At 55.4% G+C, this 49,481-nt stretch carries 44 protein-coding genes, 4 tRNA genes and 2 pseudogenes; 34 read left to right on the top strand and 16 right to left on the bottom strand.

Features of this window, described 5'->3' with window-relative positions; genetic code table 11:
• Positions 1-22: 22 nt before the first annotated feature.
• Together rarD and yigI are read right to left on the bottom strand one after the other, a co-directional pair.
• On the bottom strand, positions 23-919 hold the full coding sequence (gene rarD / locus ENTMO_RS0100875; protein ID WP_010426302.1) for an EamA family transporter RarD: 897 nt from the start codon (positions 917-919) through the stop codon (positions 23-25).
• Positions 920-970: 51 nt separating this feature from the next.
• Positions 971-1,438: an acyl-CoA thioesterase YigI gene (gene yigI, locus ENTMO_RS0100870; protein WP_010426301.1), complete on the bottom strand. Its 468-nt coding sequence runs from the start codon at positions 1,436-1,438 to the stop codon at positions 971-973.
• Positions 1,439-1,598: 160 nt separating this feature from the next.
• Here yigI and pldA point away from each other — a divergent pair, with 160 nt between their 5' ends.
• The 3 genes from pldA to rhtC all read left to right on the top strand — a co-directional run bounded on the left by pldA (position 1,599) and on the right by rhtC (position 5,070).
• Positions 1,599-2,468, top strand: a complete 870-nt coding sequence (pldA, locus tag ENTMO_RS0100865; protein ID WP_010426300.1) for a phospholipase A — start codon at positions 1,599-1,601, stop codon at positions 2,466-2,468.
• Positions 2,469-2,558: 90 nt separating this feature from the next.
• Positions 2,559-4,388 carry an ATP-dependent DNA helicase RecQ gene (recQ, locus tag ENTMO_RS0100860; RefSeq protein ID WP_010426289.1) on the top strand — a complete coding sequence of 610 codons (1,830 nt, stop codon included), beginning with the start codon at positions 2,559-2,561 and terminating at the stop codon, positions 4,386-4,388.
• A 61-nt stretch (positions 4,389-4,449) separates the two neighbouring features.
• Positions 4,450-5,070 carry a threonine export protein RhtC gene (rhtC, locus tag ENTMO_RS0100855; protein ID WP_010426287.1) on the top strand — a complete coding sequence of 207 codons (621 nt, stop codon included), beginning with the start codon at positions 4,450-4,452 and terminating at the stop codon, positions 5,068-5,070.
• On the opposite strand, the gene rhtB is transcribed toward rhtC, so the two are convergent.
• Positions 5,067-5,687, bottom strand: coding sequence for a homoserine/homoserine lactone efflux protein (rhtB, locus tag ENTMO_RS0100850; RefSeq protein WP_008501533.1), 621 nt, complete (start codon positions 5,685-5,687; stop codon positions 5,067-5,069). The two genes, rhtC and rhtB, sit on opposite strands and share 4 nt — an antisense overlap.
• A gap of 110 nt (positions 5,688-5,797) precedes the next feature.
• Here rhtB and pldB point away from each other — a divergent pair, with 110 nt between their 5' ends.
• From pldB to ENTMO_RS0100835, 3 genes are all read left to right on the top strand, one after another.
• Positions 5,798-6,790 carry a lysophospholipase L2 gene (gene pldB / locus ENTMO_RS0100845; protein ID WP_010426283.1) on the top strand — a complete coding sequence of 331 codons (993 nt, stop codon included), beginning with the start codon at positions 5,798-5,800 and terminating at the stop codon, positions 6,788-6,790.
• 25 nt (positions 6,791-6,815) lie between these two features.
• The gene (gene yigL, locus ENTMO_RS0100840) at positions 6,816-7,616 is read left to right on the top strand and encodes a sugar/pyridoxal phosphate phosphatase YigL (RefSeq protein ID WP_010426280.1); all 801 of its coding nucleotides are present in this window, start codon (positions 6,816-6,818) and stop codon (positions 7,614-7,616) included.
• Between the two features lie 82 nt (positions 7,617-7,698).
• On the top strand, positions 7,699-8,598 hold the full coding sequence (locus tag ENTMO_RS0100835; RefSeq protein ID WP_010426279.1) for a carboxylate/amino acid/amine transporter: 900 nt from the start codon (positions 7,699-7,701) through the stop codon (positions 8,596-8,598).
• Here ENTMO_RS0100835 and metR read toward each other — a convergent pair.
• A complete protein-coding gene (gene metR, locus ENTMO_RS24525; protein WP_010426278.1) occupies positions 8,486-9,439 on the bottom strand; it encodes an HTH-type transcriptional regulator MetR in 954 nt (317 codons plus the stop codon). The genes ENTMO_RS0100835 and metR overlap by 113 nt on opposite strands.
• A 115-nt stretch (positions 9,440-9,554) precedes the next feature.
• Between metR and metE the strand changes: the two genes are divergently transcribed.
• On the top strand, positions 9,555-11,816 hold the full coding sequence (gene metE, locus ENTMO_RS0100820) for a 5-methyltetrahydropteroyltriglutamate--homocysteine S-methyltransferase (RefSeq protein WP_010426277.1): 2,262 nt from the start codon (positions 9,555-9,557) through the stop codon (positions 11,814-11,816).
• Between the two features lie 48 nt (positions 11,817-11,864).
• Here the strand turns inward: metE and ENTMO_RS0100815 are convergent, their stop codons facing one another.
• The gene (locus ENTMO_RS0100815; RefSeq protein ID WP_010426275.1) at positions 11,865-12,671 is read right to left on the bottom strand and encodes a dienelactone hydrolase family protein; all 807 of its coding nucleotides are present in this window, start codon (positions 12,669-12,671) and stop codon (positions 11,865-11,867) included.
• A 256-nt stretch (positions 12,672-12,927) separates the two neighbouring features.
• On the opposite strand from ENTMO_RS0100815, the gene udp reads away from it, so the two are divergent.
• The 9 genes and pseudogenes from udp (at position 12,928) to tatD (ending at position 20,839) form a co-directional block, all read left to right on the top strand.
• Complete coding sequence (gene udp / locus ENTMO_RS0100810; RefSeq protein ID WP_010426274.1) at positions 12,928-13,689, top strand: uridine phosphorylase; 762 nt, start codon at positions 12,928-12,930, stop codon at positions 13,687-13,689.
• A 139-nt stretch (positions 13,690-13,828) separates the two neighbouring features.
• Positions 13,829-15,287: pseudogene (gene rmuC / locus ENTMO_RS23610) on the top strand (DNA recombination protein RmuC).
• A 66-nt stretch (positions 15,288-15,353) separates the two neighbouring features.
• The gene (ubiE, locus tag ENTMO_RS0100800) at positions 15,354-16,109 is read left to right on the top strand and encodes a bifunctional demethylmenaquinone methyltransferase/2-methoxy-6-polyprenyl-1,4-benzoquinol methylase UbiE (RefSeq protein ID WP_010426273.1); all 756 of its coding nucleotides are present in this window, start codon (positions 15,354-15,356) and stop codon (positions 16,107-16,109) included.
• 13 nt (positions 16,110-16,122) lie between these two features.
• Complete coding sequence (ubiJ, locus tag ENTMO_RS0100795; protein WP_010426272.1) at positions 16,123-16,728, top strand: ubiquinone biosynthesis protein UbiJ; 606 nt, start codon at positions 16,123-16,125, stop codon at positions 16,726-16,728.
• A complete protein-coding gene (gene ubiB, locus ENTMO_RS0100790) occupies positions 16,725-18,365 on the top strand; it encodes a ubiquinone biosynthesis regulatory protein kinase UbiB (protein WP_010426271.1) in 1,641 nt (546 codons plus the stop codon). Before ubiJ ends, ubiB begins: the two co-directional genes overlap by 4 nt.
• Positions 18,366-18,441: 76 nt before the next feature.
• Positions 18,442-18,696, top strand: a complete 255-nt coding sequence (gene tatA, locus ENTMO_RS0100785; RefSeq protein WP_010426269.1) for a Sec-independent protein translocase subunit TatA — start codon at positions 18,442-18,444, stop codon at positions 18,694-18,696.
• Between the two features lie 3 nt (positions 18,697-18,699).
• Positions 18,700-19,242, top strand: a complete 543-nt coding sequence (gene tatB, locus ENTMO_RS0100780) for a Sec-independent protein translocase protein TatB (protein ID WP_010426268.1) — start codon at positions 18,700-18,702, stop codon at positions 19,240-19,242.
• A gap of 2 nt (positions 19,243-19,244) precedes the next feature.
• On the top strand, positions 19,245-20,015 hold the full coding sequence (tatC, locus tag ENTMO_RS0100775; protein ID WP_010426267.1) for a Sec-independent protein translocase subunit TatC: 771 nt from the start codon (positions 19,245-19,247) through the stop codon (positions 20,013-20,015).
• Positions 20,016-20,056: 41 nt separating this feature from the next.
• Entirely contained in the window at positions 20,057-20,839 is a 783-nt protein-coding gene (gene tatD / locus ENTMO_RS0100770) for a 3'-5' ssDNA/RNA exonuclease TatD (RefSeq protein ID WP_010426266.1), read from the top strand.
• Here the strand turns inward: tatD and rfaH are convergent.
• Positions 20,836-21,327 (bottom strand): transcription/translation regulatory transformer protein RfaH, encoded by a 492-nt coding sequence (gene rfaH / locus ENTMO_RS0100765; RefSeq protein ID WP_010426265.1) that lies wholly within the window; start codon positions 21,325-21,327, stop codon positions 20,836-20,838. The genes tatD and rfaH overlap by 4 nt on opposite strands.
• A 170-nt stretch (positions 21,328-21,497) precedes the next feature.
• Between rfaH and ubiD the strand changes: the two genes are divergently transcribed.
• The 3 genes from ubiD (at position 21,498) to ENTMO_RS0100750 (ending at position 25,570) form a co-directional block, all read left to right on the top strand.
• Positions 21,498-23,003: a 4-hydroxy-3-polyprenylbenzoate decarboxylase gene (gene ubiD / locus ENTMO_RS0100760; protein ID WP_029484905.1), complete on the top strand. Its 1,506-nt coding sequence runs from the start codon at positions 21,498-21,500 to the stop codon at positions 23,001-23,003.
• 30 nt (positions 23,004-23,033) lie between these two features.
• A complete protein-coding gene (fre, locus tag ENTMO_RS0100755) occupies positions 23,034-23,735 on the top strand; it encodes an NAD(P)H-flavin reductase (RefSeq protein WP_010426263.1) in 702 nt (233 codons plus the stop codon).
• Between the two features lie 215 nt (positions 23,736-23,950).
• The gene (locus ENTMO_RS0100750) at positions 23,951-25,570 is read left to right on the top strand and encodes an ABC-F family ATP-binding cassette domain-containing protein (protein ID WP_010426262.1); all 1,620 of its coding nucleotides are present in this window, start codon (positions 23,951-23,953) and stop codon (positions 25,568-25,570) included.
• A gap of 39 nt (positions 25,571-25,609) precedes the next feature.
• Here ENTMO_RS0100750 and ENTMO_RS0100745 read toward each other — a convergent pair whose 3' ends face one another.
• Entirely contained in the window at positions 25,610-25,897 is a 288-nt protein-coding gene (locus ENTMO_RS0100745; protein ID WP_010426260.1) for an HTH-type transcriptional regulator, read from the bottom strand.
• 331 nt (positions 25,898-26,228) lie between these two features.
• On the opposite strand from ENTMO_RS0100745, the pseudogene ENTMO_RS23605 reads away from it, so the two are divergent.
• A pseudogene (locus ENTMO_RS23605) lies at positions 26,229-26,939 on the top strand (DUF3053 domain-containing protein).
• 247 nt (positions 26,940-27,186) lie between these two features.
• Positions 27,187-27,399 (top strand): RNA chaperone/antiterminator CspA, encoded by a 213-nt coding sequence (gene cspA / locus ENTMO_RS0100735; RefSeq protein WP_010426254.1) that lies wholly within the window; start codon positions 27,187-27,189, stop codon positions 27,397-27,399.
• 58 nt (positions 27,400-27,457) lie between these two features.
• Here the strand turns inward: cspA and ghrB are convergent, their stop codons facing one another.
• The 6 genes from ghrB to ENTMO_RS0100705 form a co-directional block, all read right to left on the bottom strand.
• Complete coding sequence (gene ghrB / locus ENTMO_RS0100730) at positions 27,458-28,432, bottom strand: glyoxylate/hydroxypyruvate reductase GhrB (RefSeq protein WP_010426252.1); 975 nt, start codon at positions 28,430-28,432, stop codon at positions 27,458-27,460.
• Between the two features lie 27 nt (positions 28,433-28,459).
• Positions 28,460-29,740 (bottom strand): MFS transporter, encoded by a 1,281-nt coding sequence (locus tag ENTMO_RS0100725; protein ID WP_010426250.1) that lies wholly within the window; start codon positions 29,738-29,740, stop codon positions 28,460-28,462.
• 169 nt (positions 29,741-29,909) lie between these two features.
• A complete protein-coding gene (locus tag ENTMO_RS0100720; RefSeq protein WP_010426248.1) occupies positions 29,910-30,848 on the bottom strand; it encodes a sugar kinase in 939 nt (312 codons plus the stop codon).
• Positions 30,849-30,851: 3 nt separating this feature from the next.
• Positions 30,852-31,601, bottom strand: coding sequence for a sugar phosphate isomerase/epimerase family protein (locus ENTMO_RS0100715; RefSeq protein WP_010426246.1), 750 nt, complete (start codon positions 31,599-31,601; stop codon positions 30,852-30,854).
• A gap of 100 nt (positions 31,602-31,701) precedes the next feature.
• Positions 31,702-32,718, bottom strand: a complete 1,017-nt coding sequence (locus tag ENTMO_RS0100710; RefSeq protein ID WP_010426243.1) for a LacI family DNA-binding transcriptional regulator — start codon at positions 32,716-32,718, stop codon at positions 31,702-31,704.
• 188 nt (positions 32,719-32,906) lie between these two features.
• Positions 32,907-33,569: an OmpA family lipoprotein gene (locus tag ENTMO_RS0100705; RefSeq protein ID WP_010426241.1), complete on the bottom strand. Its 663-nt coding sequence runs from the start codon at positions 33,567-33,569 to the stop codon at positions 32,907-32,909.
• A gap of 165 nt (positions 33,570-33,734) precedes the next feature.
• Between ENTMO_RS0100705 and ENTMO_RS0100700 the strand changes: the two genes are divergently transcribed.
• The gene (locus ENTMO_RS0100700) at positions 33,735-36,062 is read left to right on the top strand and encodes a molybdopterin guanine dinucleotide-containing S/N-oxide reductase (RefSeq protein WP_029484904.1); all 2,328 of its coding nucleotides are present in this window, start codon (positions 33,735-33,737) and stop codon (positions 36,060-36,062) included.
• Here the strand turns inward: ENTMO_RS0100700 and ENTMO_RS0100695 are convergent.
• Positions 36,025-36,471, bottom strand: a complete 447-nt coding sequence (locus ENTMO_RS0100695) for an N-acetyltransferase (protein ID WP_010426237.1) — start codon at positions 36,469-36,471, stop codon at positions 36,025-36,027. The two genes, ENTMO_RS0100700 and ENTMO_RS0100695, sit on opposite strands and share 38 nt — an antisense overlap.
• Positions 36,449-37,030, bottom strand: a complete 582-nt coding sequence (tag, locus tag ENTMO_RS0100690; protein ID WP_010426235.1) for a DNA-3-methyladenine glycosylase I — start codon at positions 37,028-37,030, stop codon at positions 36,449-36,451. The genes ENTMO_RS0100695 and tag overlap by 23 nt, the downstream gene beginning before the upstream one ends.
• 163 nt (positions 37,031-37,193) lie before the next feature.
• Between tag and ENTMO_RS0100685 the strand changes: the two genes are divergently transcribed.
• From ENTMO_RS0100685 to dppF, 9 genes are all read left to right on the top strand, one after another.
• Entirely contained in the window at positions 37,194-37,892 is a 699-nt protein-coding gene (locus tag ENTMO_RS0100685; protein ID WP_010426233.1) for an autotransporter domain-containing protein, read from the top strand.
• A 237-nt stretch (positions 37,893-38,129) separates the two neighbouring features.
• Positions 38,130-39,332, top strand: coding sequence for an L-lactate MFS transporter (locus ENTMO_RS0100675; RefSeq protein WP_010426225.1), 1,203 nt, complete (start codon positions 38,130-38,132; stop codon positions 39,330-39,332).
• A gap of 240 nt (positions 39,333-39,572) precedes the next feature.
• Positions 39,573-41,267, top strand: coding sequence for a kdo(2)-lipid A phosphoethanolamine 7''-transferase (eptB, locus tag ENTMO_RS0100670; protein WP_010426224.1), 1,695 nt, complete (start codon positions 39,573-39,575; stop codon positions 41,265-41,267).
• A gap of 91 nt (positions 41,268-41,358) precedes the next feature.
• Positions 41,359-41,435 (top strand) — tRNA-Pro (locus ENTMO_RS0100665).
• A 620-nt stretch (positions 41,436-42,055) separates the two neighbouring features.
• The gene (gene dppA / locus ENTMO_RS0100660) at positions 42,056-43,663 is read left to right on the top strand and encodes a dipeptide ABC transporter periplasmic-binding protein DppA (RefSeq protein ID WP_010426223.1); all 1,608 of its coding nucleotides are present in this window, start codon (positions 42,056-42,058) and stop codon (positions 43,661-43,663) included.
• Between the two features lie 161 nt (positions 43,664-43,824).
• The gene (gene dppB / locus ENTMO_RS0100655) at positions 43,825-44,844 is read left to right on the top strand and encodes a dipeptide ABC transporter permease DppB (RefSeq protein WP_010426222.1); all 1,020 of its coding nucleotides are present in this window, start codon (positions 43,825-43,827) and stop codon (positions 44,842-44,844) included.
• 9 nt (positions 44,845-44,853) lie between these two features.
• The gene (dppC, locus tag ENTMO_RS0100650) at positions 44,854-45,756 is read left to right on the top strand and encodes a dipeptide ABC transporter permease DppC (RefSeq protein ID WP_010426221.1); all 903 of its coding nucleotides are present in this window, start codon (positions 44,854-44,856) and stop codon (positions 45,754-45,756) included.
• 10 nt (positions 45,757-45,766) lie between these two features.
• Positions 45,767-46,750, top strand: a complete 984-nt coding sequence (gene dppD / locus ENTMO_RS0100645) for a dipeptide ABC transporter ATP-binding protein (RefSeq protein WP_010426220.1) — start codon at positions 45,767-45,769, stop codon at positions 46,748-46,750.
• Positions 46,747-47,745, top strand: coding sequence for a dipeptide ABC transporter ATP-binding subunit DppF (dppF, locus tag ENTMO_RS0100640; protein WP_010426213.1), 999 nt, complete (start codon positions 46,747-46,749; stop codon positions 47,743-47,745). Before dppD ends, dppF begins: the two co-directional genes overlap by 4 nt.
• A gap of 39 nt (positions 47,746-47,784) precedes the next feature.
• Here the strand turns inward: dppF and coaA are convergent, their stop codons facing one another.
• Positions 47,785-48,738 carry a type I pantothenate kinase gene (coaA, locus tag ENTMO_RS0100635; RefSeq protein ID WP_010426211.1) on the bottom strand — a complete coding sequence of 318 codons (954 nt, stop codon included), beginning with the start codon at positions 48,736-48,738 and terminating at the stop codon, positions 47,785-47,787.
• A 318-nt stretch (positions 48,739-49,056) separates the two neighbouring features.
• On the opposite strand from coaA, the gene ENTMO_RS0100630 reads away from it, so the two are divergent.
• The 3 genes from ENTMO_RS0100630 to ENTMO_RS0100620 all read left to right on the top strand — a co-directional run bounded on the left by ENTMO_RS0100630 (position 49,057) and on the right by ENTMO_RS0100620 (position 49,417).
• Positions 49,057-49,132, top strand: a tRNA-Thr gene (locus ENTMO_RS0100630).
• A gap of 8 nt (positions 49,133-49,140) precedes the next feature.
• Positions 49,141-49,225, top strand: a tRNA-Tyr gene (locus ENTMO_RS0100625).
• A 117-nt stretch (positions 49,226-49,342) separates the two neighbouring features.
• A tRNA-Gly gene (locus tag ENTMO_RS0100620) sits at positions 49,343-49,417 on the top strand.
• Positions 49,418-49,481 lie beyond the last annotated feature (64 nt).

The raw sequence follows: 49,481 nt of genomic DNA, 5'->3' as shown, positions 1-49,481 counted from the left end.
GAGGGTTGGGGTGAGGGCAACATTACAACCCTTTGCGCACCCTGCGCTGGGTATAAATTGCATCGGCAACGAAAATTGCCAGCGCCACCCAGATAAAGGCGAAGGTCACCATCTTATCCGCACCCGGCACTTCCCCGTAAAACACCACTGCCAGCAGGAACATCAGCGTCGGGCCAATGTACTGGAAGAAGCCCAGCGTGGAGAGACGCAGGCGCGTCGCCGCGCCGGTGAAGCACAGCAGCGGAATGGTGGTCACCACGCCCGCGGCCATCAGCATCAGGTTCAGCGACCACGGGTTGCTGCCCATGTGGCTGGTGGCGCTGTCGGCGATGCCAAACAGATAAATTGCCGCTACCGGCAGCAGCCACAGGGTTTCAAACAGCATCCCGGTCTGCGCTTCCACCGCAATCTTCTTACGTACCAGCCCATAGAACGCAAAGCTGAACGCCAGACCGAGGGCAATAATCGGCAGAGAGCCGAAGGTCCACAGCTGCACCAGCACGCCGCAGAAAGCCAGAATGACCGCTACCCACTGCATCCGGCGAAAGCGTTCGCCGAGGAAAATCATCCCCAGCACAATGTTCACCAGCGGGTTAATAAAGTATCCCAGGCTCGCTTCAAGCATGTGATGGTTATTCACCGCCCAAATGAACAGCAGCCAGTTGCCGCCGATCAGTACCGCAGAAAGCGCCAGCAGGAAGACCTTTTTAGGGGTTTGCAGCAGCGTTTTGACGCCGGACCACTGACGGCTGACGCTCATCAGCGCAATCATAAAGAAGAACGACCAGATGACGCGGTGGGTGAGGATCTCGTCGGCCGGTACATAGGCGATAAATTTGAAGTACGCCGGTGCGATACCCCAAATAAAATAAGCGGCAAGGGCGAGTAAAACGCCCTGCCGCGTCTGTTTAGCATCCATCGGGAAAATCCGTTACAAAAGAGTGAATTAATTTTACCCGTTTTTATCGCCTTAACCCACCATATAAGTGGCGGTTGCGCTGGCGATATAAACCTGTTCTTCGTTATGCAACTCAACGCGCGCTACCGCGACTTTGTTGCCCGCGCGCAGCAGGCTGCTGGTACAGGTAAAGCGATTACCCCGTCCAGGGCGCAGATAGTCGACGCGTAAATCGATAGTGCCCATCCGCGAAAGACGCTGGCGGAGCTCCTCTTCATTGATGGTGTCATGGCGCGTCAGCGTGCTGCCGACGCAGACCAGCCCCGCCGCCACGTCCAGCGCGGAGGCAATTACCCCACCGTGCAAAATACTTTGCGCCCAGTTGCCTACCATCATTGGCTGATTATTAAAGCTGAGCTGGGCAAAGTCTTTCTCGTATCGCTCCAGTTCCAGCCCCAGCGCGCGGTTAAACGGCATGTGGTACACAAAAATCTCGCCCACGAGTTTTAACGTTTCTTCGGCGGTAAGCGTGGCTGACATGAGGGGTTGCATCCTTGTTGTTAACAAAATGTTGATTTTATGCCTCAACAATAAGGATTTCCACTTTCAGAAACGAGGAGGCGGAAGTTGCTGCAGAAGTCTGTAGAATGCCCGGACAAAACTATTCATTAAATATCACCCTTTCAGGAGAACACCACCGATGCGGACGTATCTGGGTTGGTTACTGGCGGCGGTTTCGCTGCCCCTCACAGCATATGCGCAAGAAGCAACCGTCAAAGAAGTGCACGATGCCCCCGCAGTGCGCGGCAGCATCATCGCCAATATGCTTCAGGAGCATGAGAATCCGTTCACACTGTACCCGTATGACACCAACTACGTGATCTATACCCAGACCAGCGATCTCAACAAAGAGGCGATAAGTTCCTATAACTGGTCCGATAATGCGCGTAAAGATGAGGTGAAGTTCCAGCTCAGCCTCGCGTTCCCGTTCTGGCGAGGCATTCTTGGGCCGAACTCGGTGCTCGGTGCGTCATACACCCAAAAGTCCTGGTGGCAGCTCTCCAACAGCGGTGAGTCCTCGCCGTTCCGTGAAACCAACTATGAGCCGCAGCTGTTCCTCGGCTTCGCAACGGATTACGAATTTGCTGGCTGGACGCTGCGTGACGTCGAGGTGGGGTTTAACCACGATTCCAACGGACGTTCCGACCCAACCTCGCGCAGCTGGAACCGTGCCTATACGCGCCTGATGGCGCAGAACGGTAACTGGATGGTAGAAGTTAAGCCGTGGTACGTGGTGGGCAGCACCGATGACAACCCGGATATCACCAAATACATGGGCTACTACCAGCTCAAGATTGGCTATCAGCTGGGTGATGCCGTGCTGAGCGCGAAAGGCCAGTACAACTGGAACACCGGCTACGGTGGTGCTGAGGTTGGCCTGAGCTACCCGGTGACGAAACATGTGCGTCTTTATACGCAGGTGTACAGCGGTTACGGCGAGTCGCTTATCGATTATAACTTCAACCAGACCCGTGTGGGTGTGGGCGTTATGCTGAACGATATTTTCTAGGTCGCTCGAATGTTTTTGCGTTAAACGTTGAAGTTTCTTTCTCAGGCGCTGAAAATAGCGCCTGTTTCATTTCTGGCATATGGGGTTAACGTGGCGCAGGCGGAAGTATTGAATCAGGAATCGCTGGCTAAACAGGTTTTGCATGAAACCTTTGGCTACCAGCAGTTCCGCCCCGGCCAGGAAACCATCATTGAAACCGTGCTGGAAGGCCGCGATTGCCTGGTGGTGATGCCGACCGGCGGCGGGAAATCCCTCTGCTATCAGGTGCCTGCGCTGGTGCTGAACGGCCTGACGGTCGTGGTATCCCCCCTCATTTCTCTGATGAAAGACCAGGTCGACCAGCTGCTCGCCAACGGCGTGGCGGCCGCCTGTCTTAACTCCACGCAGACCCGCGAGCAGCAGCAAGAGGTGATGGCGGGTTGCCGCACCGGACAGATTCGCCTGCTGTATATCGCGCCGGAACGCCTGATGCTGGATAACTTTCTCGACCATCTCGCGCACTGGAACCCGGTGCTGCTGGCGGTGGATGAAGCGCACTGTATCTCCCAGTGGGGACACGATTTCCGCCCGGAATATGCCGCCCTCGGCCAGCTGCGTCAGCGCTTCCCCGAGCTGCCGTTTATGGCGCTTACCGCCACGGCGGATGACACTACACGCCTGGATATCGTTCGTCTGCTCGGGCTGAACGACCCCTACATTCAGGTCAGCAGCTTCGACCGCCCGAACATCCGCTACATGCTGATGGAAAAATTCAAGCCGCTGGATCAGCTCTTGCGCTATGTGCAGGAGCAGCGCGGCAAGTCCGGCATCATCTACTGCAACAGCCGTGCGAAGGTGGAAGACACCGCCGCGCGTCTGCAAAACCGCGGCTTTAGCGCCGCCGCGTATCACGCCGGACTGGAGAACCACATCCGCGCCGACGTGCAGGAGAAATTCCAGCGCGACGACCTTCAAATCGTGGTCGCGACGGTGGCGTTCGGGATGGGCATCAACAAGCCCAATGTGCGCTTTGTTGTGCACTTCGACATCCCGCGCAATATCGAATCCTACTATCAGGAAACCGGTCGCGCCGGGCGTGACGGGCTGCCTGCGGAAGCGATGCTGTTTTACGATCCGGCGGACATGGCGTGGCTGCGCCGCTGTCTGGAAGAGAAACCGCAGGGACAGCTGCAGGATATCGAGCGTCACAAGCTCAACGCGATGGGCGCGTTTGCCGAAGCGCAAACCTGCCGCCGTCTGGTGCTGCTCAACTACTTTGGTGAAGGGCGACAGGAGCCGTGCGGCAACTGCGATATTTGCCTTGATCCGCCGAAGCAGTACGATGGTCTGATGGACGCGCGTAAAGCGCTCTCAACCATTGGGCGCGTCAATCAACGCTTTGGTATGGGCTACGTGGTGGAAGTGCTGCGCGGGGCGAATAACCAGCGTATCCGCGATATGGGCCACGACAAGCTGCCGGTTTACGGCATCGGTAAAGAGCAGAGCCACGAGCACTGGGTGAGTATCATTCGCCAGCTGATCCACCTTGGCTTTGCCACGCAAAACATTGCCCAGCACTCTGCGTTGCAGCTTACCGAAGCCGCGCGTCCGGTGCTGCGCGGTGAAGTTGAACTGAAACTGGCCGTTCCACGCGTCATCGCCCTGAAGCCGCGCGTGATGCAAAAATCCTACGGCGGCAACTACGACCGCAAGCTGTTCGCCAAACTGCGCAAGCTGCGTAAGGCGATTGCCGACGAAGAAAACATCCCGCCTTACGTGGTGTTCAACGACGCGACGCTGATTGAGATGGCCGAGCAGATGCCGCTCAGCGCGAGCGAGATGCTGAGCGTCAACGGCGTCGGCACGCGCAAGCTGGAGCGCTTCGGGAAAGAGTTTATGGCGCTCATCCGCTCTCACGCCGATGGTGATGACGAGGAGTAGTCAGCCGGGCGAAAAAGTGCCAGGATGGTGACTCACTACATTATTTCCCCGCGAGCTAATTATGTTAATGCTATTTCTCACCGTGGCATTGGTGCACATCGTTGCGCTGATGAGCCCAGGCCCTGACTTTTTCTTCGTGTCGCAAACCGCCGTCAGCCGCTCCCGCAAAGAGGCGATGATGGGCGTGCTCGGTATTACCATGGGCGTCATGGTCTGGGCGGCAGTCGCACTGCTCGGTCTGAACCTGATCCTGGCGAAGATGGCCTGGCTGCATAACATCATTATGGTCGGCGGTGGGCTGTACCTCTGCTGGATGGGCTACCAGATGCTGCGCGGGGCGCTGAAGAAAGAAGAGAAAAAGCCGGAAGAGCCAAAGGTGGAGCTGGCAACGGGCGGACGCAGCTTTGTGAAAGGGCTGCTGACCAACCTGGCGAACCCGAAAGCGATTATCTATTTCGGCTCCGTGTTCTCGCTGTTTGTCGGTGATAGCGTTGGCGCGGGCGCGCGCTGGGGTATCTTCCTGCTGATCGTCGTTGAAACCTTTGCCTGGTTTACCATCGTGGCCAGCCTGTTCGCTTTACCGGCAATGCGCCGTGGCTACCAGCGCATTGCGAAGTGGATCGACGGCTTCGCCGGCGCGCTGTTCGCCGGCTTCGGCATTCATCTCATCATCTCTCGCTAAGCATGACGCGCTGACGCAAGCAGCGCGCCAACCAGCATAAACAGCGAACCAAAGACTTTATTCAGGGCCTTCATCTGCTTAGGCCCTTTGATCCACGCCGCAATTCGCTGCGCCAGCGTCGCATAGCCAATCATCACGATGATATCGACAATAATGGTGGTCGCTCCCAGCACCACGTACTGCATCACCTGCGGCTGGTGCGGCACGATAAACTGCGGGAACAGCGCGGCGAGGAAAACGATGCTCTTCGGGTTGGTCAGGTTGACGAAGACCGCGCGCTTAAACAGATGGCCTCGGTTTTGCGTCTGAGCGAGCGTGTTGAGGTTGATGGAGCCTGCCGCGCGCCACTGCTGGATGCCGAGCCAAATCAGATATGCCGCACCGGCCCATTTCAGCACTTCAAACGCCAGCACCGAGCGGGAGAACAGGGTCCCCAGACCAATTCCGACCAGGACGATATGAATGCCCAGCCCGGTCTGCAAACCGGCGATGGATGCCGCCGCACCGCGATAGCCGTGATTGATGGAGGTGGTCATGGTGTTAATGGCACCCGAGCCCGGTGAAAGGCTGAGGATAATGGATGTCAGCAGGTAGGCGAACCACCATTCGAAGGTCATTTGAAACTCGCGAACCGTCTATTTTTATGCCACAATACGCTATTATTGCGTCATTTTGTGACCAGTGACGAAAAAAACGATATTCCCTGGATTACGTGAGTGGAAACCCAATGTTTCAGCAGAAAAAGGACTGGGAAACACGAGAAAACGCTTTTGCTGCTTTCTCTATGGGGCCGCTGACCGATTTCTGGCGGCAGCGTGAGGAAGATGAGTTTACGGGCGTCGGGGGCATCCCGGTGCGCTTCGTTCGTTTCCGCAATGAAAAAAATGACCGTGTGATTGTCGTCTGCCCCGGACGCATTGAAAGCTACGTTAAATATGCCGAACTGGCTTACGACCTGGTCCATATGGGGTTCGACGTGCTGATCATCGACCACCGTGGACAGGGGTTGTCCGGTCGTATGCTGCCGGATACGCACCGTGGGCACGTGGATAACTTCAGCGATTACGTCGACGATTTTGCAGCGTTCTGGCAGCAGGAAGTGCAGCCTGGCCCTTGGCGCAAGCGGTATATCCTTGCGCACTCCATGGGCGGTGCCATTTCGACACTGTTTTTGCAGCGGTATGAGCACCAGTGCGACGCCATTGCGCTCACCGCACCGATGTACGGTATTGTCATTCGTTTTCCCGATTGGATGGTGCGCCATCTTCTCGACTGGGCTGAGGGCCATCAGCGCATTCGTGAAGGCTATGCCATCGGTACCGGGCGCTGGCGCGCATTGCCGTTCGCCATCAACGTTCTGACCCACAGTCGGCAGCGCTATCGCCGCAACCTGCGCTTTTATGCCGATGAACCGCGCTTGCGCGTTGGCGGCCCGACCTGGCACTGGGTGCGGGAAGGTATTCATGCCGGTGAGCAGGTGCTGGCGGGCGTAGGCGATGATGACACGCCGACGCTTCTGATTCAGGCGGAGGAAGAGCGTGTGGTGGATAACCGCATGCATGACCGCTATTGTGAACTGCGCGCTGCCGCCGGTCACCCTTGTGAAGGGGGAAAACCGCTGGTCATCAACGGCGCGTACCATGAGATCCTTTTTGAAAAGGACGCTATGCGCTCAGTCGCGCTTAACGCCATTGTTGAATTTTTCAACAGGCATAATTGATATTCACCAGAGGTTAAATTTCCCTATGTACCAGGTTGTTGCATCTGACTTAGATGGCACGCTGCTTTCCCCCGACCACACCCTCTCGCCTTACGCGAAAGAGACATTAAAACTCCTGACTGCCCGTGGCGTGAACTTCGTGTTTGCCACCGGTCGCCACCACGTGGACGTGGGGCAGATCCGCGATAATCTGGAAATCAAATCGTACATGATCACCTCCAACGGTGCGCGCGTGCACGACACGGATGGTAACCTGATTTTTACCCACAATCTGGACCGCGATATTGCCGCCGATCTGTTCGGCGTGGTGCACAATAACCCGGATATCGTCACCAACGTTTATCGCGATGACGAGTGGTTTATGAACCGCCACCGCCCGGATGAGATGCGCTTTTTCAAGGAAGCCGTATTCCAGTACTCACTGTACGAGCCTGGCCTGCTGGAGCCGGAAGGGATCAGTAAGGTGTTCTTCACCTGCGAAAGCCATGAAGCGCTGCTGCCGCTGGAGCAAGCGATCAACGCTCGCTGGGGCGACCGCGTTAACGTGAGCTTCTCCACGCTGACCTGCCTGGAAGTGATGGCCGGTGGCGTCTCCAAAGGTCACGCGCTGGAAGCGGTGGCTAAACGTCTGGGCTTTGAGCTGAAAGACTGCATCGCGTTTGGAGACGGCATGAACGACGCTGAGATGCTCTCCATGGCGGGCAAAGGCTGCATCATGGAGAACGCGCACCAGCGTCTGAAAGACCTGCACCCGGAGCTGGAAGTGATCGGCACTAACGGCGATAACGCTGTGCCTAAGTACCTGCGCAAACTGTTCCTTGAATAATCTTCATTTGATTAATTATTGTTCAGTTGTCAACTAAAGAGTTCGCTACAATGCCTGTCCTTCTTTCTGAGAGACAAGCATTGTGGCGCTACTCATTATCACCACTATCCTGTGGGCCTTCTCCTTCAGCCTGATTGGCGAATACCTTGCTGGATCGGTCGACAGCTACTTCTCGGTGCTGATGCGCGTGGGGCTGGCGGCGCTGGTGTTCCTGCCGTTTCTGCGCGCGCGCGGACAATCGTTGAAAACGATACTGCTTTATATGCTGGTGGGCGCGATGCAGCTCGGCATCATGTACCTGTTCAGCTTCCGGGCTTACGTTTATCTGTCTGTCTCGGAATTCCTGCTGTTCACCGTGCTCACGCCGCTCTACATCACCCTGATCTACGACCTGCTCAGCAAGCGTCGTCTGCGCTGGGGATATCTTTTAAGTGCGGCGCTGGCAGTGCTTGGGGCGGCGATTATTCGCTATGACAAGGTAAGCGATCACTTCTGGACAGGGCTGATGTTCGTCCAGCTCGCCAATATCAGCTTCGCCATCGGCATGGTGGGATACAAACGGCTGATGGAGACTCGTCCGATGCCGCAGCACAACGCGTTCGCCTGGTTCTATATGGGGGCTGCGATTGTCGCGGTGGTGGCGTGGTTTATGCTCGGCAACCCGCAAAAACTGCCGACTACCACCGTGCAGTGGAGCGTTCTGGTCTGGCTGGGCGTGGTGGCTTCCGGGCTGGGATACTTCATGTGGAACTACGGCGCTACGCAGGTAGACGCCGGTACGCTGGGGATCATGAATAACGTGCATGTCCCGGCAGGGCTGCTGGTCAATCTCGCCATCTGGCAGCAACAGCCGCACTGGCCGAGTTTCCTTATTGGGGGAGCGGTGATCCTGGCTTCGCTGTGGGTACATCGCCGTTGGGTCGCTCCGCGCTCCGCACAAACGGAAGATGGTCGCACGCGTGGTTCCGCGCTGAGCGAATAAACGCTTCCGTAATCGGCTGACGCTGCTCGCCATCGCGCACGGCGGCGTACAGCCTGCTCCACAGTCCTTCACCCAGGGTTTTGGTCACCACCAGACCCTGGCGTTCAAAACTCTCCACCACCCAGTGCGGCAATGCCGCGATGCCCATTCTGGCCGCCACCATCTGTATCAACAGCAACGTGTTATCTACGCTTTTCAGCTGTGGGCTAATCCCAGCGGGCTGCAGGAAGTGACGCCAGATATCCAGGCGACTGCGCTGCACGGGATAAATCAGCAGCGTTTCTGTCGCCAGATCTTCCGGCGTGATGCGCGTTTTACTGGCCAGCGGATGGTCCGGGGCCAGCACCAGGCGCACTTCATAATCAAACATCGGCGAATAGTGCAGGCCGCTGCGCGGCAGAATATCTGACGTCATCACCAGATCCAGCTCGCCCTGCTGAAGCGACGGCTGCGGGTCAAAGGTCACGCCGGATGTAAAGTCCATCTCCACCTGCGGCCACTTCTGGCGGAAGTTCTCAAGCGCGGGGGTCAGCCACTGAATACAGCTATGGCACTCAATGGCAATACGCAGTTTGGTTTGCTGCGGCTCGTTGCAGGACTGCAGCGCGCTGGCGATCTGCGGCAGTACCTGATTTGCCAGTTGCAGCAGAATTTCACCCTGCGGCGTAAAGCGCAAAGGCTGGCTCTTACGCACAAAAAGACGAAAGCCGAGGCGTTGTTCCAGATCGCTGAACTGGTGAGAAAGGGCAGACTGGGTCTGGTGCAGCGTGGCCGCCGCTGCCGCAAGAGAACCGCAGTTCCGCAACGCTTGTAGCGTTTTCAGGTGTTTAATCTCGATCATGAAAGTCCTTCACTTCGCCATGAACATTTTGCGCTTGAGGAATATACAGTACCTGCCAATTATAGATGTGTAAACATCTGGACGTCTAAATAACAAATTTCACAAGGGGCATAACATGACAATCCGCAATCACACTCTCGGTTTTCCTCGCGTTGGCCTGCGCCGCGAACTGAAAAAAGCGCAAGAAAGCTACTGGGCGGGTAACACCACCCGTGAAGAACTGCTGACGGTGGGACGCGAGCTGCGCGCCCGTCACTGGGAGCAGCAAAAACAGGCGGGCATTGACCTGCTGCCGGTGGGCGATTTCGCCTGGTACGACCATGTTCTGACGACCAGCCTGCTGCTTGGCAACGTGCCGGCTCGTCATCAGAACAAAGATGGATCGGTAGATATTGATACCCTGTTCCGCATCGGCCGTGGCCGTGCACCAACGGGGGAGCCAGCGGCAGCGGCGGAAATGACCAAGTGGTTCAACACCAACTATCACTATATGGTGCCGGAGTTCGTGAAAGGTCAGCAGTTCAGGCTGACCTGGACGCAGCTGCTGGATGAAGTGGACGAAGCGCTGGCGCTGGGTCATCAGGTGAAGCCCGTATTGCTGGGGCCAGTCACCTACCTGTGGCTGGGTAAAGTAAAAGGCGAACAGTTTGACCGCCTCAGCCTGCTGAACGATATTCTGCCGGTCTACAAACAGGTGCTGATTGAGCTGGGCAAGCGCGGCATTCAGTGGGTGCAAATCGACGAACCCGCGCAGGTGCTTGAGCTGCCGCAGGAGTGGCTTGATGCCTTCAAACCGGCGTATGACGCGCTCACCGGGCAAGTGAAGCTGCTGCTCACTACCTATTTCGAAGGCGTGATGCCAAACCTGAAGACCATTACCGCGCTGCCGGTTCAGGGCCTGCACGTTGACTTCGTTCACGGTAAAGACGATGTCGCGGAGCTGCACAAGCGCCTGCCAGCGGACTGGCTGCTTTCTGCCGGGCTGGTTAACGGTCGCAACGTCTGGCGTGCCGATCTGACCGAGAAATATGCACAAATCAAAGATATTGTCGGCAAACGTGAGCTGTGGGTGGCATCCTCTTGCTCGCTGCTGCACAGCCCAATCGATCTCAGCGTGGAGACCCGTCTCGACCCTGAAGTGAAAAGCTGGTTTGCCTTCGCCCTGCAAAAATGCGAAGAGCTGACGCTGCTGCGCGACGCGCTGAACAGCGGCGAGACGGCGGCGATTACCGAATGGAGCGCACCGATCCAGGCGCGTCGTCACTCGGCCCGTGTGCACAACCCGGCGGTGGAAAAACGCCTGGCGGCCATCACTGCGCAGGACAGCCAGCGCCAGAGCCCGTATGAAGTTCGCGCCGAAGCGCAGCGCGCCCGTTTCAACCTGCCTGCGTGGCCGACCACCACAATTGGTTCTTTCCCGCAAACCACTGAAATCCGCGGCCTGCGTCTGGACTTCAGGAAGGGCAACCTGGATGCGAACAACTACCGCACCGGTATCGCTGAGCACATTAAGCAGGCAATTATCGAGCAGGAGCGTTTAGGTCTGGACGTGCTGGTGCACGGTGAGGCCGAGCGTAACGACATGGTCGAATACTTCGGTGAGCACCTGGACGGCTTCGTCTTTACCCAGAACGGCTGGGTGCAGAGCTATGGCTCCCGCTGCGTGAAGCCGCCAGTGGTCATCGGCGACGTCAGCCGCCCGGAAGCGATCACTGTGGAGTGGGCGAAGTATGCCCAGTCCCTGACCGATAAGCCGGTGAAAGGGATGCTCACCGGTCCGGTAACCATTCTCTGCTGGTCCTTCCCGCGCGAAGACGTGACCCGTGAGACTATCGCGAAGCAAATCGCGCTGGCGCTGCGTGATGAAGTGGCAGATCTGGAAGCTGCAGGCATTGGCATCATCCAGATTGACGAACCGGCGCTGCGCGAAGGTCTGCCGCTGCGTCGCAGCGACTGGGATGCTTACCTGCAGTGGGGCGTGGAAGCGTTCCGCATCAACGCCGCGGTGGCGAAGGACGACACCCAGATCCACACCCACATGTGCTATTGCGAATTTAACGACATCATGGATTCGATTGCCGCGCTGGACGCCGACGTGATCACCATCGAGACCTCGCGTTCAGACATGGAGCTGCTGGAGTCGTTTGAAGAGTTCGACTACCCGAACGAAATCGGGCCGGGCGTTTACGACATTCACTCCCCGAACGTGCCGAGCGTGGAGTGGATCGAAGCCCTGCTGAAAAAAGCCGCCCAGCGGATCCCGGCGGAACGTCTGTGGGTGAACCCGGACTGCGGACTGAAAACCCGCGGCTGGCCGGAGACGCGCGCGGCGCTGGCGAACATGGTGAAGGCGGCGCAGAACTTGCGTCAGGCTTGATGCAGCGTAGGCCCGGTAAGGCGTTGCCGCCACCGGGCTTTTTTGCTTTTATGCTTTTTTCCCGCCGTACTGGCTAAACCATGCCAGCATCCTCTGCCAGCCATCTTTGGCTGATTCTGCGTGATAGCTCGGGCGATAATCGGCATTAAACGCGTGTCCGGCATCCGGGTACACCACAATCTCCGCCTTCGCGTTCGCCGCGCGTAGCGCATGACGCATGGTCTCGACGGTATCAAGCGCAATGCCTGTATCCTGACCACCATAAAGCCCTAGCACCGGTGCATTCAAATCCGTTGCGATATCAACAGGCTGCTTCGGTGAGTTCAGCGTTTTTTCGCCCACCAGTTTGCCGTACCAGGCGACGGCCGCTTTCAACTGCGGGTTATGCGCGGCATACAGCCAGCTAATGCGTCCGCCCCAGCAGAAGCCGGTCACCAGCAGACGATGTGCATCGCCCCCGTTGCGCGCGGCCCAGCTGGCAACGTGATCAAGGTCAGCCAGCACCTGGGCATCCGGAACTTTGCTCACCAGATTGTTGAACAATGTAGGGATATCGCTGTAATCGTTCGGATCGCCCTGACGGAAATAGAGCTCTGGCGCAATGGCCAGGTACCCTTCCAGCGCCAGGCGGCGGCAGAGGTCACGAATATGCTCGTGAACGCCAAAAATTTCCTGAACCACAATCACGATCGGCAGCGGGCTGTCTGCCGATTTTGGCCGCGCGTGATAAGCAGGCATATTCTCCCCCTGCGAGGGGATGGAGGTCTCGCCCGCAGTAATGGCTTCTTCTGAGGTTGAGACGATGGTTGAAGCATGCGGAGCCGCAGCAGGTGCAAAACCGGTTTTTTCAGTCATGGCATTCTCCGTACCAATGAGTTAGCGCAAAGGTAAATATAGTCACCAGGTTAACAACCCACAGTGCCTTATACGGTCTATCTTTTGTGCAGCACCTGTCGATATAACTTGTTAATGTGATGTAAGTCACTATTTAATGGAAATTAACTGCAACCATTTTTATTCATGGTGAGGTATGTCACGAAATTCTGCGTAGTGCTTCTGTAAAGTACCGTTTTACTTCTTCTGACTAACCGACCCACAGAGGAGTCACCCTATGTCTAAGTCTGATGTTTTTCATCTCGGCCTCACCAAAAACGATTTACAAGGGGCTACGCTCGCTATCGTCCCTGGCGATCCTGAGCGTGTGGAAAAGATCGCCGCGCTGATGGATAAGCCGGTTAAGCTGGCAGCCCATCGTGAATTCACCACCTGGCGCGCAGAGCTGGATGGCAAAGCGGTGATCGTGTGCTCTACCGGTAGCGGTGGCCCGTCTACGTCTATTGCGGGGGAAGAGCTGGCGCAGCTGGGCATTCGTACTTTCCTGCGTATCGGCACCACTGGCGCTATTCAGCCGCACATCAATGTGGGCGACGTGCTGGTTACGACCGCATCTGTACGTCTGGACGGCGCAAGCCTGCACTTTGCACCAATGGAATTCCCGGCAGTAGCCGATTTCGAATGCACCACCGCGCTGGTTGAGGCCGCGAAATCCGTGGGCGCGACCACTCACGTGGGCGTCACCGCCTCTTCCGATACCTTCTACCCGGGCCAGGAGCGTTACGACACCTTCTCAGGCCGCGTGGTGAGCCGTTTCAAAGGCTCTATGGAAGAGTGGCAGTCCATGGGCGTGATGAACTACGAAATGGAATCTGCAACGCTGTTGACCATGTGCGCAAGCCAGGGTCTGCGTGCCGGTATGGTGGCGGGCGTGATCGTCAACCGTACCCAGCAGGAGATCCCGAATGCCGAAACCATGAAGCAGACCGAAAGTCATGCGGTGAAAATCGTGGTGGAAGCGGCCCGTCGCCTCATCTAATCCTCTCTTCAGAGACACAAGGCCGACATGTTCGGCCTTTATTTTTTGCGTTGCGCCTCGCAGGAAAACCCTTTCAAACTGGACGTTCATACAGCACAATTCTATTTTGTGCGGGTAATACGTTGATGCAGGGGGCATTGTGGATATCTCAATCCTGATTTATGCGGTGGTTGCGCTGGTGAGCGTGGCGGTAGGCTGGCTGATTTCCAGCTACCAGCATGCGCAGATGAAAGCCGATCAGCTGGCAGAACGTGAAGAGATCGTCTCAGAGCTGAGCGCCCACAAAACAACAGCTTGCTCAAGGCTCGCACTGGCGTGACGAGTGCGAGCTGCTCAATAATGAACTGCGTAACCTGCGCGACATCAACACTTCACTGGAGGCCGATCTCCGCGAAGTGACCACCCGTCTTGAATCCACCCAACTGCATGCGGAAGACAAAATCCGCCAGATGATCAACAGCGAGCAGCGCCTCAGCGAACAGTTTGAGAACCTCGCCAACCGAATTTTTGAGCACAGCAACCGCCGCGTTGACGAACAGAACCGACAGAGCCTGAATAGCCTGCTGACGCCACTGCGTGAACAACTGGACGGGTTTCGCCGTCAGGTGCAGGACAGCTTTGGTCAGGAGGCGCGCGAGCGGCACACCCTGGCGCATGAAATCCGTAATCTCCAGCAGCTGAATGCCCAGATGGCGCAGGAGGCAGTGAACCTGACGCGCGCGCTCAAAGGCGATAACAAAACGCAGGGAAACTGGGGGGAAGTGGTGCTGACGCGCGTGCTTGAAGCGTCTGGCCTGCGCGAAGGGTATGAATACGAAACCCAGGTCAGCATTGAGAACGATGCCCGCTCGCGTATGCAGCCGGATGTCATTGTACGTCTGCCGCAGGGTAAAGATGTGGTGATTGACGCCAAAATGACGCTGGTGGCCTACGAGCGCTATTTCAACGCGGAAGATGACTACACCCGCGAGTCGGCGCTGCAGGAACACATCGCCTCCGTGCGTAACCATATTCGTCTGCTGGGCAGAAAGGATTATCAGCAGCTGCCGGGGCTGCGATCGCTGGACTATGTGCTGATGTTTATCCCGGTAGAGCCCGCCTTCCTGCTGGCGCTCGACAGGCAGCCTGAACTGATCACCGAAGCGCTGAAAAATAACATTATGCTGGTCAGCCCTACCACGCTGCTGGTGGCCTTGCGGACCATTGCTAATCTGTGGCGGTACGAGCATCAAAGCCGTAACGCGCAACATATTGCCGATCGCGCCAGCAAGCTTTACGACAAAATGCGCCTGTTTGTGGACGATATGTCCTCGGTAGGGCAAAGCCTGGATCGTGCGCAGGATAACTACCGGCAGGCGATGAAAAAGCTCTCCTCCGGGCGTGGCAACCTGCTGGCGCAAGCCGAAGCGTTTCGCAGCCTGGGGGTGGAGGTGAAACGCGAGATTAATCCGGAATTGGTTGAACAGGCGACGTCGCAGGACGAAGAGTTCCGCCTGCGTGAAGGCGCGGATGAACAAAATACACACAGTGAAGACAACGATTTAGCGGCGAATTTATCGCCAGAAGAGCAGCCGACGCGTTTCTTTCGCGGTGGTTGAATCGTAGGGCAAACGCGCCCAATCTGTTACACTTCACGAACATTTTACTGATAAGCAGGCTCTGAGATGGTTGACGATTCACAAGACACGACGCACTTTGGCTTTCAGACTGTTGCCAAAGCGCAGAAAGCTGACATGGTGGCCCACGTATTTCATTCCGTGGCGGCGAAGTACGATGTGATGAATGACTTGATGTCCTTCGGCATTCATCGCTTGTGGAAGCGCTTTACTATTGACTGCAGCGGTGTGCGTCGTGGACAAACAGTTCTCGATCTGGCTGGCGGAACGGGCGATCTGACGGCGAAATTCTCCCGTCTGGTGGGTGAAACCGGTCGCGTCGTGCTGGCAGATATCAACGACTCAATGCTGAAAATGGGGCGCGAGAAACTGCGTAACATCGGCGTTGTGGGTAACGTGGAATATGTGCAGGCAAACGCTGAAGCGCTGCCGTTCCCGGATAACACCTTTGACTGCATCACCATCTCTTTTGGTCTGCGTAACGTCACCGACAAAGACAAAGCGCTGCGCTCCATGTACCGCGTGCTGAAGCCGGGTGGACGTCTGCTGGTGCTTGAATTCTCCAAACCCATTATCGAGCCGCTGAGCAAAGCCTACGACGCCTACTCCTTCCACGTTCTGCCGCGTATTGGTGAGCTGGTAGCGAACGATGCAGAGAGCTATCGCTACCTGGCCGAATCCATCCGTATGCACCCGGATCAGGATACCCTGAAAGCGATGATGCAGGACGCGGGTTTTGAAAACGTTGAGTATTTCAACATGACGGCGGGTGTCGTCGCGCTACACCGCGGTTACAAGTTCTGAGTGGAGGTGTCCCGTGCCCTTTAAACCCTTAGTCACCGCAGGCATTGAGAATGTATTGAATGCCTTTCTGTATCGCGCTCCGGCGCTGAAGGCTGCACGTCAGCGGCTGAACGGAAAGGTACTGCGTATCGTTTTAAAAGAGTTCTCGACGCCGCTTGTGCTGGTCTTCAGCGAGCGCCAGCTTGACGTTCTGGGTGAATGGGAGGGCGAGGCGGATTGCTCGGTCATCACTCATATGAGCGTGCTGCCAAAACTGCGTGACCGTCAGAAACTGACGGCGCTTATCCGCAGCGGTGAACTCGAAGTTGAAGGCGACATTCAGGTCGTGCAGAACTTCGTGGCGCTCAGCGATCTGGCTGAGTTTGACCCGGCAGAACTGCTTGCGCCTTTTATCGGCGACATCGCCGCCGAAGGGATCGGAAAAGCGATTCATGGCGGTACGGCGTTCCTGCGCAAAAATCTGCAACGGCAGCAGCGCTATGCCGCAGAGGTCATCACCGAAGAGTGGCGCATGGCCCCCGGGCCGCTGGAAGTGGCATGGTTTGCAGAAGAGACCGCTGCTGTTGAACGCGCGGTTGATGCGTTAACCAAACGCCTGGAAAAACTGGAGGGCAAATGACGCCTGGTGAAATTCGGCGCCTCTATTTTATCGTTCGCACCTTTTTGAGCTACGGGCTCGACGAGCTTATCCCCAGAATGCGTATCACGCTGCCGCTTCGTATCTGGCGGCGCACGCTGTTCTGGATGCCAAATCGCCACAAAGACCAGGTTTTAGGCGAACGCTTGCGTCTTGCGCTGCAGGAGCTGGGCCCGGTATGGATCAAGTTTGGGCAGATGCTTTCTACCCGCCGCGATCTCTTCCCGCCGCAAATTGCCGATGAACTGGCGATGCTGCAGGATCGCGTTGCCCCGTTCGACGGGGTGAGAGCGAAGAAGCAGATCGAAGAAGCGATGGGCAACATTCCTGTTGAAACCTGGTTTGATGATTTCGACATTCAGCCGCTCGCATCGGCCTCCATTGCCCAGGTACATACGGCTCGCCTGAAAGAAAACGGCAAAGAAGTGGTTATCAAGGTTATTCGTCCGGATATCCTGCCGATCATCAAAGCCGATATGAAGCTGATCTACAGGTTGGCCCGTTGGGTACCGCGTCTGTTACCGGATGGCCGCCGACTGCGCCCGATGGAAGTGGTGCGGGAGTATGAAAAAACGCTGATTGACGAGCTTAACCTGCTGCGTGAATCGGCGAACGCCATTCAGCTGCGTCGTAACTTTGAAGACAGCCCAATGCTGTATGTTCCTGAAGTCTATTCTGACTATTGCAGCCAGAACATGATGGTCATGGAGCGTATTTACGGTATTCCGGTCTCGGATGTTGTTGCGCTGGAAAAGCAGGGCACCAACATGAAGCTGCTGGCCGAGCGTGGTGTGCAGGTCTTCTTTACCCAGGTCTTCCGCGACAGCTTTTTCCATGCGGACATGCACCCGGGCAACATCTTCGTGAGCTACGAACACCCGGAGGATCCGAAGTACATCGGGATCGACTGTGGCATTGTTGGCTCGCTGAACAAAGAAGATAAGCGCTATCTGGCAGAGAACTTCATCGCGTTCTTCAACCGCGACTACCGCAAGGTGGCCGAGCTGCACGTGGATTCTGGCTGGGTTCCACCAGACACCAATGTCGAAGAGTTTGAGTTTGCGATCCGCACAGTATGCGAACCGATTTTCGAAAAACCGCTGTCGGAGATCTCCTTCGGTCACGTTTTGCTGAACCTGTTCAATACCGCGCGTCGCTTCAATATGGAAGTGCAGCCACAATTAGTTTTACTTCAGAAAACATTACTTTACGTTGAAGGCGTAGGTCGCCAGCTCTATCCTCAGTTAGACTTATGGAAAACGGCGAAACCTTTCCTTGAATCCTGGATCAAAGATCAGGTTGGCATCCCAGCGCTGGTACGCTCCCTTAAGGAGAAAGGCCCGTTCTGGATTGAAAAAATGCCTGAAATTCCTGAACTGGTTTACGACAGTTTGCGTCAGAGCAAGAACCTTCAGCACAGCATGGATAAAATCGCGCACGAGCTTCAGTCCAGCCGCGTGCGCCAGGGACAGTCACGTTACCTCTTTGGCATTGGCGCGACGTTGCTGCGGAGTGGTACGCTGCTGCTCATCAATCGCCCTGACTGGGAGATGATGCCCGCCTGGCTCATGGCTGGCGGCGTTGTTGTCTGGCTCGCTGGCTGGAGAAAAACGCGCTGATTTTGCGTCGCTATCACCAGGTTGCATACGTATAATGCAACCTGACTCATTAAGCATCTATCACTGAGGATTACGTATGGGTGGTATCAGTATCTGGCAATTGTTAATCATTGCCGTCATCGTCGTACTGCTGTTTGGTACGAAGAAACTCGGTTCTATCGGTTCCGACCTTGGTGCATCTATCAAAGGCTTTAAGAAGGCCATGGGTGATGATGAAAGTAAGCAGGATAAAACCAGCCAGGACGCTGACTTTACTGCTAAATCCATCGCTGATAAGCAAGATGAAGCCAAAAAGGAAGACGCTAAACGCCACGATAAAGAGCAGGTGTAATTCGTGTTCGACATTGGTTTTAGTGAGCTGCTGCTGGTCTTTGTGATTGGTTTGATTGTGCTGGGGCCGCAGCGTCTTCCTGTTGCGGTCAAAACCGTGGTGGGTTGGGTGCGTGCGCTTCGCTCGCTGGCAACCACCGTGCAAAACGAGCTGGCGCAGGAGCTTAAGCTCCAGGAATTTCAGGACAGCCTGAAAAAAGTTGAGAAGGCGAGCATGGAAAACCTGACGCCCGAGCTGAAAGCATCAATGGATGAGTTGCGCGAAGCGGCTGAATCTATGAAGCGTTCATACAGCATCAACGATCCTGAAAAGGCGAGTGATGAAGCTAACACCATCCATAACCCGGTGGTGAAGGGCAGCGAAGAGCAGCGTGAGGGCGTAACGCCGTCCAGCGCGGAGCATCAGGCTGCCGCACCAGAACAGACGCCGCAGGAACCTGAAGTGATAAAACAGGCGCAGTCGGTCGAGCCAGTGTTAAAAGCGGCTGAAGCAAAGCCTGCTGCGTCCGTTTCCGAATCATCCCCTTCCTCGAGTGATAAAGCGTAAACATGGCAGTAGATGATACTCAACCGCTCATTACGCACCTCATTGAGCTGCGCAAGCGCCTGTTAAACTGCATTATTGCGGTTCTCCTTATATTCCTGTGCCTGGTCTATTTTGCCAACGATATCTATCAGGTGGTCTCTGCACCGCTGATTAAACAGATGCCGCTGGGCGCGACGATGATCGCCACGGACGTGGCTTCACCGTTTTTCACCCCGATCAAGCTGACCTTCTGGGTATCCTTGATTGCGTCTGCGCCGGTTATTTTGTACCAGGTCTGGGCCTTCGTCGCGCCGGCGCTGTACAAGCACGAGCGTAAACTGGTGATCCCTCTGCTGGTCTCCAGTTCGCTGCTGTTCTATATCGGCATGGCGTTCGCCTATTTCGTTGTCTTCCCTCTGGCCTTTGGCTTCCTGACGCATACCGCGCCGGAAGGGGTTCAGGTGTCGACAGACATCGCCAGCTATCTCAGCTTCGTCATGGCGCTGTTCATGGCGTTTGGTGTGGCGTTCGAAGTACCGGTGGCGATTGTCCTGCTGTGCTGGATGGGCGTGACAACGCCTGACGATCTCCGCAAGAAGCGTCCGTATATCCTCGTAGGCGCATTTGTGGTGGGCATGCTGCTGACGCCACCGGATGTCTTCTCGCAAACCTTACTGGCGATACCGATGTATTGTTTGTTTGAGGTCGGCGTGTTCTTCTCGCGTTTCTATGTGGGCAAACGACGTCCGCCGGAAGATGAAGAAGACGGGTCTGAAAAGACCACTGAAGAATAACACCAGCCGCCCGTCAGGGCGGTTGTCATATGGAGAGGGGCATGTTTGATATTGGGCTTAACCTGACCAGCTCGCAGTTCGCGAAAGACCGGGATGAGGTCGTCGCCCGTGCTTTTGCCGCCGGGGTGAAAGGGCTGTTGCTGACGGGAACCAACCTTCATGAAAGTGAGCAGGCGCAGTTGCTTGCGCAACGCTACGAACGCTGCTGGTCAACCGCAGGCGTCCACCCTCATGACAGTAGCCAATGGACGCAACACAGCGCTGAAACGCTCCACGCGCTGGCGAAAATGCCACAGGTGGTCGCCATCGGCGAGTGCGGTCTTGATTTCAATCGCAATTTTTCCACGCCGGAAGACCAGGAAAAAGCATTCACCGCACAATTGGCGCTGGCCGCAGAGCTTGAAATGCCAGTGTTCATGCATTGCCGCGATGCGCATGAGCGTTTTATCACCCTTCTGGAACCGTGGCTGGATAAACTGCCTGGTGCTGTGTTGCACTGCTTTACCGGATCGCATCAGGACGCGCTGGATTGCCTGAATCGAGGACTTTATCTGGGCATTACCGGTTGGGTTTGCGATGAGCGTCGCGGGCTGGAACTGCGTGAATTGTTGCCGGCGATCCCGGCTGAACGCCTGCTGCTGGAAACCGATGCCCCTTATTTGCTGCCGCGCGACATGAAACCCAAACCGGCATCGCGGCGTAATGAACCGGCGTATCTGGGGCACATCGTTGAGAGTGTGGCGCACTGGCGCGGAGAAGATCCACACTGGCTGGCCGCGCAGACGGATGACAACGTGCGCCGCCTGTTTCGAATTGCGTTTTAAAGCTTACGGAAGTCGGTGTTTTTCACGCTCTGCAGCACCTGTTTATTCAACAGGTTAAGCAGCAACATAGAGCGCGCTTCGCCATCAGGTTCAGAGAATATGGCCTGCAGGCCTTCAAAGGCACCTTCTGTAATCACCACGCTATCGCCCGCATAAGGGGTTTCCGGGTCGGTAATCCCTTCGGGTTGTTGATAAATCGAAAGCTGATGAATGACGGTTGAGGGAACCGTCGCGGGGCTGGTGCCAAAACGGACAAAGTGACTGACACCGCGCGTGGCGCTGATTGTCGTGGTGTGGATCACTTCCGGGTCGAATTCGACGAACAGATAGTTCGGGAAGAGAGGCTCGCTGACCATCGTGCGTTTCCCGCGCTGCATTTTTTCAAGCGTGATCACGGGCGTCAGGCAATTCACCGACTGACGTTCAAGATGTTCCTGCGCGCGCTGAAGTTGCCCGCGTTTGCAATACAGTAAATACCAGGCCTGCATAATCACTCTTTCCCTTAGTTCGGGGCGCAAGCATATCAAAACCCTGGCCGGATCGCTAAGTTGATTATAATGGGCGAAAGTGGAGTAAGTCGCGGAAGTTCACGCTAATTTAACAAAATTACAGCATCACGTAGGCTTACGCCGTATAATGAAGCGCTTACAGAGAGGCCATGACTAACTGCATGAAATACCACGATCTACGCGACTTCCTGACGCTGCTGGAAAAGCAGGGCGAACTTAAACGGATTACGCTTCCTGTTGATCCTTATCTGGAAATGACAGAAATTGCTGACCGCACCCTGCGTGCCGGTGGGCCTGCGCTGCTGTTTGAAAATCCGAAAGGCTACGACATGCCGGTGCTGTGCAATCTGTTCGGCACGCCGCGCCGCGTGGCGCTGGGCATGGGACAAGAGGATGTCACGGCGTTGCGTGAAGTGGGTAAACTGCTGGCGTTTTTGAAAGAGCCGGAGCCGCCGAAAGGTTTCCGCGATCTGTTCGACAAGCTGCCGCAGTTTAAGCAGGTACTGAACATGCCAACCAAACGCCTGCGCGGTGCGCCGTGCCAGCAAAAAGTGCTGGAAGGCGATGCGGTTGATCTGACAACAATCCCGATTATGCAGTGCTGGCCTGAAGATGCTGCGCCGCTGATTACCTGGGGTTTGACCGTCACCCGTGGGCCGCATAAAGAGCGCCAAAACCTCGGTATCTACCGCCAGCAGCTGATTGGTAAAAATAAACTTATCATGCGCTGGCTGTCACATCGTGGCGGCGCGCTCGATTTCCAGGAGTGGTGCGCGGAACATCCCGGCGAACGATTCCCGGTTTCTGTTGCCCTGGGGGCCGATCCGGCAACGATTCTGGGCGCGGTTACGCCTGTTCCGGATACGCTCTCAGAGTATGCCTTTGCAGGGCTGCTGCGCGGTACTAAAACGGAAGTCGTAAAGTGTGTCTCCAATGACCTGGAAGTGCCAGCCAGTGCGGAAATCGTTCTGGAAGGCTACATCGAACAGGGTGAGCTTGCACCGGAAGGGCCTTACGGCGACCATACGGGTTATTACAATGAAATTGATAACTTCCCGGTGTTTACCGTCACGCACATTACCCAGCGTGAAGATGCGATTTACCACTCAACCTATACCGGCCGTCCACCGGATGAGCCTGCGGTGCTGGGTGTGGCGCTGAACGAAGTCTTTGTGCCGATTTTGCAAAAACAGTTCCCGGAAATTGTTGATTTCTATCTGCCGCCGGAAGGGTGCTCGTATCGCCTGGCGGTAGTGACGATGAAGAAGCAGTATGCCGGTCACGCTAAACGCGTGATGATGGGCGTATGGTCTTTCCTGCGCCAGTTTATGTATACCAAGTTTGTTATCGTCTGCGATGATGACGTCAACGCCCGCGACTGGAACGACGTTATTTGGGCGATTACTACACGCATGGACCCCGCGCGTGATACGGTGTTAGTCGAAAACACGCCGATAGATTATCTGGACTTTGCCTCGCCGGTTTCCGGTCTTGGCTCAAAAATGGGACTGGATGCCACGAATAAATGGCCTGGCGAAACCGACCGTGAATGGGGTCGCCCGATCAAAAAAGATCCTGCCGTGACCGCGCGTATAGACGCGATCTGGGACGAACTGGCCATAATGAATAACGGTAAATCTGAAGCTGACCGTTAAGCCCTATAGACTTCCCGACAGAGAGAGCGAATGACAACCTTAAGCTGTAAAGTGACCTCGGTAGATGCCATTACCGACACCGTATATCGCGTCCGTTTAGTGCCAGAATCGGCATTCTCTTTCCGCGCTGGTCAGTACCTGATGGTCGTGATGGATGAGCGCGATAAACGTCCTTTCTCTATGGCGTCGACGCCAGCGGAGCAGGAATTTATTGAGCTTCATATTGGTGCGTCTGAGCTTAACCTTTACGCCATGGCTGTCATGGACCGCATCCTGAAAGAGCGTGAAATCGTGGTAGACATTCCGCACGGTGAAGCCTGGCTGCGCGAAGATGAAGACCGTCCGCTTATCCTGATTGCTGGCGGTACGGGGTTCTCGTATGTTCGCTCTATTCTGTTGACCGCGCTGGCACGTAACCCGAACCGCGACATCACCATCTATTGGGGCGGCCGCGAAGAGAAACATCTGTACGACCTGTCCGAACTGGAAGCGCTGAGCGTGAATCACCCGAACCTGCGCGTTGAGCCGGTTGTTGAGCAGCCGGAAGAGGGCTGGCGCGGTCGTAGTGGTACGGTGCTAACGGCGGTCCTGCAGGATCATGGCACGCTCGCCGGGCACGATATCTACATTGCTGGCCGTTTTGAAATGGCGAAAATTGCCCGCGACCTGTTCTGTAATGAGCGCGACGCGCGGGAAGATCGCCTGTTTGGCGATGCGTTCGCGTTTATCTAAGTGTCTAACCCGCTTCGGCGGGTTCTTTGTCTCGGTGAGAATTGGCGATAATTTAACCTTGAAAAGGTTAATGCATTGCCGCTATCCTTAGCGTTGTTATTGTCCTCCCTCAGGAGCGCCCCCCAAAAATGAACAAACACGACTGATGAATTTCTGTCCTTGCTAAACGCCACCGCGTCGGCAGGGGAGGTTTTTGATTTCATTCAGGAGTGCTTATGGCTCATTTTGCGCAGTCCCCTTCTTTTATTTTGCATCAGGTCACCTGTCAGTTTGCGACGGGCGATACCCTTTTCGGTCCGCTAAATCTTACGCTCGATGCCTCGCCGTGCGCGCTGGTTGGCCGCAACGGCAGCGGTAAAACACGCCTGCTGCGTCTACTGGCAGGCATTGATGAACCTGAACACGGCCATATTGAGCGTTTCGGTACCCATGCCTATGTGGCGCAGCAGCATGAAATTTCCTCGCAGACCACGCTTGCGGAACTGCTTGGATATGACGCGATCTTCGCCGCCCGTAAGCGCATCGACAGCGGTGACTATCAGCCAGAGGATCTGGAAAAGCTCGACGGTAAATGGGATTTGGCGGAACGCCTGAGTGAAGCGTTTATGAACGCGCACCTCCCGCTGTTTGATCCCGATAAACCGGCCAGGGAACTTAGCGGCGGTGAGCGTATTCGCGCCCTGCTCTGCGGGGCATTGATTGCGGATGCGGATTACCTTCTGCTGGATGAACCCACGAACCATCTGGACAGACAAGGGCGTGAATGGTTTTACGACCAGCTTTTCCACCATCGGGGCGGCGTGCTGGTGGCTTCTCACGATCGTGAATTGCTGGCACAGGTGCCGCGCATTCTCGAGCTGAGCCCTTTTGGCCTGCGCAGCTTCGGTGGAAACTATGCTGATTATAAAACTCAGCGCGATACGGAACAGCAGGCTGCCCGCGCCGCGCTGGAGCACGCGGCCACTGAGCGCAAACGAATCCGCGCGCGGATGCATAAAGAGCACGACGACAGCCAGCGACGTTCAGCAAAAACGTTGCGTACGGTTGATAGCCTCAATATCGCCTCCTTTGAGCGGGTGAAATACAAAATGGCGGCAAAAGAACGCATTGGCTCGTGGAAAAAACAGCACAGCGAACAGAATGACGCGTTAAATACCGCAGTAAACAACGCGCGCGAGCGGGTAGAAGACGATAACCCGGTCATCTTCACCCTGCCGGGCAGTCGCGTCGCAGAGGGGAAGCAGGTGCTGGTTCTGGACGCATTGGAACTGCCGCATGTGAATATCCCGCCGATGAGTTGGCGTATGGACGGGCCAATGCGTGTCGCACTCCGTGGGCCGAATGGCTGTGGTAAATCGACGCTCTTGAAAGTGATGTCCGGAGAGGAAGCACCTCTTTCAGGAACCTGCACGGTATCGGTCAGCTGCGCCTATCTCGATCAACACCTGTCGCAGTTCGATCTTACACAGTCGGTGATGACGCATCTCAACCTCAGCAACTCGCCGCTTGAAGAAGGCACGTTGCGTACTCGTCTGGCACAGCTTCAGCTTGGCGCAGATAAGGTCTCGCTCCCCCTGGCGGAACTGAGCGGCGGGGAACGCCTCAAAGCCGCGCTGGCCATTGTCTTATGGCGTGAAGAGGCCACGCAGCTTTTGCTCCTGGATGAGCCCACTAACCATTTGGATCTGGCCTCCGTTCAGGCCATTGAGGCTGCACTGGCGGAGTTCCCTGGCGCGCTGCTGGTGGTGTCGCATGATGAAACGTTTTTGAAGGGATTAACGCTGACGCATAACCTGGTGTGGAATGAGGCGGGATGGCATTTTGTAAGCCTATAAAACACAAGCCCCCGCAAGGGCGGGGGCGGTCAAACTGTTTTACGCTATCTGTTTACTGAGTGCAGGGTTCGCCTGAATCAGGCGCATCAGCTTTAACTCGGTTGGCGTGGGCTTTTCACGTTTTGATTCCCACTCCAGCACCATCGCCACGCTGACACCCATCGCTCTGGCGAATTCATCTGTTTGCAGCCCTGTCCCTTTGCGCAATTGCTCAAATTCTGTAAAGGGATTGGACTTTTGTTGCAGGGTAACCGTCTGCGGTACATCTTTAAAAATAATCTGTTCCAGGCTGCTCAGCAGCTCAAACTCAGGATCTTTATATTCCATTGAGAACTCCTCTTAAATCACACATCGGGATCAAGAACATCAGAGAGCCAGTTAAGAATAGTCCCTAATACAAACGAAGGATCGTTGCGGATGTGATTAATCGTGCGGTAACGATAGCTTTATCCGTTTCAGCTATCTGGATAGTTATGCTAATTACCTGATTAGCCATATATCGGCTTCGACAGGTATTTTTTTGTAAATGGTAAGAAATAAAACGGCAATAGCCGTTTTGCATGAAAAGAGTATCTTGCGGGGCTGACCTGGACTATCCTTGTCAGCGTTGGGCACGCGTGTGCCGGTGTGCGCTTTTTTGGGTGAAAGGAGTAATAAAATGGCGACAGGAAAGTCCTGCTCTCGCTGGTTTGCGCCTCTTGCGGCGTTGTTGATGGTAGTTAGCCTGAGTGGGTGTTTCGATAAAGAAGGCGATCAGCGCAAAGCGTTTATCGATTTTCTACAGAATACAGTGATGCGTAGCGGCGAGCGTTTACCAACGTTGACTGCGGATCAGAAAAAACAGTTTGGTCCTTTCGTGTCCGATTACGCCATCCTTTATGGTTATTCGCAGCAGGTGAGCCAGGCGATGGACTCCGGCCTTCGTCCGGTGCTGGATAGCGTTAATGCGATCCGTGTACCGCAGGATTAGATGACCCAACGTGAACCGCTGCGCCAGTCCAACGGTGCGCTTGGCGTGCTGAGCCAGCAGTTACAGAATGCGAAAATGCAGGCTGATGCGTCACGTTCTGCGCTGAAACAGGGCGAGGATCTCAAGCCTGTCTTTGACAAAGTGTATGAGAAAGTGGTGACGAAGCCGTCTGATGCTTTGCAGCCGTTGATCCCGGCCGCGCAGGTCTTCACGCAGCAGCTGGTTCAGGTGGGGGATTTTATCTCCCAACAGGGGACGCAGGTGAGCTTTGTCTCTAACGGTATCCAGTTCCCAACCTCACAGCAGGCAAGTCAATATAATACGCTGATTGGGCCGCTGGCTTCCCAGCACCAGGCCTTTAGCCAGGCGTGGAGTGCGGCAGTCGCTGCCACCGAGTAAGATAAAAATCCCCGCTTCGTGCGGGGTTTTTTTTAGGGGTATTGAAAATAACGCTTGTCATTCCTCTACCACATCGGTATAACTATCCCCGTCGGTTTGTTACACAGACCTAAAGCAGTTTAGTAAAGCAGTCCAGATTGTTATCCATAGATACCCTTCGTTGTGACCCTTCCTTCATCGCTTAAAAATCTGTAACGCAATCCATCAAGCCGGAAGGCACAATATATTTGTTAATAAGGTAATTTCTATGTCTGCTAAAATGACTGGTCTGGTAAAATGGTTCAACGCTGATAAAGGTTTCGGCTTCATCACTCCTGACGATGGCTCAAAAGACGTGTTCGTACACTTCTCTGCTATCCAGAACGATGGCTACAAATCTCTGGATGAAGGTCAGAAAGTTTCCTGCACCAGCGAAAGCGGCGCTAAAGGCCCAGCAGCTGGTAACGTTGTAAGCCTGTAAGCTTCCAACCCAGTAGCACAAAATTCAAAAACCCGCCTTCTGGCGGGTTTTTTCGTTTCTACTGTTGGATCTGTGGGTTAACGCAGTTCTTATCCACTTTTCCGCCGAGCGCGGCAATCAGGTTGTCTACCGCAGTAGCCGCCATGTTGTAGCGTGTCTCGTGAGTGGCTGAGCCGATGTGGGGAAGGGCGACGACGTTTGGCAGTTTGAGCAGCGGGGAATCTACTGACAGCGGCTCTTGTTCAAACACGTCCAGACCTGCTGCATGGATCTCGCCATTTTGCAGTGCCTCAATCAGCGCCTTCTCATCCACCACCGGGCCGCGACCCGCATTGATGAAAATGGCCGACGTCTTCATCTTTTCAAACGCGGCTTTGCCAATCAGGTGACGCGTTTCGTCCGTCAGTGGCAGGATAAGGCAGACGAAATCAGCTTCCTGCAGCAGCGTATCAAGCTCGCAGTAACGCGCGTTGAAACGTTCTTCAGCTTCGCTGTGGCGACGGCGTGCGTTGTAAAGAATCGGCATGTTAAAACCGAAATGCGCGCGCTGTGCCAGCGCCAGCCCGATACGCCCCATACCCACTATGCCCAGCGTTTTGCCGTGGACGTCCACGCCGAACCAGTCCGGACCAATGCTTTTGGTCCATTCGCCCGCTTTGACGCGCTCAGCCACTTCCACCACGCGACGGGCCGTGCTGAGCACCAGCGCCATCAGCGTGTCGGCCACGGTTTCCGTCAGGGCATGTGGCGTGTGCATCAGCAGAACGTTGCGTTTGTTAAGGGCATCCACGTCGAAGTTGTCGTAACCCACAGAAACGGTAGACGTCGCACGAAGCTTCGGCATTTTCTCCAGCAGGGCGACATCCACTTTCTCGCTTGAACCCAGCAGACCTTCAGCGCTGGCGAACGCCCCGGCGTGCTGTGCCACGGTTTCCGGGCTCAGGTTCTTCACCTGCGTGACGGTGAAGTGTTCTTCAAGGCGTTTTTGCAGATCGTCAGGCAGTGCTTTATACAAAATGACGGACGGCTTCATGCTAATCTCCATTGATTTTAAAAGGTTTCAGGCGTGTCGCGCGCCGACAGGGTGCTGTTGATTATTAGCAGGCTTAACACTCAGAGTAAGCCATACCGAGGCGAAAAGCGCTACCCCCATAAATATGTACGACGCTGATGGACTGCCGGTTACACCGTTCAGATAGCCCACAAACCAGGAACCACAGAACGACCCCAGTGCGCCCATGCTGTTAATCAGCGCCATCGCACCGCCTGCTACATTACGCGGCAGCATTTCAGGAATGATGGCAAAGAACGGACCATACGGGGCGTACATCGCTGCACCCGCAATCACCAGCAGCGTATAAGAGACCCAGAAATGGTTCGCACCAACTGCCCAGGAGCCAATGAAGGCAAAGGCAGCGATGAGCAGCAGGGGCCAGACGAACAGCTTACGATTTTGCAGTTTGTCCGATGCCCAGGAAGCGATAATCATCGCGATGGTGGCAGCCAGATAAGGCACGGATGACAGCCAGCCCACTTCGACCATGCCAAGATTGTCGCCACCGCTGCGGATAATCGACGGCAGCCACAGCACGAAGCCATATACGCCAATACTCCAGGTAAAATATTGCGCGCACAGCAGGATCACGTTGCGGGAGCGGAAGGCTTCACCGTAGTTGCGAACCGCCTTCAGACCCTGCTGCTCTTTATCCAACTGGGCCTGCAGCGCGGCTTTTTCATCTTCGGAAAGCCGTTTCGCCTGGGCAGGTTTATCCTTCACCAGCACCCACCAGCAGAATGCCCAGATCACTGCTGGCACCCCTTCGATGATAAACATTTCGCGCCAGCCGAAGGACTGGATCAGGTAGCCAGACACCACCGACATCCACAGTACCGTGACCGGGTTACCGAGGATCAGGAAGGTATTCGCGCGCGAGCGTTCAGATTTGGTAAACCAGTTGCTGATGTAAATCAGCATCGCCGGCATGACCGCCGCTTCAACGACGCCGAGGATAAAGCGAATGGCGGCCAGAGCAGGAATATTGTTTACCACGCCGGTCAGTGACGCGCAGGCGCCCCACAGGATCAGGCAGACGAAGATCAGCTTGCGCACGCTGCGGCGTTCCGCGTAAATCGCGCCGGGGATCTGGAAGAAGAAGTAGCCGAGGAAGAAAAGGGCACCGAGCAGGGAGGATACACCTTTGGTGATACCGAGGTCTTCGGTGATCCCCGCAGCGGATGCGAAACTGAAGTTAGCACGATCGAGGTACGCCAGGCTGTACGTGATAAACACGATTGGCATGATGTACCACCAGCGTTTTACTGCATTGGTCGAACTGTTCATAGGCTTGCCTCTGTTGTTGAGGTTGTTACCGCCGTTGTCTGTAGGGTACACGGTGGCTTGTTTTGTTGAGTGCGATTTATGCCCCTCACCCCGGCCCTCTCCCCAACGGGGAGAGGGTGTTGTAAGTTCCCTCTCCCCTTTGGGGAGAGGGCTAGGGTGAGGGGGATGTTTATTCGTTAAGCTCTGCTCGCGTTGGTAATCCTTCGCTGGCACCCTGCACCTGAATCGCCAGCGAGCCAATCTTGTTGCCACGCGCAACGGCCTGCTGCAGCGGTTTGCCTTCCGGCAGGGCGCTAATGACGCCCACGGCAAAGCCATCGCCCGCGCCGACGGGATCGACCACGTTCTCAACCTTCACCGCCGCGACCGCGCCCTGTTCGCCGTTGGCCGTTTTAAACCATGCGCCATCGGCACCGGTCTTCAGCACCACCGCTTTTACCCCGTTATTCAGGTAGAAATCGGCAATGCCTTCCAGCGTCTTTTCACCCGTCAGGATCATCCCTTCTTTCAGGCCCGGCAGAACCCAGTCAGCCTGGAACGCCAGACGGTTCAGCTTCTCGACCATTTCCGCTTCGCTTTTCCACAGCACCGGGCGCAAATTGGGATCGAAAGAGATCGTTTTACCCTGCGACTTCATGGCTGTTGCCGCATGGTCCAGCAACGCATATGAGCTGGCAGACAGCGCTGCCGCCACGCCGCTGAGGTGCAGATGGCGCGCGGAGGCAAAATAGTGGGCGTGGTAATCCTCCACGGAGAGATGGCTTGCAGCCGATCCTTTACGGAAATACTCCACGATGGGATCGGTTCCATTTTCGACTTTAGATTTCAGCTGAAAGCCCGTTGCGAAACGGCCGTCGAGCGGGACGCCTGCGGCATCAATTCCCTCTTTTTTCAGTGAATCGAGAACGAAATGGCCAAAGCTGTCGTCCCCTACGCGACTCACCCAGCCGACGTTCAGGCCCAGGCGCGCCAGGCCCGTGGCGACGTTCAGCTCTGCACCCGCCACGCGTTTCATAAAGTGTTCTACCGCGCTCAGGTCGCCCGTTTCGGTGGCCACAAACATCGCCATGGCTTCGCCGATAGTGATCACATCCAGCGTCTTTTGCATGGTTTACTCCTCACGCAGCAGGTTAACGTAGTGGCGGGGAATGGCAGTTAAATCTGCCCCCTCCAGGGGAAATTCGATACCGCGCGGGGCATCGGCAGGAAGCTGATTAAGCAGGTCCAGCCAGCGTGATTCCGCGCGGTCCGGTGCAATGGCGCGGAACTGCTCCTTATGCGGAACGGCGGCCTTAACGTGGATATAGCTCACGGCCGGAGCCAGATGACGCGCGGCTTCTTCGGGGGAATCGCCCACCCACAGCCAGTTGCCCATATCGAACGTCAGGGTGACGGGCAATGCCATCACCCGGCAGGCGGCTTTGAAGCGCTGCATGGGCGCGAGCTGGCCGCAGTCGGTCTGGTCATTTTCCACCACCAGCGTCATACCGCTTTCATTCAGCATCGCGCGTAAAGCTTCAAGTGGCTGTTTATCGTTGAAATGACCCAGCGAGACTTTCAACCACAGCGCGTTCAGCGCGGTGGCTTCGGCCAGATAGCGGGGGAGGTCAGGGTTGAGCGTTCCGTTGGGCATAAACAGGGCGGCGGGTGCGGAATAGCATGCCAGCAGACCCAGTAGTTCGATGGACTCACCCAGCGCAGGCAGCGCCAGCAGCTCTTCGCTGTTGAACAGCTCGCGGCGGATTTCTACACCGTCCGCGCCTGCGCCCGCAATGACGGGAAGCATTGCGCGTTGACCACCGGCCTGCCGCACCTGGTCCGCGCCATAAGCGGCGGTGACCACCATTATTTTCCTGCTCATACCAGACTCCATCGCGTAATCGATAGTATTACGCTAGATGGAACCGGTTCCAAAGAAAAGATTGGGATGTTGAATTTATGATCGCTGTCACGAAGGGAATTTAGCGGGCGGTAGAGCCGCGAACGATCAGTTCGCCAGAGAAGACCTGTTCACGCACGGCGTCGCTGGCACCTTCAATACGGCGAACCACCTGTTCAACAGCGGCATAGCCGATTTGCCACGTGGGTTGCTTGAGCGTGGTGATGCCGACGCCAGCCAGCTCTGCCCACTCAAGCTCATCGAAACCCAGCAGGCCGATATCACTTCCCCAGTGCAGGCCAATGCGCTTGAGGGAGCGGGCAACCTGGAGCGTTAGCGCCCCGTTTGCGGAGATGACGGCTTTACGCATTCCGCGGTGGCGCGTGTGGAACTGGCGAAGGGTATTGTCAATCTGGTCAGCTTCATGCAGCGGCGTCTCGGCATTTTCGGCGATCACGCCGGGATAGCGGTCCAGCGTGGCGCGAAAGGCGCTTAAACGCTCGCGACGCGTGTTGACCATTCCCAGCGGTTCACTCAGGAAAAGGACCGCTTCAAAACCCTGTTCGATGAGGTGCTCGGTGGCTGTCGTGGCCGCCTGCGTGTTATCCAGCCCGACGACATCGCAGGCAAATTCCGGGATTTTGCGGTCGATAAGCACCATTGGCAGCGAAGACTGCTGCAGCCGGTTGAGCCCTTCTTCACGCATGCCCACGGCATTCACCACAATACCTTCCACCTGGTAACTGCGTAGCAAATCCAGATAGTGCAGCTCCTGATCGACCTCATTGTTGGTGTTACAGACCAACGGCGTAAAGCCTTTTTCGCGACAGGCGGCTTCGATGCCGCTGAGCACGTTGACGGAGTAGGGGTTGGTGATATCGGCGATGATCAGACCAATCAGGCGAGTTCTGCCGCGTTTCAGGCCGCGCGCCATAAGGCTTGGGCGATAGTCTAGTTCGGCAATGGCCTGTTCAATGCGGGCGAGCAGCGCGTCGGACAGCAGGTGTTTCTCACCGTTGAGATAGCGCGAAATGCTGGTTTTACCGGTTTTGGCGGCTTTCGCCACGTCGCTGATGGTGGCCCGGGTTGGTTTGCTCATCGCTGATTTCCCTGAATTTAGTGAGAATACCTTAGCGGGAAAATCTGACGAAGCAAGTAATTTGCCCGGCGGCGCTGCGCTTACCGGAGGTTGCGGTCTGATGCCCTCACCCGAACCCTCTCCCACTCTCCCACAGGGAGAGGGCGCAAACACTAAAAACGGCAACGGGGTTGCCGTTTTGCTTTTACCTACTGAATTGGGCTTAACGTAATCTCTACGCGACGGTTCTGTGCTTTGCCTTCCGCCGTGCTGTTGCTGGCGATTGGATTTGCCGGACCCATGCCGCTGGTGCGGATACGGTTCGCTTCAACACCCTGGGCGATCAGCGAGCTGGCCACGGAATCGGCGCGCTGCTGAGACAGACGCATGTTCAGATCCTGGCTGCCGGTACTGTCGGTATAGCCAATCACGTTAACGGCGGTTTTATTGTACTCTTTCAGCACCATCGCCACGCCGGTCAGGGTGTTTGCGCCTGCTGGTTTCAGCGTTGCGCTGCTGCTGTCAAAGGTCACGTTGTTTGGCATGTTCAGGATGATGTTGTCGCCGCTGCGCGTGACGCTCACGCCTGTGCCTTTCATTTTGTCGCGTAGTTTCGCTTCCTGCACATCCATGTAATAACCGACGCCGCCGCCCAGTGCTGCACCTGCTGCTGCGCCAATCAGTGCGCCTTTACCGCGATCTTTCTTGGAGGAAGAGAGCGCCCCAACGCCTGCACCAACCAGCGAGCCGATGCCCGCGCCGATGCCGGATTTACCCGCTTCGCGTTCACCGGTGTAAGGGTTGGTTGTGCAGCCAGAAACAGCCAGTGCACCGCTCACCAGAGCGGCAATAACGAGTACGCGTTTTTTCATCTTATTTCCTTAATCCTTTTTATTCTTTGCCACGGCGAGCGTGGCAGTTGATTATGACGTCCAGATACGGAGAAAATTCAGTGTATAACTCTGAAATTTGTGACAAACCATAAATCGCCTCAATTAAGAAGGCCGTAAACCTGCACGCAGCCAGGAGCGCACGCTTTGAGCACCTCAACCAAAACCATTCTGACCGCCGCCCACTGGGGACCCATGCTGGTCGAAACCGACGGGGAAACTGTCCTGTCGTCCCGCGGGGCACTGCCAACACAGCATCCCAACTCGTTACAGACTGTCGTTCGCGATCAGGTGCATAGCAAAACGCGCGTGCGCTGGCCGATGGTGCGTAAAGGTTATCTGGCTTCGCCAGACAAACCGCAAGGTATTCGGGGACAGGATGAGTTTGTCCGCGTGAGCTGGGATGAGGCGCTGGCATTGATTCACACCCAGCATAAACGTATCCGTGATAGCTATGGTCCGTCGTCCATTTTTGCTGGCTCTTACGGCTGGCGTTCGAACGGCGTGCTGCACAAGGCCTCGACGCTGCTGCAGCGCTATATGAGTCTGGCCGGGGGCTATACCGGGCATCTGGGAGATTACTCCACCGGTGCGGCGCAGGCGATTATGCCGTATGTCGTGGGCGGGAATGAGGTCTACCAACAGCAGACCAGCTGGCCGCTGGTGCTGGAACATACTGATGTGGTTGTGCTGTGGAGCGCTAACCCCCTCAACACTCTGAAAATTGCCTGGAATGCCAGCGATGAGCAGGGCGTGTCATATTTCGACGCGCTGCGCAAAAGCGGCAAGCGCATCCTCTGTATTGACCCAATGCGTTCGGAAACCATGGATTTCTTCGGCGACAGCGCCGAGTGGATCGCCCCGCATATGGGCACCGACGTGGCGATGATGCTGGGTATCGCCCATACGCTGGTTGAAAACGGCTGGCACGATGCGGAATTCCTGGCGCGTTGTACCACCGGTTTCGATAAATTCGCCGACTATCTGACGGGTGAATCTGATGGGGTGGCTAAAACAGCGGAATGGGCATCAGAGATTTGTGGCGTTCCTGCGGGCAAACTCCGCGAACTGGCGGCGTTGTTCCATAAAAATACCACCATGTTAATGTCCGGCTGGGGAATGCAGCGCCAGCAGTTTGGCGAGCAGAAGCACTGGATGCTGGTGACCCTTGCCGCAATGCTTGGGCAGATTGGCACGCCGGGCGGGGGTTTTGGTCTCTCCTATCACTTTGCGAACGGCGGTAACCCAACGCGTAAAGCGGCGGTGCTGGCGTCTCTGCAGGGCTCGGTGCAGGGCGGCGTGGATGCCGTGGATAAAATCCCGGTGGCGCGCATTGTTGAAGCTCTGGAAAACCCGGGCGGTTTTTATCAGCACAACGGTCTGGACCGCCACTTCCCGGATATTAAATTTGTCTGGTGGGCGGGCGGGTCGAACTTCACGCACCATCAGGACACCAACCGCCTGATCCGCGCCTGGCAGAAGCCGGAATTGGTGGTCATTTCCGAGGGCTTCTGGACCGGCTCGGCTAAGCATGCCGATATTGTGCTGCCTGCGACCACCTCGTTTGAGCGTAACGATCTCACCATGACCGGCGACTACAGCAACCAGCACATGGTGCCAATGAAGCGTGTTGTCGCACCGCGCGATGAAGCGCGTGATGATTTTGACGTCTTTGCGGAACTGAGCGAGCGCTGGGAAGCGGGCGGGCGCGAGCGTTTTACCGAAGGCAAAACGGATCTGGAATGGCTGGAAACCTTCTACCAGATTGCGGCCCAGCGTGGCGCAGCCCAAGGGGTGACGCTACCGCCGTTTGCTGAGTTCTGGGAAGCGAACGGCATCTTCGAAATGCCGGAGAGCGAGCAAAATGCGCAGTTTGTCCGTTTCGCTGATTTCCGCCGCGACCCGGAGAACCACCCGCTAAAAACCGAAAGCGGAAAAATCGTTCTCTTCAGCGAGCGCATTGCTGGCTTTGGCTATGCTGATTGCCCACCGCACCCCATGTGGCTGGAGCCAGACGAATGGCACGGCAACGCGCAGCCGGGGGAGCTTCAGATCTTATCTGCCCATCCGGCGCACCGCCTGCACAGCCAGCTGAACTATACGTCACTGCGCGAGCAGTATGCGGTTGCCGGGCGCGAGCCCATTACCCTGCATTCCGAAGATGCGAAAGCACGTGGAATCGCAGATGGCGATGTGGTGCGCGTCTGGAACGGGCGCGGACAGGTGCTGGCGGGAGCGGTGGTGAGCGACGGAATTAAGCCGGGCGTTATCTGCATTCACCAGGGGGCATGGCCGGATCTGGACCTGAGCGAAGGCGGTATTTGTAAAAACGGGGCGGTTAACGTGCTGACCAAAGATCTCCCCAGCTCGAAGCTGGGGAATGGCTGCGCGGGGAATACGGCGCTGGCATGGGTCGAGAAATATCAGGGGCCAGCGCTTACGTTAACGGCGTTTGATCCGCCTGCCAGCTCATGATCCACGTCGGGTGTTGGGTATCATCCTGCCAGGCGCTATCTTCAATGCGAAAGCCCTGCGCATGGTAGAAATTCACTGCCCGGACATTCTTCTGGTACACCTCCAGGCTTAAATGCGGAAAGCGCTGTTGAACATGGTTCAGCAGCGCCCGCCCGATGCCTTTCCCGATGTACGACGGTGCGACAAACAGCGCGCCGACAAACTGCGACTGCATCACGCTGATAAATCCGCACGGCTTTCCGTCCTGTTCCCAGACCCAGGTTTCCGCCGACGGCAGGTAAACCTCCCGCACCATGGCTTCGTTCTCTTTCCAGTAGTTTGCATCGATAAACGGATGCGCCTCCGTGGTGCTTGCAAGCCACAAACTCAGGAGCGGATCGGTATTTTCACTTTGCCATTTGCGGATCATGGTGGCCTCCCGGATGACAGAAGCAGCCCGTAATATGATCGTTGACCAGCCCACAGGCTTGCATAAAGGCGTAACAGATGGTGCTGCCCACAAATTTAAAACCGCGTTTTTTCAGCGCCTTAGAGAGTGCATCTGAAGCGGGTGTGGAGGCGGGGATCTCCCCGAGCGTAGCGGCCTGCGTGACGTGTGGCGTGTCATTCACAAAAGACCAGACAAATTCTGAAAATGACTCGCCGTTTTGCTCCATCGCCAGGTAAGCGCGTGCATTGCCGATGATGGCCTGGATTTTCCCGCGATGACGAATGATACCGGCGTCCAGTACCAGTCGTTCGACGTCCTCTTCGGTCATGGCGGCGACGGCGACAGGATCGAACTGGTGGAAGGCGTTGCGGTAATTTTCCCGTTTTTTCAGTACGGTAATCCATGACAAACCCGCCTGCTGGCCCTCAAGGCAGATCATTTCAAACAGTTTTTTGCCATCCGTTTCCGGTATGCCCCATTCACGATCGTGATAGTCGATATAGAGCTGATCCTGGCTTACCCAGCCGCAACGTTGCATAGGTTATCTCCCTTATTCACACGGTTATCGCAAAAAATTTCATTTCGTCAGGCTTGACGTGTCTACTTTAAAGACAATAGTTAATACAGGGCTATATGCCCGTTAACCTCTTCCTGAACAACGATAAATATCGCCGAAATTGGCTCTTTCTGGAGTCGCTTTGATGATGATAAAAAAAATCAGTGGTCGCCATGCTGTTTCTGGCCTGGTGGGGATTTCAGCGTGGTTGTTTTTTTGTCACACAGCATCTGCCTGGCAACAGGAATATATCGTTTCAGACGCACAAAGTAATACGGCGGAACGCTATACATGGGATGCGGATCACCAACCGCGTTATGAAGACATTCTGGCAGAACGTATTAAGACTTCGCAAACTGGACCTGGGCTTGCCCTGAATTCGCCTTCCGGCCCGACAGCGGAAGGCAGTATGAGCGTGGGCTGGAATTTTCCGCTGGCGGGAAATATAACAACCGGCCCGGTGATGGCGTGGCGTTACGATGGCACGGCACCCATGATGATTAATGAATTCGGTGATAGCGTGACGACGCAGGGGCTGACCGATCCGCTCTGGCATGCCAGCGTGAGCAGCCTGGGCTGGCGCGTGGATACGCAATATGGCGATCTTCGGCCCTGGGCGCAGGTCAGTTTCAATCAGCAGTTTGGCGAGAACCAGTGGAAATCTCAGTTCGGGATGTCACAGACGCCTGCTATTGCACAAAACAGCAGCTGGATGGACGTGACCGTCGGAACGGATATGCCGTTTACAACCCATATGGCGGCCTATGCGTCATTGGCTCAGGGGGAAAACACCACGACGGGCGAGGAGTTTATGTACACCCTGGGTGTGAGTGCAAACTTTTAAAGTTGTCACTTTTTCCAACGTTGCGATAACATCTTAAATACAATAACGGCGCGCCTTGTCGCGGTAGCGAGCACTAACAATTGTGCATGCCGTTCCCGGCAAGGTCATTCATTCCCGATTCCAGGCATTTCATTCCGTTCCTCCTGCATTTCATGCCGTTTTACCCCAGCGGTAATAAGGTTTTGTTTATTGTTGTCCTCAGCGAACTTCCTTAATTTCTCTTGCAGGACAACTGCCATGAACACTTCAACTTATAACCGTACGCGCTGGCTCACGCTTTTCGGCACTATCGTCACCCAGTTCGCGCTGGGCTCGGTCTACACCTGGAGCCTGTTCAACAGTGCGCTTTCCGATAAGCTCGGTGCACCGGTGAGCCAGGTGGCGTTCTCTTTCGGCCTGCTGAGCCTGGGGCTGGCGCTTTCCTCTTCTGTCGCGGGCAAACTGCAGGAGCGCTTTGGCGTTAAGCGCGTCACCATGGCGTCCGGGATACTGCTGGGCGTGGGCTTTTTCCTGACGGCGCATTCCAACAACCTGATGATGCTCTGGCTGAGCGCCGGGGTTCTGGTGGGGCTGGCAGATGGTGCTGGTTATCTGCTGACGCTGTCGAACTGCGTGAAGTGGTTCCCGGAGCGTAAAGGTTTGATCTCTGCGTTTGCCATCGGTTCATATGGTTTGGGCAGCCTCGGGTTCAAATTTATCGATTCCCATTTGCTGGCCTCCGTTGGCCTCGAAAAAACCTTTATGATCTGGGGCGTTATCGTTCTGGTGATGATTCTGTTCGGTGCAACGCTGATGACCGATGCGCCACAGCAGGAGGTGAAATCCGTTAACGGCGTGGTGGAGAATGACTTCACCCTGGCTCAGTCCATGCGCAAACCACAGTACTGGATGCTGGCGGTGATGTTCCTGACGGCCTGCATGAGCGGTCTGTATGTCATTGGCGTGGCGAAAGATATCGCGCAGGGCATGGTGAAACTGGACGCGGCCACGGCGGCGAATGCGGTCACCGTGATTTCTATTGCCAACCTCTCGGGCCGTCTGGTGCTCGGTATTCTGTCTGACAAAATTGCCCGTATCCGGGTCATTACTATAGGGCAGGTGGTTTCGCTGGTGGGCATGGCGGCACTGCTGTTTGCACCGCTGAATGAGGCCACTTTCTTTGCCGCGATTGCCTGTGTGGCCTTTAACTTTGGCGGCACCATTACCGTTTTCCCGTCTCTGGTGAGCGAGTTCTTCGGCCTGAACAATCTGGCAAAAAACTACGGCGTCATCTATCTGGGCTTCGGGATCGGCAGTATCTGCGGTTCGTTAATTGCTTCATTGTTCGGCGGGTTCTATGTGACCTTCTGCGTGATATTTGCCTTGCTGATTATTTCTCTGGCGTTGTCGACGACGATTCGTCAGCCGCAGCGAGAAGTATTTAGCGAAGCGCATGCGTAACAAATAAGGAGAGGCCGTAATGGCCTCTTTTTTTGCGCTGAGGGATACGCTTCCTGACTTGCTTTTTTGTAAAAATTTGCACGGATCACATTCTCTGCTGCCACTTTTCTCTCCCGCTGTGGTCTACTTACCGCGCTTGTAGACGTTTCTGATAACGCTTTCCTACGCACATACTTACTCTGTCTGTTTTCTCGATGAGAGTCGGCGGGTCTCTATACCCCTTCCCCCAGGGTTGTTTGCATGAAATACATTAGGTCTCTTACCCAGCAAAGATTGTGTCTGATGCTGGCTGTCTATATCGGATTATTTCTGAATGGCGCGGTGCTGTTCAGACGAGTGGAAGGTTATTTCGAGCACCTCACCGTAAGAAATGGAATTTTTGCTGCAATTGAAGTGTTCGGTTCCATCCTCGCTACCTTCTTCCTGTTACGTCTGCTTTCCCTTTTTGGCCGACGCCCGTGGCAAATTCTGGCTTCACTGGTTGTCATTATTTCTGCCGCCGCCAGTTATTACATGACCTTTATGAATGTGGTGATTGGCTATGGGATTGTGGCGTCAGTCATGACCACCGATATCGATCTCTCGAAAGAGGTCGTAGGTAAGGGCTTTATCGTCTGGACGGTTTTAACCTGTCTGATACCGCTCTTCTTTATCTGGAGTAATGCCTGCCGCTATACGTTGTTACGCCAGTTACGCACGCGCGGGCAGCGGATCCGGAATATCGCCGTTGTTCTGTTGGCCGGATTACTGGTCTGGGCACCGATTCGCTTGATGGAAAAACAGCAAAAACGCATCGAAAAAGCGACGGGCGTAGACATGCCAAGCTACGGCGGTGTGGTCGCTAACTCCTATTTGCCCTCCAACTGGCTCTCGGCCTTAGGCCTGTATGCCTGGGCACAGGCGGACGAATCGAGTGATGTAAAATCCTTGATGAATCCGACGAAAAAATTCAATTACGTGGCACCGGCTGACGGGCTGGATGATACCTACGTCATCTTTGTTATCGGTGAAACCACGCGCTGGGATCATATGGGTATTCTCGGCTATGACCGCGATACCACGCCAAAACTGGCCCAGGAAAAGAACCTCGTGGCTTACCGCGGTTACTCCTGCGATACCGCGACGAAGCTCTCTCTGCGCTGTATGTTTGTGCGTGAAGGCGGTGCCAGCGATAACCCGCAGCGTACGCTCAAAGAGCAGAACGTATTTGCTGTACTGAAGCAGCTTGGATTTAGCGCCGACCTGTTCGCTATGCAAAGTGAGATGTGGTTCTACACCAACACCATGGCGGATAACATCGCCTATCGTGAGCAGATTGGTGCCGAGCCGCGCAACCGTGGGAAGAATGTCGATGACATGCTGCTGCTCTCCGAGATGGAACAGTCGCTGAAAAACCATCCGCAGGGTAAGCACCTTATCGTGCTGCATACCAAAGGCTCGCACTACAGCTATTACCAGCGTTATACGCGCGATTTCGCGAAGTGGACGCCTGAGTGTGTCGGCATTAACAAAAACTGCAGCAAGCAGGAGCTGATCAATGCCTACGACAACTCGATTCTGTATGTAGACACGTTCCTGAGCAGGGTGATCGACGAGCTTCGCGATAAGAAAGCGATTGTGATCTACGCGGCTGACCACGGCGAGTCAATCAACGAAAAAGAACACCTGCGCGGTACGCCACGCAAGCTTGCGCCGCCGGAGCAGTTCCGCGTGCCGATGATCATGTGGATGTCGGATAAGTACCTTGAGAACCCTGACAAAGCCAAAATGTTTGCGCATTTGAAGCAGCAGGCAGAGATCAAGGTCCCGCGCCGTCACGTTGAGCTGTACGACACGATTATGGGTTGTCTCGGCTATACCTCACCGAACGGTGGGATTAACGAAAACAACAACTGGTGTAAACTCCCTGATAACACCGCAAAAGCCGCGCAGTAGCTGCTCTGGCGAGAATATCGCCAGTTGAATGGCTTTTTGAAAATAAGGGATTGACGGGGGCGCACCTCAGCAGTAAGATGCGCTCCGCATTCGGCGAGTAGCGCAGCTTGGTAGCGCAACTGGTTTGGGACCAGTGGGTCGGAGGTTCGAATCCTCTCTCGCCGACCACATTTAAAAAAGGGCTAACCGCAAGGTTAGCCCTTTTTGCATTATGGTGTTAGCCAGCCAGACTCACTAAAACGCCCCTTAGCCCTGTTTCACCCTGCCTGTTAACGATTTTGTGACATTATCCATTGTATTTTTTTATATATGGATTGATCTTTTTTCGCGTTGCTTATGGATAAGCTCAGCATTTTTCGCTGTGCGTTTTAACGTTCGCGGAATTTAGTGCTCAGATAATCACCATTCCGCAAGAAAATTTACCCAATCTGAATAAAAGTTAATCACTACATGTTGCGAAATATGAAGATATTTGTGCTGCCACATGGTGAGTAGCATAAATTTCCCTGCTGAAAACTGGCGCCAGAGGTTTTTTTAATCTTTGTTTGCGGTTTCTCACACTCCGCGTAAATCCCCGTCACCTGTATTGACGTTTTCACATTCTGTTGACAGATTGTAGGGCATGAGGGGCATTTCAGGGACGATCTGCGCTGCAACTCAAACGCTCTTCTGAAAGGATTCTCCATCCCTTTAAAGCCTTCGGGCACCACCGACCAGACCGGGTAAAAAATAAATAAAGGTCAGGCGGCGTAACACAACAAAGCAAAACATCACATTGGAGCAGAATAATGAGTATTTCCTTGAAGAAGTCAGGGATGCTAAAGCTTGGTCTGAGCCTGGTGGCTATGACCGTAGCAGCAAGCGTACAGGCAAAAACCCTGGTTTACTGTTCTGAAGGCTCGCCGGAAGGCTTTAACCCACAGCTCTTTACCTCTGGTACGACGTACGACGCAAGCTCTGTACCGATCTATAACCGTCTGGTTGAATTTAAAACCGGCACCACGGAAGTGATTCCGGGTCTGGCTGAGAAGTGGGAAGTCAGCGAAGACGGTAAAACCTATACCTTCCACCTGCGTCAGGGCGTGAAGTGGCAGGACAGCAAAGAATTCAAACCAACGCGCGACTTTAACGCCGACGACGTTGTGTTCTCTTTCGACCGTCAGAAAAATGCCCAGAACCCGTACCATAAAGTGTCTGGCGGCAGCTATGAATACTTCGAAGGGATGGGTCTGCCGGACCTGATCGCCGAAGTGAAAAAAGTGGACGATAAAACCGTTCAGTTCGTGCTGACGCGTCCGGAAGCGCCATTCCTGGCTGACCTGGCCATGGACTTCGCTTCTATTCTCTCTAAAGAGTACGCGGACAACATGCTGAAAGCCGGTACGCCGGAGAAAGTTGACCTGAATCCAATCGGTACCGGTCCATTCCAGCTGCTGCAGTACCAGAAAGACTCCCGCATTCTGTATAAAGCCTTCGAAGGCTATTGGGGCACCAAGCCGAAGATCGACCGCCTGGTCTTCTCCATCACGCCTGACGCTTCCGTGCGTTACGCAAAACTGCAGAAAAACGAATGTCAGGTTATGCCGTACCCGAACCCGGCTGACATCGCTCGTATGAAGCAGGACAAGAACATCAACCTGCTGGAGCAGGCTGGCCTGAACGTGGGCTATCTCTCCTTCAACACCGAGAAGAAACCGTTTGATGACGTGAAAGTGCGTCAGGCGCTGACCTACGCGGTGAACAAAGAAGCGATCATCAAAGCCGTTTACCAGGGTGCTGGCGTTGCTGCCAAGAACCTGATCCCACCAACCATGTGGGGCTATAACGACGACATTAAGGACTACACCTACGATCCTGAGAAAGCGAAAGCGCTGCTGAAAGAAGCAGGCCAGGATAAAGGCTTTACCGTTGAACTGTGGGCAATGCCTGTTCAGCGTCCATATAACCCGAACGCGCGCCGTATGGCGGAAATGGTTCAGGCTGACTGGGCGAAGATCGGCGTTCAGGCCAAGATTGTGACCTACGAGTGGGGCGAGTACCTGAAGCGCGCCAAAGCGGGTGAACACCAGGCGGTGATGATGGGCTGGACCGGCGACAATGGGGATCCGGACAACTTCTTCGCCACCCTATTCAGCTGCGCGGCAGCGAAAGACGGTTCCAACTACTCTCGCTGGTGCTACAAGCCGTTTGAAGATCTGATCCAGCCGGCGCGTGCGACCGACGATCACAACAAACGTATTGAACTGTACAAGCAAGCGCAGGTTGTTATGCACGATCAGGCCCCGGCGCTGATTGTTGCTCACTCCACCGTGTACGAGCCAGTGCGTAAAGAAGTGAAGGGCTACGTGGTTGATCCACTGGGCAAACACCACTTCGAAAACGTATCTGTTGAATAATAAGTAGGGTGTTCTCCCTCTCCCTTTGGGCGAGGGCAGGGGTGAGGGTCGTGCATGCATTCCCTCACCCTAACCCTTTCCCACAGGGAGAGGGAATTTACATTTGTGAGCAATACAGACGTCACGCCACTGGTCGTGCGTCATCAGAGAGAATCCGGGTTATGTTGCAGGTCATTCTCCGACGTCTGGGACTCGTTATCCCGACGTTTATCGGTATCACCCTTCTCACTTTTGCCTTCGTCCATATGATCCCCGGCGACCCGGTAATGATTATGGCGGGCGAGCGTGGTATCTCCCCTGAGCGTCATGCGCAACTGCTGGCTGAACTTGGCCTTGATAAGCCAATGTGGCAGCAGTACCTCCACTATATCTGGGGCGTGTTGCACGGTGATTTAGGGATTTCACTCAAAAGCCGTCTTCCGGTGTGGGACGAGTTCGTGCCGCGTTTCAAAGCGACGCTGGAACTGGGCATCTGCGCCATGATTTTCGCCACTGCGGTGGGTATTCCTGTTGGGGTACTGGCTGCCGTTAAGCGTGGCTCTATTTTTGACCATACCGCCGTGGGTCTGGCGCTGACCGGTTACTCCATGCCTATCTTCTGGTGGGGCATGATGCTGATCATGCTGGTCTCTGTGCAATGGAACCTAACCCCGGTCTCCGGGCGCGTCAGCGATATGGTCTTCCTTGATGATACCAACCCGCTCACCGGCTTTATGCTGATCGACACGGCTATCTGGGGCGAAGAGGGCAACTTCATTGATGCCGTCGCGCACATGATCCTGCCTGCGATGGTGCTGGGCACCATTCCTCTGGCGGTGATCGTGCGTATGACCCGTTCCTCCATGCTGGAAGTGCTGGGCGAAGATTACATCCGTACCGCGCGTGCCAAAGGGTTAACCCGCATGCGCGTGATCATCGTTCATGCTCTGCGTAACGCCATGCTGCCGGTCGTTACCGTTATCGGTCTGCAGGTGGGGGCGCTGCTGGCAGGGGCGATCCGGACGGAAACCATCTTCTCCTGGCCGGGCCTCGGTCGCTGGCTGATTGACGCGCTGCAGCGCCGTGACTATCCGGTTGTGCAGGGCGGTGTGCTGCTGGTTGCGACGATGATTATCCTCGTCAACCTGCTGGTCGATTTGCTGTACGGCGTGGTGAACCCGCGTATTCGTCATAAGAAGTAAGGGGCCGTCATGTCACAAGTCACTCAAAATAACGTGGTCGCTGCACCGGTTCCTATGACGCCGCTGCAGGAGTTCTGGCACTACTTCAAGCGCAATAAAGGCGCGGTGGTAGGGCTGGTGTATGTTGTTATCATGATCCTGATTGCGGTGTTTGCGAACTTCCTCGCACCGTATAACCCGGCGGACCAGTTCCGCGATGCGCTACTCGCGCCACCTGCGTGGCAGGACGGCGGTAGCCTGACGCACCTGCTCGGAACCGATGATGTGGGCCGCGATGTGCTGTCGCGTCTGATGTACGGCGCGCGTCTGTCGCTGCTGGTGGGCTGCCTCGTTGTTGTACTGTCGCTGATCATGGGCGTTGTGCTCGGCCTGGTGGCTGGCTACTTCGGCGGCATCGTCGATAACGTCATTATGCGTATCGTCGACATCATGCTGGCGTTGCCAAGCCTGCTGCTGGCGCTGGTGCTGGTGGCGGTCTTTGGACCTTCGATAGGTAATGCTGCCCTGGCGTTGACGTTCGTTGCGCTGCCGCACTATGTCCGATTAACCCGTGCGGCTGTCCTGGTTGAGGTGAATCGAGACTACGTCACCGCTTCTCGCGTGGCGGGTGCGGGTGCGATGCGCCAGATGTTCGTCAATATTCTGCCTAACTGCCTTGCGCCGTTGATTGTTCAGGCGTCGCTCGGTTTCTCTAACGCCATTCTCGATATGGCCGCTCTTGGCTTCCTTGGCATGGGTGCGCAGCCGCCAACACCGGAGTGGGGCACGATGCTCTCCGACGTGTTGCAGTTCGCGCAAAGCGCCTGGTGGGTCGTCACCTTCCCGGGTCTGGCGATTCTGCTGACGGTGCTGGCATTTAACCTGATGGGTGATGGTCTGCGTGATGCACTTGATCCCAAACTGAAGCAGTAAGAGGCACGAGATGGCGTTATTAAATGTAGATAAATTATCGGTGCACTTCGGCGACGAAGGCACACCGTTTCGCGCCGTGGACCGCATTAGCTACAGCGTAAATCAGGGCGAAGTGGTTGGTATCGTAGGGGAGTCTGGTTCCGGCAAGTCAGTCAGCTCGCTGGCAATTATGGGGCTGATTGATTACCCCGGCCGCGTAATGGCGGAAAGCCTGGAATTTAATGGTCAGGATCTGCAGCGCATTTCCGAGAAGCAGCGCCGCCAGCTGGTGGGCGCGGAAGTGGCGATGATCTTCCAGGACCCAATGACCAGCCTGAACCCGTGTTACACCGTGGGGTTCCAGATTATGGAAGCCATCAAGGTGCATCAGGGGGGTAACAAGCAAACCCGTCGTCAGCGCGCTATCGATCTGCTGACGCAGGTGGGTATTCCCGATCCGGCATCGCGTCTGGATGTGTATCCGCACCAGTTGTCCGGCGGGATGAGCCAGCGCGTGATGATCGCCATGGCAATTGCCTGTCGGCCAAAACTGCTGATCGCCGATGAACCAACAACCGCGCTGGATGTAACCATCCAGGCGCAAATCATCGAGCTGCTGCTGGAGCTGCAGCAGAAAGAGAATATGGCGCTGGTGCTGATTACGCACGATCTGGCGCTGGTGGCTGAAGCGGCACACAAAATCATCGTGATGTATGCAGGCCAGGTGGTGGAGACCGGAAGTTCACACGATATCTTCCGTGCCCCGCGTCATCCGTATACGCAGGCTCTGCTGCGCGCGCTGCCGGAATTTGCGCAGGATAAAGCGCGTCTGGCCTCGCTTCCGGGGGTTGTGCCGGGTAAATATGACCGTCCGCAGGGCTGTCTGCTTAACCCGCGCTGCCCGTATGCGACGGATAAATGTCGCGTCGACGAGCCAGAGCTGAATCTGCTGGCCGACGGTCGCCAGTCCAAATGCCACTACCCACTCGATGATGCCGGGAGGCCAACACTATGAGTACGCAACAACTGCTGTTGCAGGCCATCGACCTGAAAAAACACTACCCGGTGAAGAAGGGGTTATTTGCCCCCGAGCGCCTGGTCAAAGCGCTGGACGGTGTCTCCTTTACCCTTGAGCGCGGTAAAACGCTTGCGGTGGTAGGGGAGTCTGGCTGTGGCAAATCGACGCTGGGCCGTCTACTGACGATGATTGAAGTGCCAACCGGCGGCGAGCTGTACTATCAGGGGCAGGATCTTCTCAAGCACGACCCACAGGCGCAGAAGCTGCGTCGCCAGAAAATCCAGATTGTGTTCCAGAACCCGTACGGTTCACTGAACCCGCGCAAAAAAGTGGGGCAGATTCTGGAAGAGCCGCTGCTGATCAACAGCAACCTGAGCAAAGAGCAGCGTCGTGAGAAAGCGCTGGCGATGATGGCGAAAGTGGGTTTGAAAACTGAGCATTACGATCGCTACCCGCATATGTTCTCGGGCGGCCAGCGTCAGCGAATCGCCATCGCCCGCGGTCTGATGCTCGACCCGGACGTGGTGATTGCCGATGAGCCTGTTTCTGCGCTCGACGTATCCGTACGTGCGCAGGTGCTGAACCTGATGATGGATCTGCAGCAGGATCTGGGGCTGTCGTATGTGTTCATTTCACATGATTTGTCTGTCGTGGAGCACATTGCCGATGAAGTGATGGTGATGTACCTAGGGCGCTGCGTGGAGAAAGGGACGAAAGAGCAGATCTTTAATAATCCTCGTCACCCGTATACCCAGGCACTGCTGTCTGCGACGCCGCGTCTGAACCCGGACGATCGTCGTGAGCGCATTAAGCTGACCGGCGAGTTGCCAAGCCCGCTGAATCCGCCTCCGGGATGTGCGTTCAATGCCCGCTGTAGCCGACGCTTCGGACCCTGCACGCAGTTGCAGCCACAGTTGAAGGATTATCGTGGGCAACTGGTGGCCTGCTTCGCGGTCGATCAGGATGAAAATGGCGAAAAGCCGCATGCGTAAAGAAAAAACCGGCGTGAAGCCGGTTTTTTTATATCTGCGTTATGACTTCCGTAGACGGATCTGGTCGACAGCGTGTTTCTCACTCTTGGTGAGGATCAGGCTGGCGCGCTCACGTGTTGGCAGAATGTTCTCTTTCAGGTTCACGTAGTTGATCTCATTCCACAGTCCCGTTGCGACGTTGATCGCCTCTTCTTTAGAGAGCTGGGCGTAATTATGGAAGTAGGAATCAGGATCGGTGAACGCCCCTTCGCGGAACTTCAGGAAGCGGTTGATATACCAGCTTTTCAGCAGATCTTCCGGCGCATCGACATAGATAGAGAAGTCAACAAAGTCGGAAACAAAGACGTGATGCGGGTCGTGAGGATAATCCATCCCGCTTTGCAGCACATTTAACCCTTCCAGAATCAGGATGTCTGGCTGCACAACCGTTTTGTCTCCATCCGGGATACGGTCGTAAATCAGATGTGAGTAAACCGGCGCAGTGACGTTAGGCGCGCCCGATTTCAGATCAGAGACGAATTTCACCAGACGGTGCATATCATAAGAGAGCGGGAAGCCCTTCTTCTTCATCAACCCGCGTTCTTTCAATACTTCATTGGGATGCAGGAAGCCGTCGGTGGTAATCAGCTCCACGCTGCGGTGTTCTGGCCAGCGGCTCAGTAACGCCTGTAACACGCGCGCGGTGGTGCTTTTACCAACTGCCACGCTACCCGCGATACTGATGATATAAGGAATACGCTGACCGTTAGTACCGAGGAACTGTTCCAGTACCGCCTGGCGGCGGAGGTTCGAGCTTATATAGAAGTTAAGCAAGCGAGAGAGGGGAAGATAAATTTCTGCCACCTCTTCCAGGGACAGATCTTCGTTTATCCCTTTTAACCGTGCGATTTCACCTTCCGTCAGCGTCATGGGAACGGAATCACGCAGGGCAGCCCACTGGCTGCGGTTAAAGTGAAGATAAGGTGTCATTAACGTTTGCTCTTTTTTGCTCATAAGCATGCTTCTGTGAGCCAGCACAAAACTGCCGGGTCATGGCTCTTCACATAGTTAATTTTGGACAATGGGCAGGAGGTTAACACCAGATGACAGGAATAATAAGAAAAAATATGGGAAAGCGATGCTTTACGCGGGAGGTATCACGGTACGGTATAGAAGGGGTAAATCAGGGGTTCATGTTGAATATTTGACCGCGAGCGGATGAATTTAAAGCGGTTAGCACTGGTTTCGCATAAAATGTGAGCGAAAGAACGTTTTATGCAATTTTTTAGTTGCGTTGCTGCGCATATCTCCATAGAATGCGCGCTACTTGATGCCGACTTAGCTCAGTAGGTAGAGCAACTGACTTGTAATCAGTAGGTCACCAGTTCGATTCCGGTAGTCGGCACCATCAAGTCCGGTGGGGTTCCCGAGCGGCCAAAGGGAGCAGACTGTAAATCTGCCGTCACAGACTTCGAAGGTTCGAATCCTTCCCCCACCACCACTTTCTGGCAGCGTAAATGCCGCCGGAGCTGGTTGGAAAAATTAGCCAGCTCGAACATGAAAAGAGAGAAATCTCTTTTTTTGTTACAGAAAGAACTGGGTAGCCGAGTTTCAGGATGCGGGCATCGTATAATGGCTATTACCTCAGCCTTCCAAGCTGATGATGCGGGTTCGATTCCCGCTGCCCGCTCCAATACGTGCTGATATGGCTCAGTTGGTAGAGCGCACCCTTGGTAAGGGTGAATCGCCCAGTAAAA

It is taken from the genome of Enterobacter mori LMG 25706, assembly GCF_000211415.1.
Lineage (GTDB): Bacteria > Pseudomonadota > Gammaproteobacteria > Enterobacterales > Enterobacteriaceae > Enterobacter > Enterobacter mori.
This window is presented reverse-complemented; position numbering and strand designations above follow the sequence as displayed.

Bases quoted from the DNA above. Each gene is read 5' to 3' on its own strand.
- rarD (WP_010426302.1), bottom strand. From the start codon at position 919: ATGGATGCTAAACAGACGCGGCAGGGCGTTTTACTCGCCCTTGCCGCT.
- yigI (WP_010426301.1), bottom strand. From the start codon at position 1,438: ATGTCAGCCACGCTTACCGCCGAAGAAACGTTAAAACTCGTGGGCGAG.
- pldA (WP_010426300.1), top strand. From the start codon at position 1,599: ATGCGGACGTATCTGGGTTGGTTACTGGCGGCGGTTTCGCTGCCCCTC.
- rhtC (WP_010426287.1), top strand. From the start codon at position 4,450: ATGTTAATGCTATTTCTCACCGTGGCATTGGTGCACATCGTTGCGCTG.
- rhtB (WP_008501533.1), bottom strand. From the start codon at position 5,687: ATGACCTTCGAATGGTGGTTCGCCTACCTGCTGACATCCATTATCCTC.
- pldB (WP_010426283.1), top strand. From the start codon at position 5,798: ATGTTTCAGCAGAAAAAGGACTGGGAAACACGAGAAAACGCTTTTGCT.
- yigL (WP_010426280.1), top strand. From the start codon at position 6,816: ATGTACCAGGTTGTTGCATCTGACTTAGATGGCACGCTGCTTTCCCCC.
- metR (WP_010426278.1), bottom strand. From the start codon at position 9,439: ATGATCGAGATTAAACACCTGAAAACGCTACAAGCGTTGCGGAACTGC.
- metE (WP_010426277.1), top strand. From the start codon at position 9,555: ATGACAATCCGCAATCACACTCTCGGTTTTCCTCGCGTTGGCCTGCGC.
- ENTMO_RS0100815 (WP_010426275.1), bottom strand. From the start codon at position 12,671: ATGACTGAAAAAACCGGTTTTGCACCTGCTGCGGCTCCGCATGCTTCA.
- udp (WP_010426274.1), top strand. From the start codon at position 12,928: ATGTCTAAGTCTGATGTTTTTCATCTCGGCCTCACCAAAAACGATTTA.
- ubiE (WP_010426273.1), top strand. From the start codon at position 15,354: ATGGTTGACGATTCACAAGACACGACGCACTTTGGCTTTCAGACTGTT.
- ubiB (WP_010426271.1), top strand. From the start codon at position 16,725: ATGACGCCTGGTGAAATTCGGCGCCTCTATTTTATCGTTCGCACCTTT.
- tatA (WP_010426269.1), top strand. From the start codon at position 18,442: ATGGGTGGTATCAGTATCTGGCAATTGTTAATCATTGCCGTCATCGTC.
- tatC (WP_010426267.1), top strand. From the start codon at position 19,245: ATGGCAGTAGATGATACTCAACCGCTCATTACGCACCTCATTGAGCTG.
- tatD (WP_010426266.1), top strand. From the start codon at position 20,057: ATGTTTGATATTGGGCTTAACCTGACCAGCTCGCAGTTCGCGAAAGAC.
- rfaH (WP_010426265.1), bottom strand. From the start codon at position 21,327: ATGCAGGCCTGGTATTTACTGTATTGCAAACGCGGGCAACTTCAGCGC.
- ubiD (WP_029484905.1), top strand. From the start codon at position 21,498: ATGACTAACTGCATGAAATACCACGATCTACGCGACTTCCTGACGCTG.
- fre (WP_010426263.1), top strand. From the start codon at position 23,034: ATGACAACCTTAAGCTGTAAAGTGACCTCGGTAGATGCCATTACCGAC.
- ENTMO_RS0100750 (WP_010426262.1), top strand. From the start codon at position 23,951: ATGGCTCATTTTGCGCAGTCCCCTTCTTTTATTTTGCATCAGGTCACC.
- ENTMO_RS0100745 (WP_010426260.1), bottom strand. From the start codon at position 25,897: ATGGAATATAAAGATCCTGAGTTTGAGCTGCTGAGCAGCCTGGAACAG.
- cspA (WP_010426254.1), top strand. From the start codon at position 27,187: ATGTCTGCTAAAATGACTGGTCTGGTAAAATGGTTCAACGCTGATAAA.
- ghrB (WP_010426252.1), bottom strand. From the start codon at position 28,432: ATGAAGCCGTCCGTCATTTTGTATAAAGCACTGCCTGACGATCTGCAA.
- ENTMO_RS0100725 (WP_010426250.1), bottom strand. From the start codon at position 29,740: ATGAACAGTTCGACCAATGCAGTAAAACGCTGGTGGTACATCATGCCA.
- ENTMO_RS0100720 (WP_010426248.1), bottom strand. From the start codon at position 30,848: ATGCAAAAGACGCTGGATGTGATCACTATCGGCGAAGCCATGGCGATG.
- ENTMO_RS0100715 (WP_010426246.1), bottom strand. From the start codon at position 31,601: ATGAGCAGGAAAATAATGGTGGTCACCGCCGCTTATGGCGCGGACCAG.
- ENTMO_RS0100710 (WP_010426243.1), bottom strand. From the start codon at position 32,718: ATGAGCAAACCAACCCGGGCCACCATCAGCGACGTGGCGAAAGCCGCC.
- ENTMO_RS0100705 (WP_010426241.1), bottom strand. From the start codon at position 33,569: ATGAAAAAACGCGTACTCGTTATTGCCGCTCTGGTGAGCGGTGCACTG.
- ENTMO_RS0100695 (WP_010426237.1), bottom strand. From the start codon at position 36,471: ATGATCCGCAAATGGCAAAGTGAAAATACCGATCCGCTCCTGAGTTTG.
- tag (WP_010426235.1), bottom strand. From the start codon at position 37,030: ATGCAACGTTGCGGCTGGGTAAGCCAGGATCAGCTCTATATCGACTAT.
- ENTMO_RS0100685 (WP_010426233.1), top strand. From the start codon at position 37,194: ATGATGATAAAAAAAATCAGTGGTCGCCATGCTGTTTCTGGCCTGGTG.
- ENTMO_RS0100675 (WP_010426225.1), top strand. From the start codon at position 38,130: ATGAACACTTCAACTTATAACCGTACGCGCTGGCTCACGCTTTTCGGC.
- eptB (WP_010426224.1), top strand. From the start codon at position 39,573: ATGAAATACATTAGGTCTCTTACCCAGCAAAGATTGTGTCTGATGCTG.
- dppA (WP_010426223.1), top strand. From the start codon at position 42,056: ATGAGTATTTCCTTGAAGAAGTCAGGGATGCTAAAGCTTGGTCTGAGC.
- dppB (WP_010426222.1), top strand. From the start codon at position 43,825: ATGTTGCAGGTCATTCTCCGACGTCTGGGACTCGTTATCCCGACGTTT.
- dppC (WP_010426221.1), top strand. From the start codon at position 44,854: ATGTCACAAGTCACTCAAAATAACGTGGTCGCTGCACCGGTTCCTATG.
- dppD (WP_010426220.1), top strand. From the start codon at position 45,767: ATGGCGTTATTAAATGTAGATAAATTATCGGTGCACTTCGGCGACGAA.
- dppF (WP_010426213.1), top strand. From the start codon at position 46,747: ATGAGTACGCAACAACTGCTGTTGCAGGCCATCGACCTGAAAAAACAC.
- coaA (WP_010426211.1), bottom strand. From the start codon at position 48,738: ATGAGCAAAAAAGAGCAAACGTTAATGACACCTTATCTTCACTTTAAC.